Genomic DNA, 57317 nt, shown 5'->3' on the forward strand with positions numbered 1-57317 from the left:
ATAGAGGTTTTGCTTTGCGTCCAATCCCCACAATGACTTGCAGCGTCTCGGGTACATACGCCACTGTATGAAGCGTTCCAGCAGAAGTCCAGTAATCTTCTTTAAAAATACCGTATTCATCTTCATTAAATAAAGAGAAAGCTTCAAGAGGCGATAGCTTTTTTTCAATATGATCTCGAATATGATCGAGCCTTTCCTTTGACTCTACCAAATGATGACGATTTTCTTCGACTAGCTGATTAAAATGGTTCGTGCACCCCATCATCGTTCCTCTTTGTACATGAACGCCTCGTCCAGATGCTTCGACTACTGCTCCTGTCCGCTGCGGTCATAAATGGAATAATTAAACGCATGACGGTGTGGTGCCCTTTCTAAAATAGCAACAGCCTCTTCTGTCGTTTCACATGTTTCTAAAATAAACCGAGCAAGCGTACAGCAAATAAATCCGTTTGTTTGACGGCGGCGATTAACAAAATGATAGCCAATTGCTAATCCTTTTTCGTTCATTCCATCCATTCGCCCAATCATTCTCGTTCCAAACCCGACGCTTGCATATCCTTCATTTGGCTGAAAAAGCAAAAATCGACCTTCGTAGGTTTTAGGATGATAATCGTAGTTTCGCACGTACACGCCGTGCTGCATAAGAGCCGAACATCCCGTTTTTTTCCACTCTTGCTGATACCCGCTGTACTCATGTATAACGTCTTCAAGAGGCCAATCTAAACCTTCTGCTAAGCCCACTAGCTCATCCCACAGTCCAGGAGCAAATAAGTCGTAATAATGACGAGCTTCTTTTGCTATCGTTTGATAGCTTCGTAATGAACGTTTTCTTCTTTTTTGATGATTTTCAAACAGCTTTGTTCCTTTATGTAACTTCCCTTGCATTTTACCAAGCTCTCGGTAAGAGCCTCGTCCTTGAATGACTTCTACCTGTATTTCTTTCACTTCTATCACTCCAATTTTCCAGTACCTTTATTGTGCAGCAAGCGCTCTATTCTTTGCAACTTTCTCCTCTCATAGAACTCTCTTCCTTTGAATACAGTTATAAAGAAACAGGTCGAAAGATTGAAAAGCATTATTATAAGAGGTGATCATATTGCTAAAGGAAGTTCAGCTAGAGATTTAGCGAAGAATCGCCTATCTGCGCCCAACACAAAAAAATGACGGGTCATTTCGCTACTGTTTTGAAACAGGCGTTATGCCTGATGCGTTTTTAATTATGCTTCTTCGCACCTTTGATTTAGATAAAGAAGTGTTGATTAAACAATTAACCGAACGGATCGTTTCCCTTCAAAATGAAGAGGGTCTTTGGACGTTGTTTGATGATGAAGAACATAACTTATCCGCCACTATTCAAGCTTATACAGCTCTTTTATATTCAGGCTATTACCAAAAAAATGACCGGATTTTGCGAAAAGCAGAAAGATATATTATAGATTCAGGAGGCATTTCTCGCGCTCATTTTCTCACAAGATGGATGCTTTGTGTGAACGGCTTATACGAGTGGCCAAAGCTATTTTACCTCCCGCTTTCTCTTTTGCTCGTGCCTACCTATGTACCGCTTAATTTTTATGAATTAAGCACCTATGCCAGAATTCACTTCGTTCCGATGATGGTAGCGGGAAACAAAAAATTTTCACTTACTTCTAGGCATACACCTTCTCTTTCTCATTTAGATGTAAGAGAACAGAAACAGAAATCGAATGAAACTGCTCAAGAATCACGCGCTTCTATTTTTTTAGTCGACCATTTAAAACAACTGGCTTCTTTACCGTCTTACATCCACAAGCTTGGTTATCAAGCAGCCGAGCGTTACATGCTAGAAAGAATTGAAAAAGATGGAACACTCTACAGCTACGCCACCTCTACTTTTTTTATGATTTACGGTCTTTTGGCTCTTGGCTATAAAAAAGATTCCTTTGTGGTTCAGAAAGCAATTGACGGTATTTGTTCACTACTTAGTACATGCAGCGGCCACGTGCACGTGGAAAACTCCACGTCAACCGTTTGGGATACCGCCCTGCTATCTTACGCTCTACAAGAAGCCGGTGTACCGCAACAGGATCCCATGATTAAAGGCACAACCCGTTACTTAAAGAAAAGACAGCATACAAAGCTTGGAGACTGGCAGTTTCATAACCCGAATACAGCACCTGGAGGCTGGGGGTTTTCCGATATTAATACGAATAACCCTGACTTAGACGATACGTCTGCTGCTATCAGAGCTCTTTCTAGAAGAGCACAAACCGATACAGATTATTTGGAGTCTTGGCAAAGAGGCATTAACTGGCTGTTGTCCATGCAAAACAAAGACGGGGGTTTTGCTGCATTTGAAAAAAATACCGACTCTATCTTATTTACTTATCTGCCGCTTGAAAACGCAAAAGATGCAGCGACGGATCCGGCTACTGCCGATTTAACCGGTCGAGTGCTTGAGTGCCTCGGAAATTTTGCCGGTATGAATAAATCCCATCCTTCGATTAAAGCTGCAGTAAAATGGCTGTTTGATCATCAATTGGATAACGGGAGCTGGTACAGCCGGTGGGGTGTTTGCTACATTTACGGAACGTGGGCCGCTATTACAGGACTCCGTGCTGTAGGCATTTCTGCTTCTGATCCGCGTATCATCAAAGCCATCAATTGGCTCAAAAGCATTCAACAAGAAGACGGCGGCTTCGGAGAATCATGCTATAGCGCTTCTTTAAAAAAATATGTGCCACTATCGTTTAGCACTCCTTCTCAAACGGCTTGGGCTCTCGATGCTTTAATGACAATATGTCCATTAAAAGATCGAGCCGTTGAAAAAGGAATTAAATTTTTACTGAATCCAAATCTTACAGAGCAGCAAATTCATTATCCCACGGGGATTGGTCTTCCTGGACAATTTTATATTCAGTACCACAGCTACAATGATATTTTCCCTCTTCTTGCACTTGCCCACTACGCAAAAAAACATTCTTCGTAAAGAAACAGCGCCTATAGCTGTTTCTTTTTATACATAAAAGCAGGTTTTTTTAGGAGACAAGTGGAATACCTTTTTAATGTTAGGAAAGAAAGGATGCATCAAATGAATAATGTTTCACCACTTTTAAAAGGAAAAAACGTGATACTAAGAAAACCAAAAGACAGCGATGTACATGACTATTTAGCATGCAAGCAAATAAAAGAACTTATTCGCATGTACGGAGGCGATACCCGAAACTTAAAACCTCTTACATTACAAGATGCCAAGCGACACGTCGAGTACATAAAGTCTCAAAAGCTGAATTGGTGTATTGAATATCAGCAGCGTTTTGTTGGAGAAGCTCGGCTGACCGTTAACGAGTACGACCGGCGCGCACGGTACGCAATTGGCTTATTTGATTCTTCCGTTTGGAATCAAGGGCTCGGCACTGAAGTTACAAAATTGGTACTGGCCTACGCATTTGAACACCTTCACTTGCACAGAGTCGATTTACGAGTGCTCGAATACAACCATAGAGCCATTGCTTGTTATGAAAAATGCGGTTTTGTAAAAGAAGGAATAGAGCGTGAAGGTGCTTTTATTGAAGAAGCATTTCAGACAGACATTATCATGAGTATACTCGAACAGGAGTATTATCAGCTTTAAAGGAGAGAATCAGCTGTCATCATCGTACTTCTTTAAAAGTTCGTATAGCCCAAGCCTTTTGTGAATAAAGTAACATAACGATATAACCAAAGGGGCCAACGATGACAACTTATGATTCCTCTTCTTTTGTATTTGTAACCATTGATAAACATGACATTGCTGCTTTTTTACTAATTGATATTATTTGCAGCACCACTATTTATGTAGCATGTAAACATTATCTCCACAATGAGCTGGTTTCCATTGCAAGCAGCGCTCTTTTTCCCATGGTATGTAAGAAGGTTTCTCGACGCTAGCTCAGCTTTTTACCGGTTCTTTTAATGACAGCCAAGTGCGTTCCTTCTGCTGCTGAATCTCTACGGAGTGATTAAAAAATTTAGAAAGATGCGGCTCAGTGAGCTGGTCTTTCGTTTTTCCAGAAGAAAACACTTCTCCTTGCCGCATACAAAGCGTATGGGTAAAGCAAGGCAAAATTTCTTCTACATGGTGAGTAACATAAATAAGCGTAGGAGCTTTTGGCTGCTCTGCCATTTTTGCAATCAGCTGAAGAAGCTGTTCTCGAGCCATTATATCTAGACCTGTACATGGCTCATCAAGTATTAAAAGCTTTGGTGAAGCCATAAGAGCTCGGGCAATTAGTACTCGCTGGCGCTCTCCTTGAGAAAGTGTTCCGTAGGCCTGATTTTGTAAATCTTCGCAATTTAACAGCTTCATTAATTCTATGGCTTGGTTCATATCTTTTTGCTCCACTTGTTCATATAACCCAATAGATGCAAATTTTCCGCTTAAAATCATTTCTACAACCGTATCGTCATCTCGAAACCGCTGCTGAAGCGAAGAGCTTACCCATCCAATTTCTTTTCTGAGCTCAGACAGATTTGTTTCTCCAAATTTCCTTGAAAGAACTTCTACTTCCCCTTTTGTTGGCCAGATATATCCGTTGATGATATTTAAAAGCGTCGTTTTTCCGGAACCATTTAATCCAAGCAAACACCAATGTTCCCCTTTTTCCACTGACCACGACACGCTTTTTAAAATTTCTTTTTCTGCTCGTTTTACCGAAACGTTGTTAATGTTGATCACGCTAACACTCCTTTACTCTCATTTTTCATTATATATACTATAAAAGAATAATGATTTATTCCATTTGTTAACTTGCTTTTCTTTTTTCATGCCAATTCTTTCAGCTACTTTAATCGATGGGTAATTGGCTGGATCAATTAATGATATAATCTTCTGAAATTTCAGCGTATTAAGTCCGTAATGCAGGCAAGCTTTTGCTGCTTCACTCGCATAGCCTTTTCCCCAGCAGCTGCGTAAAAATAAATAGCCAAGCTCTGGATCTACCTTTCCGTCTACTTTTTGAAGAACCATGCCGCACTGCCCTAGAAACTCTCCATTCTGTTTATCCTCAGCGACCCACATGCTAATGCCATATGTTTGATAATGCTGCTTCATCCATTGAATCCAGCGATATGTGTCTTGTTCATTTTTAGTAGAAGAATAATACTTCATGGTTTCAGCATCTTCAAATATTTTCATTAAATTGCCTGCATCGCTTTCAGCCATAGCTCGCAGCGTCATTCGCTCTGTCTCAATAATCGTATGAATCCTCTCCTTTCTTCCATTCCATAGCGTAATATCTTTATTATCCGCTACTATTTTCTTTTCGTAAAGTTTTCCTTTTTTTATTTAAATGAAACAGAAAAAAGGCACCAAAAAAGGCTGCTACACACAGCCCTTTAATCTGGATCACACGTTTTCCCGTACCGTAATACGTTATATATAGCACGTCCATCACTTGCAGATGTTTCTGTATATTGAATTGGCAACAGTGAAAAAATAACATAATAGACTGAAAAATAAACAAATTGATAGCAAAATATATCTTCAGGCAGAATATTAGCCATAATTAATCCATTTATTATAAAAATAGTAAGTAAATTAAACAGTACACCTCCCGCATACACCACTGCATGGGAGAAGCGACTATCGTTCTTAAGATTTTCATATTTACAAAACGAGTCTAGAAAATAGACTGACTTAATTTTAAACTTCCCCATTTTAAGAATGGTTTTCCCCCGCCCAATAGTAAAATCGACCTTCCCTCCGAAAATAATTGCCATGACGGAATGCCCCAGCTGATGAACAAATGATACAAGTGGCAATACAAGACAGAATGACCACACAAACTTTGGAAGATCATTTAACCCAAACACGTTTATCCCTCCTTTTTGTTTCTTCTCTCTACTTTTCCTCCCCGGTTTCACTTAAAACTACATTTAAATTCTTTTTTAAAACTCATACGAAATGACTAGCATTCACCGTAGGCCTTATGCTTTAGATAAAAAACCCTTGTATGTAATTTATGAAAAATACATTTTCCGAAAAACAGTTGGGGTCACGTTTTCTTGTTCTTTAAAGCGCTTGATAAAATAGCTAGGATGTTCATACCCTACTTGTCTTGCTATATCTTGTACAGAGATTTGGCTGTTTTTAAGCAGCAGTTTCTTTGCTTTTTGAATTCGTACGCGCGTTACGTATTCAAACGGACGGATACCAAGAGATTGTTGAAAAAGCAAACACGTATACTGCTCCGTTACGTTGAGCTGCTGCGCCAGTACTTCTAGCGTTAACGGCTGATGATAATATTCCTCGATATAACGAAGGGCTGGGTTTAGCTGAGTAATTTGCTGCAGGCGACTTTTGCTTTCTATATATACGCTGTCTTGGCGAAGTTTCAAAATGGCGCTATATAGTAGTTCAGAGCACTGCATGGTGCTAGAGGTATGATTTTCTTCTAATCGATCCATTAGCTCTTGTAGCATCCTATAAAGACTTTCAGCATGTGTAAGGACGATTTTTCCCGAATTAATAAATTGAAAAGAAAGCATGATATCATCAATCACACTTCCGTTAAAAGAAACCCAGCATACTTGCCATTCGCTCGTAACGGGATAGTATTCGTGCGGAACGTGCGGCGTCAGAAACATTCCTTCATTTTCTTTTATAATATAAACCTCGTCATTTACACGAAGCTCGCCTCTTCCTTTTATACATTGAATCCATTGATAATCAGGAAACTCTCCCTGACGTTTAATATGCGTTTGATGTCGCCAGCTTCCAGCGCTTGTAACATAAAATGGCAGTTTCATATCTTCATCTGAAAGAGCCGGAAAGTACATACGGTCCACATTACTTCCTCCTTTTTATGTGAATATAGTTATATTATCATGAAAATAATTAGATTGATAAGGTTCTCAGAAAACGTTATCATTTTCATATAAACTAATAACCTAGTAATCTAGAAATGAGGGATCGACATGTTAAAAACCGGCAAGAAATTTAATTATACAGCACCTGCAAACGGATACCCTGAATGGAATAACAACCCTGAGATTTTTCAATTGAACCGTGCGAAAGCACACGCTTTACTAATGCCTTATCAAACGGTCGAAGAGGCCTTAAAAAATGATAGAAAATCTTCTGTTTACTACCAAAGCTTAAATGGCAGCTGGTACTTTCATTTTGCTGAAAATGCAGATGGCCGCGTTAAAAACTTTTTCGCTCCTGAATTTTCACATAAGAAATGGGACTCTATTTCAGTTCCTTCACACTGGCAGCTGCAAGGATATGACTATCCTCAATATACAAACGTGACATACCCTTGGGTTGAAAACGAAAACCTCGAACCTCCTTTTGCACCGACTAAATATAACCCTGTCGGTCAGTACGTCCGTACTTTTACACCTAAATCAGAATGGAAAAATCAGCCGGTGTACGTCAGCTTCCAAGGCGTCGAATCTGCTTTTTACGTATGGGTTAACGGTGAGTTTGTTGGATACAGCGAAGACAGCTTTACTCCAGCTGAATTTGATATAACTTCTTACCTTCAAGATGGTGAAAATACGATAGCAGTAGAAGTATATCGCTGGAGTGACGCAAGCTGGCTTGAAGACCAAGATTTTTGGCGAATGAGCGGCATCTTCCGAGATGTGTATCTCTATTCTACTCCACCGGTTCACATCTATGACTTTAGCGTTCGTTCGTCGCTTGATAACAACTACGAAGATGGTGAACTTAGCGTTTCAGCTGATATTTTAAATTACTTTCAGCACGATACTCAAGATCTAACATTTGAAGTCATGCTGTATGACGCGAATGGCCAAGAAGTACTACAAGCTCCGCTGCAAACAAATTTAAGTGTAAGCGATCAACGTACAGTCTCCTTGCGTACACACATTAAAAGCCCTGAAAAATGGAGCGCAGAAAGTCCTAATTTGTATACGCTTGTACTTAGCTTAAAGAATTCTGCTGGTTCTATTATCGAAACAGAAAGCTGTAAAGTCGGCTTCCGTACCTTTGAGCTAAAGAACGGCCTTATGACGATTAACGGCAAGCGCATTGTACTTCGAGGAGTGAATCGCCACGAATTTGATTCAGTAAAAGGCCGGGCAGGCATCACACGCGAAGACATGATTCACAACATTTTGCTGATGAAACAGCATAATATTAACGCGGTGCGTACATCCCATTACCCTAACGATTCAGTATGGTATGAACTGTGTGATGAATACGGACTGTACGTGATTGACGAAACCAACTTGGAAACGCACGGCACGTGGACTTATTTACAAGAAGGTGAACAAAAAGCCGTTCCAGGAAGCAAACCAGAATGGAAAGAAAACGTATTAGATCGCTGTCGTTCTATGTACGAACGTGACAAAAACCACCCTTCTATTATTATTTGGTCACTTGGCAATGAGTCATTTGGCGGAGAAAATTTTAAGCATATGTATACCTTTTTTAAAGAAAAAGATTCCACGCGACTCGTTCATTACGAAGGAATCTTCCATCACCGTGACTATGATGCTTCTGATATAGAAAGCACGATGTATATTAAGCCAGCAGATGTAGAACGCTATGCCTTAATGAATCCGAAAAAACCTTATATTCTGTGTGAATACAGTCATGCGATGGGTAATTCTTGCGGAAATCTGTACAAATACTGGGAGCTGTTTGATCAATATCCAATCTTGCAAGGCGGTTTTATATGGGACTGGAAAGATCAAGCTCTTCAAACAACAGCAGAAGACGGTACACCTTACTTAGCTTACGGCGGAGATTTTGGTGATACGCCTAACGATGGCAACTTCTGCGGAAACGGCTTAATCTTTGCTGATGGGACAGCTAGCCCAAAAATTGCAGAAGTAAAAAAATGCTATCAGCCCGTAAAGTGGACAGCAGTCGACGCTGCAAAAGGAAAGTTTGCCGTTCAAAACAAACACCTGTTTACAAACTTGAACGCCTATGATTTTGTTTGGACTGTTGAAAAAAACGGTGAACTCGTTGAAAAGCATGCGTCCCTTTTAAATGTAGATCCTGATGGTACAGAAGAACTGACGCTTTCTTATCCTCTTTACGAGCAAGAAAACGAAACTGATGAATTTGTTTTAACTCTTTCTCTCAGATTATCCAAAGATATAGCTTGGGCTTCAGCTGGATATGAAGTGGCGTACGAACAGTTTGTACTGCCTGCTAAAGCCGCTGTACCTTCAGTAAAAGCTGCTTATCCTGCTTTATCAGTTGACCAAAACGAACAAACGCTTACGGTTACAGGAACTAGCTTCACGGCTATTTTTGACAAGCAAAAAGGGCAGTTTATCTCTTACAACTATAAGCATACCGAGCTGCTTGCGTCGGGTTTTCGTCCGAACTTTTGGCGCGCAGTAACCGATAATGACCTCGGCAATAAATTGCATGAAAGATGTCAAACGTGGCGTCAAGCAAGCTTAGAGCAGCACGTGAAAAAAGTAACTGTTCAACCGCAAATTGACTTTGTTATCATTTCGGTTGAGCTAGCTTTAGACAGCTCTCTTGCTTCTTGCTATGTAACGTATACGCTATATAACGATGGTGAAATGAAGATTGAACAATCTTTAGCACCTTCTGAGGCAATGCCTGAAATTCCTGAAATCGGCATGCTGTTTACGATGGATGCGGCTTTTGATTCTTTAACATGGTACGGCAGAGGCCCTCACGAAAATTATTGGGATCGTAAAACTGGCGCTAAGCTTGGCCTTCATAAAGGCAGTGTAAAAGAACAAGTTACACCGTATTTACGCCCTCAAGAATGCGGAAACAAAACGGACGTTAGATGGGCAACTATTACAAACGATCAAGGACGCGGCTTTTTACTAAAAGGTTTGCCAATAGTCGAGCTGAATGCTTTACCTTACTCGCCTTTTGAACTGGAGGCTTACGATCATTTTTACAAACTGCCGTTAAGCGATTCCGTAACCGTACGGGTTAACTACAAGCAAATGGGCGTTGGCGGAGACGACAGCTGGGGAGCTAAAACACATCCTGATTACACACTATACGCCAACCGCTCGTATACAAATATGTTTACGCTAAAACCTCTATAATATAAAAATCAAAAGAGACTGGGACAACAGTATTTTAATTAAAATTAAACAAGAACTATTAATCAAAATTACTGATTAATAGTTCTTGTTTTTTGTTGTCATGGTGAACCTAGGCTCCATGTGTTTAGTTGCTTCTAGCTGTTGATTGGAAGGCAAGGCAAAGACTCCTGCGGGGAAAGCGGAACAGGTGAGACCCCGCAGGAGCGCAAGCGACGAGGAGGCTCAGCGGCCGCCCGCGGAAAGCGAAGTCTTGCACGGAAATCAACGGCGGTGTCACAAGCGGTTCAGCTCATGTGTACGAGTTGTTCGTCTTTCGATTGAATTCATTTCGTTATGTTCTCAACCTTTTTCTTATGATGTCACCTCTGGCTTTCGCTGAGAAAGTAAAAATACCGTAGCGATAATAAGAATTGTACCTAGCCACTCCGTCCACCCAAACGTCACATGAAGCCATAGAACAGATAGCGCGGCTGCTGATAAAGGCTCCGCTGACGCAAGAACAATGGCTTCTGAAGCGCTAATATGCTTTAAACTTTCCAAGTAGCAATAAAAGGCAATGAGCGTTCCAAAGATAATCACAAATAGCACCGCACACAGCGACAATAGCGACCACTCACCGGCTATATGCCACGGCTGGTGAATAAATGAAAAACTTACACCTCCTATTACCATTCCCCAGCCTACTACTTCAATTGAGCTCCATTTCGCCAGAAGGCGTTTAGGCTGAAGCGTATAAAAAGCAGACGTCACGGCTGCCCCAATCCCCCAAAACAACCCCCATCCTGTAATAGACAGCTCGTTAAAATTTCCGCTTGTTGCAAGAAAAAATGTCCCCGTTATGACGAGCGCAACAGAAATCATTTCTACTTTCACCGGCCACTTTCTTGCTTGCACAGCTAAATAGCCAATAATAAATATTGGCGACGTATATTGAAGCACTGTAGCTGTAGCAGCGTTTCCTGCTTCAATAGCTGCAAAGTATGTATACTGCACGCCGAGCATACCGATTACACCAAACAAAAGCAGCGAAGTCCTCTCTTCTTTTGCTTTCCAAATCGCAAAAATATTGCGCTGCTTAGAGGCTATTGCCAAAAGCAGCAATCCGGATACTAGCATACGAACGACGACCAGCCACTCTGCGTTAAAACTCTTATGCTGAAATAAATATTGAGCTACCGTGCCAGATACTCCCCACATTGTGGCACCAATGATTACAAGCAGCAGCCCCCATGCTCGTTTAGATGACGTTTGAACTCCTTCCACTTACCATTCCTTCTCTCTTTTTCATATATATTTTAACTTACCTCGCTCTTCGTTAACGGTCAATAGCAAAAAAAGTCGAAGCATATTGCTTCGACTTTTTTTAAATACTTTTATGAAGTAATTTCTTAAGTAAAGGAAATAGCACATCGGGAAGTTCTTCGATGTTTGGTACTAGAATACTATATTTCCCGTACATATTTTGAATGGTTTTCTTTTGTCCTTCATCAATTTCACCGTTCGATAAAAAGACGTTGATGACTTCGATTCCATGCTTTCGCGCCTCTAATACCGCTTCGTGCGTATCTACAATACCATTTTGTTCATATCCCATAGCGGCTGGTTCACCGTCTGAAAACACAAGTAAAAACTTCTGCTGTTCAGAACGCTGAAGCAAGCGGCGTGTCATATGACGAATAGCAAATCCATCACGGTTATCTTCTTCAGGTTCAAGCTGCATAATTTCAGGACCGCTTTTACGCTTTAATGATGCTTGAAAGTCCATAACCGTCTGCAGGTAGTTAGGCTGGCTTGTTTCAGTAGCATCATTTGTATCTTCCCAAAATCCTACAATTTGATGAGGCACCATAACGGATTTTAACGCTTCGTGAAATAGCGTAATCCCGAGCTTCGTTTCATCCATTTTGTCGTACATCGACGCAGAACAGTCAACTAAAAGAGAGAAGACAGCATCAATTTGTGCAGAATCTTCATCTTTTTTATAAAACAAACGAGGATTATCATCCGTCCATAGTTTTAGAAGTTTTTTATTTAATCGGCCAAAGTGTAGCTCGCTTCTAGGTAGCGTTTTTTTATGTTCAAGCGTTTTTTCAATCATTTGCTTTAATTTTTTTTGATACGATGCAATGATTTTTTTATTCTCATCATACTGAACAACGTGATCGTCGTTCGGAAGTTTAGAATCTACAAAAACAGCATAGGCATGCTTATTTTCTTTCCCATACTCATAATCCGCTTCCCCGTCTTTTTCCGGGTGCGTTTGCTCCATGGCTTCGATTTGAGAATAATCGTTTCGTGATGTTTTTTGAGAAGATCCTTGCACCATTCCCATTGCTTGATCTCCATCGTCGCCTTCACGAACACCATCGCCTAGCATATCTGTTTTTGAACCTTGATCCATATCAAACTGTAGAAAACTTTGCGTCGCTTCGCTTGTCTCTCGATGCCACATTTCCATTTTCTCTTCGTGAATGTCTTCATCTCCGTCTTTTTCATGCTCTAAAATATCATCGTTCACTAATGAATCTTTGCGTTTTAAATCTTCAAATGTTAACCCTTCTTCTAACTGATCATACTGAAGTTCAGCCAAGAAGAAATAAGTATTAAGCATATCTTTTTCGATAATATCATCAAAAACATCTACGAGTTCAAGGCAGATGCGCGATACATCTTTTGTTGTTTTCGCTTCATATACATTTGTTAGCTGTCTGCGAATAAAAGGCATCGCTAAGTTAATCGATTCACTCATTGAAGGAATTTCTTCAAACGGATTTTCAGCCGTTAATAGCAAGTAAATGCCGTTAAAAAGTGCATCCGTGTACACGCTTTTTGTTAAATTTGCGCTCATTTGTGTAGCAAAATATTTTCTATAGAGCTCCCTTCTGACGGCGAAGGCTTTTTTCGTTCCAGGACGTTCGCGTTTGCATACTTCTTCTAAACGAATATCTTCAAACAGCATAAACAGCTGCTTAGCTAAGCTAGGTACCGACGTTTTATTTATTTTCTTTAAATATGCATTAATTTCTTTGAAGTTTGAATGCTTATAGCTTCCAATACTTCTTAAAAACACATCACTTTTTAAGCCGTACACTTTGTCTTCTTCTGGACGGTTATCCCAAAAGTGACTGAGATAAATAATGCCGTGTACAGGATCATAATAAGATGAAACGCGATACTCTACTTCAATTTCATCATTTTTTGTTAATGTTTTCGTTAAATCTGCCAGCTCCATATAGAGAAAGGAATCTACATTTTTGTCGTTAAATTTAATAAATCGCATAGCGCCACTCCTTACTCAAATAATGTTTCAGCAATATTTTGAATGGCGGCTTTTTCCCTTTCATCTTCTAGCTTTTCAATAATACCGCGTTTAATCGCGCGAAGAGGCGGCATATAAAGAGCTAAATCACACGTATCGATAAGCGCACGAATGGACGCAGCTTCTTCTGATACATGGCCGCTTTGAACTTGAGTAATTAAATCTGCGGAGAGCGTGACAAATTTATCAATTAATTTTTCGTCTTTTAACTGAGACTGAGACATTAGAACTTGCTTTAAGCTGCTCCCTTGAATATATGGCACTTCAATAACAACAAAACGATTTTTTAACGCTTCGTTTAATGGAACAGTCCCAACATACCCTTCGTTAATAGCCGCTACTACGCCGAATGTTTGCTGACCGCGCACTACATCTCCAGTAAATGGGTTTGTAATCATTTTTCGGTAATCAAGTACTCCGTTTAAAATAGGAAGCGTTTCAGGTTTCGCCATGTTAATTTCATCAATATATAATAAATGGCCTTTTTTCATTGCCTGAATAACAGGTCCTTCTACAAACTCGATACCTGTTTTACCTTCTTGTTCAGAAATTGTTTTAAAGCCAAGCAGCGCTTCTGCATCTAAATCAACCGAGCAGTTAACGCTATGCATCGGCTGAGAAAATAAATGCGACAGCGTTTCGGCAAGCTTTGTTTTACCTGAACCTGTTGGCCCTTTTAAAAGTACGTTTTTCCCTAGTGACAAGGCAATAATGGCATCTTCTAAAATATCTGCTTCTTCTGCTGTATAGCCGCCTTTTCCAATTAATAGCTGATCAGCATGAGACAGATTTTCATATTTACGATTCGCTAAAAGCGAAAGAACCTCTTTTGGTAATGATAATTGTGATAATTGAATTGACATAACAAAAAATCCTTTCTTTCTGCATACTTTCTATAGTTTACTAAAAAACATTCTTCTTCTCAAAGAATTGCTTTACCTATGCGTTTCTCTAAGGTTTCCGGTAGAAAAATTGCCGTCTTTAGACATATATTCAGTAAAAAAAAGTAGGTTATTCACCTACTTTTTTACGATTTTATAGTTTTTATGATTAACGACTGTTTTCATAGATTCGCCCGTTTCAGCATCTTTCCCAAAATCTACGATAACCGAATTGTCTCGCACTACCATAACAATTCCTTTAAATCCTTTATAGTCGCCTTTTTTAGGCTGAATCGTATCGCCAACTTTAGCTGCTTTGACTTTAGGTGCTTGTTCTTCTGTACCTTGTGTATTTTCTACGTCCATCATGACCCCACCTTTTCCAATTTACCGTGTTTTTTATAAGTGAAAACACAATTTAATTTACTTTTTGTTGAAAATACTTAGTTTATTTTCCCACAAACATCCATGGTTAAACACCATGTGTTTGTCCTTTTTCATTTTGCAAACAAACGCTGTATTTTTTATTATGTATGTAGCTGTTTTTTGTAAGAGCACATCCTTGTTCTATCATAACATTTTCTGTTTCCTTCGAACACCAATTACCCTTTAGTTTTTTAAAAAAATGACAAATCACACGGAATTATGTCGAATTTCATATGATTTTCTTTTTAGTATGATAAGCTATATATCGTATTTTAAGCATCTTTTATCTATTACATACGATTTTTGATAAAAAAACCGAAACTTTTATCCACAAATTGCGTTGATTAAATGAAAGGGGGAGAAAATGGCACAACAGCATAACTTTGAACACATTTATAAACAGCACATGCATGATTTGCTGCGCTATCTTCTCTCTCTTACTCGCAGAAAAGAATCAGCGGAAGATTTAATGCAGGAGACCTTTTACCGGGCACTTTTACACTTAGAAACGTATAAAGGCGAGGAAGTGAAGCCTTGGCTGTTCAAAATTGCTTATCACGCCTTTATTGACTGGTATCGAAAAGAAAAAAAACGCCCTACTGTCGAAATAGAAGAATGGCACTTTACTCCTCAGCCAAGTGCTGAAGAACAAGTGATGATTCAAAGTGAAATCGACGGCTGGCTTTGCTGATGTATCTGCTTTGCCTCCGGCTAAGCAGAATATTGTACTGTTACGAGATTATCATGGCTTCACATATGAAGAGATTGCAGAAATGACTGGCTTTACTCTGTCAAAAGTGAAAATGGACTTGTATCGTGGTCGTCAACAATTGAAAAAAAGAAAGGAAGAGGACGGATGAGCTGTCAAGATATGAAGCATCAATGGGAAAAATATAAAAACGGCACTTTGACAGACAAAGAAGCAGAAACACTTGAACAACATACGGAAAATTGTGAAGCATGCTCAGCTCATTTAGAGTACTTGCTAATCGAAGATGAACCGTTATCGCCCACTCCATCAACTACTTCACTAAGTGACGATACGATGTTGGATAATAAAAAAGTTAAAAAGTCCATTTATATCGCCAAATGGAAGCAGCGCCTTTCAAATGTGACAACTGTCATTAGCTCTGTGGTTCTGCTATGGATTATCGGCAGCTTTTTATCCATTGTATATTATCATCAATCAAAAACCGAATACATAAACAGCGTCAATCAAGCGGCTATCGAATCTGCTTTTCCGAACGTTCATATACGTGAAACCACTTCTGATACACAGTCCTTTTTCCGAATGCAGTCGCAAATGGAAGCTTATAAGCAAATTGGACGTGAAGAGCAGGCCATTGGGACGTTTACATTTCATCAGCTGTTTGATAAAACGAGCGGTGTAGAAAAAGAATTTTCCGGCGGTAAATACGATCTTAACCTTTCCTTTGTCTATCCTGATCCAAAAAAACTAAAGCTACATGCAAAAGAGTATAAGGAATGGACGAATGAAACATGGAATGCATTAGAAAACCTACCTAAAGGAACGGTAAGTGAAGTGGCTATTTCTTTTGATGATACGTATTCGCTAAAAGAAGTTCAGCAAAAAATGAACGCCATCGACAGCCGTGATTTTTCTACCTCTTGGTACGCGCTTAATACAGGGAACGAACAAAAAACAAGCACAAAAGATGAGCCATTAATTGACTTAACATCAACATTTGGCTTTCCAGAGTTTTTAGACTTGCCTTACGAGCACAAAGAAAATCAAACGCACTCTACTAGCAAGTCGAACGTTTTAGGTATGATGAAACTATTAGCCGATAATGAAGAAACGGTCCAAAAAGTTCGTCAGCTAGACCATTCCGATTTGTTGCTAAAGCAGCGATATTCTTATGTAAAAAAACATGGAGTCGGTGTGTACGGCGTTGTGATTACAGGACCTACCAAAAAGCTTCTGAAATTAAAAAATGATCCGTCTATCACCTATGCGTCACTTGGAGATGTAGAGCTATGGAATTGGTTCAACCGTCCTTCATCCGGCACGTTAATGAATCAGTAACAAGCACTTGAAAGCAAGTGCTTGTTTTTATTTCTTTGTTAATTCTTCAAATCTTTCTACAGCTTCGCTTTTATCAAATGAACTAAACCATCGATAGTCTTGGTCATCTAAAATACGATAGTGCTGACTAATCATATTTTGCTGCAGACGAAAAGAACCTTCTTTTTGAATCTCTTTCCACCATACTCTTCCTCCGAGCGTTTTATCTTTTGGAGAAGATACGCCGTTATGAGCAATGATTTCTACTACTTCTAAGGGGACGTCTCCTAAAACTGATTGAAGGATTTCACTGTCACCAAACAAACCGCATACTGCAACAGTAGTCGTCCACCCTGCTTCCGTGCGCCCTTTTTCAATTTGAACCAATGTTTTTTTGGAAATACCAATGACTTCAGCCATTCTATCTTGTGAATAGTTTCTTTCTAAACGAATTAATCGTATTTTATCCGATACTGATTTAATCACTTCTTGTTTATTCATTTTTACAGCCCTTTCTTTCTATACACGCACATGTCTTTAGTGTAATATTACACCTAATTAAAGAAGAGTTTCAAGCGTTTCCCTTCATCACAAGACGGGGAAATATACTAAAATGGTTTAACAATTAAAAGGAGTTGAGAATATGTATATCATTGTATGGGCTATGCTTGTACTATACGCCTTTTTGCTAGCTCCGGGAGCAAGCGCCGCTAATGATTTGCTGTTTAAAAATCTTATCACAGGAAATTTTCAACAGGTAGATCCGCTCGTGGTTATGGTATTCTCTTTTTTAGGACTTTTCCCAATATTGTTTATGGTAATGATTTGTAAAGAAGATACGTACAAACTGCCTGGATGGCCATTTTCTCTTCTATCATTTGGGCTTGGAGCTTTTTCTCTTTTGTTCTATTATCATTGGAAAGGACAAAAAGTTCGAACACGTTCGCGTATTTCTTCACGTTTCATTGCTATCATTTCTTCTCGTCTATGGATTGGACTATGCTTAGCGCTCACGATTGCAGGTTACGTATACGGACTATCCATAGGTTCAATAAGAGCTTATGGAGATGCTTTTATGCAGTCACAGCTTGTTAGCGTGATGACCGCTGATTTTTTTGTTTTAACGTGGCTTTCTTATTCCGTTATGACAAAAGAAAGGATAGCATCCCGACCTTCCCTTCTCTTATGTTTCATTCCAGTTGCGGGCCCTTTTTTTATTTTGTTACTGCATAACCGCCAAAATATTAGAGAAGAAAAACTTTAAATAAAAGTCTTGCGTTCCATTCATTATTCCGTTATAATCATTTCTTGTACGATGAAAGTTGATTAATTAGAAAACATTTATATATCGGCATTTTATTTACATTTGTTATACATACCTGCGCTGTGCGTATACTCATGTTGTCTTAAACCTTTGAGTGTTAAAAGGGAGCTCAAAATTTAGCTGCAGATAGCACGCCCTTCTTGGGACGCTAAACCCGGCTATGAGGGCACCCACCTAGTAGATCTGGGTATTTAAGACACTTAGGGTTACGGCAGTGCGGGCTTATTTTTTAGTTAGCTGTAGCTAGCTTTTTTATTTTTTAATTTATTAGTTTACATAATTATTTTATTGTTAACTTATATTTTTTTTAGACATGTATGTTTTATTTATCTTCGATTGAGGAACATAAAAAGTAATAAAGGAGATGGATAAAATGAATGAACAAAAAATTGCTAAAAAAGTAAATGAAGTATTAGAAGGAAATCGTGTAGGAACATTAGCCACAGTTGTAAACAACAAACCCCACTCTCGCTATATGACATTTTTCAGCGATGAAGATGGTATCGCTCTTTACACACCAACAAATATCAATACACATAAGGCAGAAGAAATCGAAGCCAATCCGAACGTGCACGTACTATTGGGCTACAGTGGCGAAGGATATGGCGATCAATACTTAGAATTATCTGGGACAGCTGTTCTTCGTACCGGTGATCAACTAAAAGGACGTATATGGAACGATCACATGAAAGAATGGTTTGACGGTCCAAATGACCCTGAGTATGTTGTTCTTGAAATTACGCCAAACGAAATTCGCTTTATGAATGAAGGCGAAGAAACTCCTCAAACTGTTCAGCTATAATAAAAAAAGCGCACACTGTGCGCTTTTTTTATTTTCCTACCGCTTCTTTCAATTGAGCTGCTTTTTCTTTTGGAGACGCTGCTAAGCTAATCGCGGTAATAATAGAAACGCCATCTGCACCTGCTTCTACTACTTGTTTGGCATTTTCAGGCGTGATGCCACCGATTCCTACAATTGGAAAGTCAATATTCTGGTTTCGCACTTCTTCAATTAATTTTGTACCTTGCACTGCTTTTGCGTCTTTTTTTGTAGAAGTAGGAAAAACAGGTCCCATTCCTACATAATCCGCCCCGTCTTTTATCGCTTGCTGCAGCTCTTGTACATTATGAACAGAGACGCCCACAATTCCTTTTCCTATTTTTTCTCGAACAATATGAGCTTTTTCATCTTCTTGTCCAATATGAACGCCATCTGCTTGTAAGCGGATCGCTAAGTCAAGATCATCATTCACAACAAAAGGAACGCTGTGCTGCTGACAAATTTGCTGAAGTTCTTTCGCCAGCTGATATTTCGCTTCTCCTTTTAGGGCACCCTCGCCTTTTTCACGAAATTGAAACACGGTAACGCCGCCTTCAATTGCTTCTTTTAATACTTCTTTCGGATCTTTTTTACAGTTATTACTGCCCATTATAAAATAAACTTGCAGCAGCTTTTTGATTTCTTCGTTTGTCATTTTCCGGCTCCTTTTAACGTTGATGTACTCTTGCATATGATTCAATATCCTGCCCAGATAAAAGATGAAGCTGGTTTAAGAGCTCAATTTGAAAGCTTCCCGGCCCTTCTTCACCTTTTTTCGCTGCGGCGATTTCACCTGCCACTCCGTAAAAACTTAAAGCAGCAACGCTTGCCTCGACATATTCTTTTTCTACAGCAGCGAAAGCTCCTATAATTGATGTCAACAGACATCCAGTCCCCGTCACTTTCGTAAATAACGGGTGACCGTTGTCTACTGTATACGTTGTGTTTCCATCCGTGATTACATCTTGTTTACCCGTAATAACAATCACTGTATCTAATTTGTTCGCCGCTTTCTCAGCAAGTTCAATGACGTCTCCTTGCCCTTCTAATGAATCAACGCCTTTAATGAGCCATGACTCGCCTACTACATTCGCAACTTCAGCAGCGTTACCACGAATAACTGCAATATTTAATTCTTCTACAAGCTGACGTGCTACTTCTGTACGAAACGGTGTCGCTCCGGCTCCTACAGGATCGAAAATAACCGGCACGCCATTTTCATTTGCTGATTTTCCTGCTATTCTCATTGCTTCTACTTCTTGAGCCGTCAGTGTACCCATATTTAAGACAAGCGCTCCGGCGATTCGAGCCATATCAGCCACTTCTTCCTTCGCATAAGCCATAACAGGTGCCGCTCCTAGGGCAAGCAGTCCATTTGCTGTAAAATTGGTTACCACAACATTCGTAATATTATGAATAAGCGGACTTAAGTCTCTTACTTTTTCTAATTGAGCTGAAATTTTACTAATATCCATGTTCTCTCACTCTTTTCATTTAGTTTTAACACTGCAAAAAAAGACAAAAAAGCACCTTGCATGCGCAAAGTGCTTTGGTATGTACTCACATTCCCTGCGCTGGCATTATCCAACAGGTTCAAATGGTCAACAGGCGCCCCTGTACTCTCAGCCTGCCCCGCGCAAGCTCCCATACTATTCTTGTTACGTTTAAAGTTTACTATTAACCCTTTTTATTTGCAACCATTTCACTGTTTTGCCGATAAAATAAAGCTTCGCTATAGGCTGAGTGGTGTTGTAAATCTTACAGCTTTACTAAAAGCATCATTAAAAGACCTCCAGTAAGCTACTGGAGGTCTTCTATCCCCTAAAAATTCTATCATTTTTCCTTCTCGTTATTTCTCTTGAATCGCTTGATTTCTCACAGCTGTTTTTCGATCCTTCCCTGCTCTTAAAGATAAAAGAAAACAAAGCAGCAGTACAAGTGCAGCTGATACGTACGGATAATTAATGTTTATATCAAAGAGAAAGCCTGCGACAACGGGTCCAATAATATTCCCAAGACTTGTATAAGCAGAATTTAGTCCGGCTACATACCCTTGGTCGTCTTGTGCCATCATCGACATTTGCGTGCTGATTGCCGGACGTAAAATATCTGTTGCTAAAAAGACGATAAATGTTACAACAATAATAAGCCAGTACGTGTGCACAAATAGCGTAAGTAAAATAAAAAGTCCCGTCATCATCAAGCAAAACGAAATCACTCTTTTTTCACCGAACTTATTTAAAATCCAGCCAAAAATCGTAACCTGCACAACAGCCCCTGCAATAGAGCCAAACGTAATAACAAACGCAATATCTTTTGGCGTAAAGCTAAATTTATGATCCACAAATAGTGAAAAGATCGTTTCATAATTGGATAATCCAAACGATGTCACAAAAACGATAATTAAACTTAAAAAATAAGGTTCTTTATAGGAATTCATAAGCTGCAGTAGCAGACGCTCTTGCTTTGGATTTTCGTTGCTTACAGAATCTTGTACAGGGCGGGACTCTGGCAAAACAAACAGCGTAATCACTGCTGCTAAGCCCCCTGCTACTGCGGCCATATAAAACGGTACGCGCATGCCGTATTCAGCTAAAAAGCCCCCGATACCGGGCCCAATAATAAATCCTGTTGTAATCGCCGCCGTCACATAGCCCATTCCTTTAGCACGTTCTTTAGCAGACGTCACGTCCGCTGTATAGGCCATAACAGCAGGCATAATAAGCGCGGCCCCGACCCCGCCTAGCATTCTCGATACAAATAATAAGAGAGGTGTACTCACTGAACCAAAGAACCATTCAGACAGGGCAAAAACAATCATTCCCGCTACAATAATTTTCTTTCTCCCTAACGAATCTGATAACCGCCCCGCTAAAGGTGAAAACAGAAATTGAGTTAGCGAAAACACCGCTACTAAAAGGCCCATCACGCTGCCGTTGATATGAAGCTCCGTCATATATGTTGGCATAATTGGAATAACGAGACCGATTCCCGTAAAGATAATAAAGATATTTAGCATAAGCAGCAAAATCGCCGCTCGATTTCTCAATAATAATGACATATAAACCTCCTGATTACAAAAATACTGAACGTTCGGTCTATAAAGATACAAAATAATGAGGGATTACTCATTGCTAAAATAAGTATCCCCAATTATTTAAGAAGACCTTACTATAATTCCGTTTAAAAATACATCGATCGCTGAATGATAAAGCTGCATGGCATTTTCCGTACTCGTTTTTCGAGACATGCGGCTCATTCCAACAAATAGCCCTTCTAAAATCACTGCAAGCTGCTCTGCATTTTTATGAGAAAACTCACCTTCATCGATGCCTTTTTGCAAAAGTTCGCGGTTAAACTCCACGTGCCGTTTCACCATTTCATCAATTCGCTCTTCGATATCGCTTCCCTTTTCCTCATTGTTAAAAAACTCATCGGCGGCTTTTGTAAGAGGATGATTCAAATCATCTAAAATGATTTGCTCAGCAATTCCAAAAAGCTTATCTCTTGTTGTTTTGTAAAGAGACTCTCTTTCTTTCCAGTTTCTCTCCCACTCAAGGTCCCATTCGTCTATTAAATAAAGAAAAAGTCCTTCTTTACTTTTAAAGTGATAATAAATATTCCCTTTACTGCTTCCTGTAGCTTCTACAATATCCTCAATAGACGTAGCTTTATAGCCTTTTTGAGAAAATAATGCTTTAGCAGCATCTGCCACTTTTCTTTTGGTTTGTTCACTTTGAAGCTTTTTTTTATTCAAGCTTTTTCCACCGCCCCGCACATTTATTATTTATACTGAACATTCGTTTTGTATTATCTATCACCTATACTACATAGGAAAAACCCTTTTGTCTAGTGAGAAAACCTAGTTTATACCTTTTTATATGAATCGTGACAAAATAAAAAACAAAGAGATTGTGACTTAACGAAATGAATCCAATCTAAAGACGAACAAATGGGATACATGAAACCTACCACCATTACCATGAAAAAATCCGAACGAGTTTGATTCTCCATCAAGAATCTCAATTCCTCGTTCGGATTTTCCTTCAACGAAACTACTTTTGCCCCAGCCTTGTTTAATCATTCAATTTCTTTGTCATAAATACACTGTATGGATCTTCTTTGTAGGTGGAAAACGGTTCGCACTCGTAAAATCCAAAACTGGCGTATAGCTTTCTAGCCGGTTCAAAAGCGGGTGCGGATCCTGTTTCTAAGCTTAAGCGTCGGTACCCTCGTTTTTGTGCTTCATTTATTATGTACTGCAGCAGCTCTCTAGCAATTCCTTTCCGCAAATGAGCCGTGGCTGTTCGCATCGATTTAATTTCTCCGTGATGCTCATCTAGCTCTTTTATAGCCCCGCATCCTGCTAGCTGACTGCATTCCCACACGCTCCAAAACGTAATGTCCTGTTGTTTTAAGCTTTCAATATCTAGAGCATGAATACTTTCAGGCGGCGAATGTAAGTTCATTCCTTGAAGGTGTGAACTTACTAATTCAATAACTTCATTGTTCGTTAAGTGATCTCTTTTTATTTTAATCATCTTCTCTTCCTTCCTCTTACTAAGGGGTAGTCAACTACAAACCGACTAGTGAATAGATTCACTGTCGACCTTCAAAAATCCTTTTATATCCTCTCTTCTTTTTCTCCATTTATTAAAACCGACTTTGCCAAGCAGGTATTTCATACATTGTTAAACGGAGGTGAAATTCGTTGAAGAAAGTTTTATTTTGTCTTGTCCCTCTTTTGTTTTTATTATCGGCCTGCTTTAGTGACCCTGTTCAAGATGATTTAATCGACTATAACAATCAAGAGTTAAAAAAAGCCGCTCAGCTTGAAAAAGAAGCGATTGACGCATACGATTCTGTTACAGGCGCTAACTACACAAGTGACGCTGTTATGTATGATACGATGACGAGTGAGGTTATTCCTACCTATCGTAAATTTGTTGACGAACTAGAAAATATCGAGGTAGAAACCGACGAGCTTCGAAAGGTTCATGAAGGCTATATAAAAGCTGCCAATACCCAGTACAATGCTTTCATTAAAATTGTCAGCGCTTTAGAAAAGCAGGATCGCAACCTTATTGCTGAGGCAAACGCTATGCTTGATGAAGCACGAAAAGGCATACGCGATTATAATGCAGCTATTAAAAAGCTGGCTAAAGAACATGACGTAAAAATTGATGAACCAAAAACACAGCGAGAAAACAGCCTATAGTTTTAATGCAAAAAAAGAAGGTCTCTAAAAATAGTAAGAGACCTTCTTTCGTATGGTGTTTCACTTTTTCTACGTTCAATAAATAAAGATGAGTGTTAAGAAATATTGCTTAAAGACGCATAATAAGAGGCAATAATTTCTTCGTCTGAATGCGGAATTTCCTTTCCTTTTACAAGCTGAGCGCCGTTAATACAGCCGCTTGTAAGTAAAATAATATCATTCGGCTTTCCTAAAGAAAGCGACTTTAATACTCCTTCCGTTCGAGTAGGGGCGCGGTGAATATTGCTTGCGCTCGGATTCGAAAAACCTGTCATCACTTGATCTACGATTACATTCGGATCATGATGACCTGGATGATCAACCGTTACGATAATTTCATCAGCTTTTCCTTCAATGGTGCGCGCCATTTTAGGCATTTTGTTAAAATCTCGAATGCCGATCCCTGCAATCATGACAATCAGCTGGTTGTACTCCATTTTTTTTACTTCTTCGACCAAACGAGTAAGAGCAACAGGCGTATGGGCATAGTCTAAGATCACTTTTTGGTTATTTGGACCTTCTATCACTTGAAAGCGCCCTTCTGGACTTTCCAATTGAGGAAGCACGCTAATAATATCTTCAATGTGGTATTCAAAGTGAAGGGCTGTACCGACGGCTGCTAACACGTTGGCAATGTTGTAATCGCCATATACAGGCACTGCTACTTTGTATGACTGTCCTTTATAAAGTAAATCAAAGAAAGAGCCTCCTTCTTTGACAATAATGTTTTTTGCTTGCAGAGTTGCTTCCGCATTATTTAATAAACTATACGTGACTTTAGGTCCTTCAAATACCCTGCTTAAGTCTTTACCCATGTCCTGATCATCTATATTAATAACGGCATGTTTGGCCTGTTGAAATAATTTCATCTTGCATTTTTTATAGTGCTCAAACGTTTTATGATACTCTAAATGCTCTTCCGATAAGTTTGTGTGAATGGCTACATCAAAATAAATATTTTCTACTCGCTGCTGATCAATCGCAATTGAAGATACTTCCATCACTGCCGCTTCATCGCCTCTTGTATACAAATCATAAAAAATTTTATGCAAGTCTACCGATTCCGGCGTTGTAGGCGTACTTTTTTTATAAACTAACTTTTGCTTTGATGACCAAATGCCGGTCGTTCCAATCGACCCTGTCGGCAATTTTAAAAGAGTTAAAAGCGACCTTACGTAAGCTGCTACGGTTGTTTTACCATTTGTACCTGTAACGCCAATTGTCTCAATTTTTTCATCTGTATAATCAAAATACATTTTAGAAAAAGATGCCATTACTTTACGGACGTCGTCAACAGCTAAAAACGTACAGTGAGCATACTGAGTGCTTAAAAGACGAAGCTGCTCAACGCTTGTCCCAAATACTGCTACCGCTCCTCTAGATATAGCTTCTTTAATATATTGATGTCCATCTTCATTTTCACCTTTTATACTAAAAAATACGGATCCGTCGTGAACTTGCTTTGAATGATATGTGAGATGGGTGATTGTTTGAGATGCAGGCCCAAAAATATGTTTAATTGATAAGTCTGTTAATGTATCAAAGTGGATGTTCATAGCTATTCCTCACAGTATATAAATTTTATTTTTAATATGTTCTAAAATCCCTTAAATACTCTTTGAAGGATATTTTTTCTTTATCTCCATTTATAAAGAACTTTCTACAATTCAATCTTTTTATTTTGCTTTCATGTGTAGAACGAAAATAAAGAAAAGACGGATCACTATTTTTTAAAACTAAAAGCATGTAAAATATGGATGAAATGTGTATATCATACCAACAGCAAAAGCAAAGTATTGTAGTAAAATATTCCCCCTACACGCGCAAAACGAAACCATTCTTTAAAATAAAATGATTTCATAGAGTAAGTTGAATCATGATAAATACTTGAAAAGGGGGGAAGAAAGATTACTTGTATTAACCAGTCCCTCCCTTTGCAAAATCATAAAGAAAACATCATAATAAAAGATGCGCATAACAGCGTGAACAACTCTGCTTTGAAAGGATGGACTACAGCAAATGACGCGTTCTCTTTTAGCGATTGAACCACTTCCTCTTTCGGTTTATCAACAGCCTACGCTTGAACTAGCTCAGTCGCTGTTAGGGTGTCTTCTTATTCATGAAACGCCAGAAGGAACTGCATCTGGTTTTATTGTAGAAACCGAGGCTTATAAAGGACCTTTCGACCGAGCAGCTCATAGCTTTAACAACCGGCGCACAAAAAGAACAGAGGTAATGTTCGGTCCTCCTGGTCATGCCTATACCCATACAATGCATACACATTGTTTACTCAATGTTGTAAGCAGCGATATCGATTGTCCAGAAGGCGTCCTCATTCGAGCTATTGAGCCATTTAGCGGAAAAGATTTGATGAAAACTAGACGTCGAGGGATGGAAAATGAAATAAATTGGACAAACGGTCCTGGGAAACTAACAAAAGCACTAGGGGTTTCAATGGATTTGTACGGCCATGATTTAACCACCCCTCCTCTTTATATTGCTCGTGGCTTCACTCCTTCAGCGATTTCCGCCGGACCTCGCGTTGGCATTGATAATTCTGGTGAAGCGAAGGATTACCCTTGGCGCTTTTGGGTTACCAATCACCCGTTTGTATCGAAATTTAGGTGAACAGAAAGCAAATAATTTATCAACGAAAATAAAAGAAGCACCTCTTTTTTAGAGATGCTTCTTTTTACTTACGCCCACCACATTTGTGAGGGAGTTTCTTCAATTAATACACTTTGTAAGTTTGTAACCGCGCGTTTAAACCCTTCTTCAATCGACATGATTGGATCTTCGTGTTCAATGCTGACTACATAATCGTATCCGTATGTGCGAAGTGCACTCATCATATCAGACCACTCTTTTACATCATGTCCGCACCCTACGGATCTAAACGTCCATGCACGCGTTTGGACTTCTCCGTATGGCTGCATATCCGTCAGTCCATACATGTTAATATTATCTTGGTCCAAGTACGTATCCTTTGCATGGAAATGATGAATCGCATTTTCTTTTGCTAAAATTTTAATAGCTCCTACCGGATCAATTCCTTGCCACCATAAATGACTTGGATCAAGGTTAGCACCAATCGCTGGACTTGTTTTTTCGCGAAGCTTTAGGAGCGTATACGGAGTATGAACTAGAAATCCACCGTGAAGTTCTAAACCAATTTTTACATTATGCTCCTCTGCTAGTTCTCCAATTTCTTTCCAATAAGGAACAAGCTTATTTTCCCACTGCCAATTCAATACGTCTCCATACTCGTTAGGCCAAGGAGTAACAGGCCAGTTTGGGTACTTCGCTTCTTCGTGATCTCCTGCTGTTCCAGAAAAGCAGTTAACCACTGGAACATCAACTAATGATGCTAGTTGGATGGTCTTGCGAAGCGTTTCGTCAGATTCTTTTGCAAAACTTGCCTCAGGTGAAATAGGATTGCCGTGGCAGCTAAATGCGCTGATTGTAAGTCCGCGGTCTTTTATCTGCTTCACATATGCTTCTCTTTTTTCTTCATCTTCAAGCAGCTCATCTAGCGGACAATGGCTGTTTCCCGGATAGCCGCCCGTTCCGATTTCAACAGCATGAAGACCTGCTGCTTTTACTTTATCTAACATCTCTTCAAAAGAAAGATCCGCAAATAAGACCGTGAATACTCCAAGTTTCATTTTAATTTCCCCCTGTGCGATATATTTCATCAATAATAGCTGAGACTTGAAGCGCTTCTTGTGGCTTTACCACTAATTCAGCATTTCCTTTACACGCTTCAACGAAATTTTTAGCCTGACTCAGGCTGTAATCATCTTCTCCATCTATCCAAGGTGACGTACTATTCATGAGCATACCGTTTTTAGACGTATATAGTTCAAACGGAAACACGCTTAAACCGCCCTCTACCCCTGATATGCTTACGTGCTCTTCATCATCTTCGATATTAGCAGCCCAAGAAGTTTCTAAAAGAAGCGACGCTCCATTTTCAAATTTAATATAGGCCGTTACATGATCATCCACGCTGAATGTTTCATGATCAAATGCTCCCCATTGATTTAATTGGTTAGGCGTTTTACTCAGATCATTATATGTACTCCCCAATACTTCAGTATGCTTTGGGTTTCCCATTAGCCAAAGCGTTAAATCAAGCAAATGGCAGCCGTAATCAATTAAGCTGCCTCCCCCTTGAAGATCTTTGTTCGTAAATACCCCCCAACCGGGAACCTTTCGGCGACGCATTGCTCTGACACGTGCAACTAATGGGCGCCCTACCTCTGTCATCATTTTTTTCGCAGCCTGCGCTTCTTTCATGAATCGGTAATGATACGCAATCGCTAATTGCTTACCTGATTCTCTAGCAGCAGCAAGCATTTCTTCACCTTGCTCTTTAGACATCGCCATTGGCTTTTCACATAGGACGTGCACGCCTGCTTTTAGCGCTTCTACTGCAAACTCGGCGTGAAATTTATTCGGTGTACAAATACATACAGCATCCACTTCTTTAAACATATCTTTGTAATCAACAAATACGTGAGGGATATTATGCTCATTGGCTACCTCTGTGGCTCTTTCACTATTAATATCGCTAAGCCCCCAAATCACACATTCATCACCCAGTTGTCTGAATGCCGGGATATGCCTGCTTACAGCAATCCCTCCTGCTCCGATTATGCCAATTCTCACGTTTTTCACCTCTTACACGCGCGTAATTTGTTTCGTTTGACTTGATTTTAAAGCTGCTAAAATAACAGCAAGTGATTTTAATCCTTCTTCACCAGGAACAGGAGATTCTTTATCTTCTGCAACTGCATCTACAAATTGTTCAATGACGTGAGAATTACTTTGTCCGCCTTCATCGTTCGACTGGATCTTTCCTAATTCATAGTTCACCACTTCACCCGTTGCATATTGGGCAACTAATGAATACGTCGGATCGTCCTCTAAACGAAGAATCCCTTTCTCTCCGTAAACAATCGTGGAGTTATCTTCTTTTCCATTGTAAGCCCAGCTTGCCGCAAGCGTCCCGATAATCCCGCTTTCCGTTTTTAATACACACACAGCGTTGTCGTCTACATTTGCAAAGTCTTTTGCATTGCTTTCCACAAATGCACCGACTTCTACAATTTCTTCGCTCAATATGTAGCGAAGCATATCAGTTTTATGAACACCTAAATCTCCCATAGCACCAATAAACGCTTCGTCTTTTTTGAAGAACCAGCTTTCTTTTCCGTCCACGCTCCAGCCTTCAGGACCACCGTGGCCAAAAGCCGTACGGAAACTATAAATTTTACCGATTTCTCCTTTTTCAATAAGTTCACGAGCTTTTTGATGAGAAGCTACAAAGCGCTGATTATGTCCGATCATTAGTTTTTTACCGTTTGTTTTTGCTGCTTCAATCATTGCTTTCGCTTCTTCTTCTGATGTTGCCATCGGCTTTTCACACAGGACATGAACTCCGCTGTTTAACGCTGCAACCGAAATAGGCGCATGAAGATAGTTGGGCGTACATACGCTCACTGCTTCCACTGTACCGCTTGCTAAAAGCTCTTCATAGTTTGTGTAAGCTTTTACACCGTACTGCTGCGCTACGCTGTTTGCACGTTCTGTGTTTATATCGCAAACGGCTACTAATTCTACTTGTTCATTCATCTTATATTCTGGTAAGTGACGGTGTTGCGCAATGCTTCCGCACCCAATAACGCCAATTTTTACTTTTGCCATCTTTCCTATCCCCTTTGCTTAAGCATGATTAATTAGTTTTTAACAGCGATTGATTCAAGCGGTTGCGCATTGCCGTAAACAGGACGTTTTCTCTCTGCTGGCTTCGCCCATTTAATAGCATTCATAATGACACGCTGAATGTCTTTGTTATGGTATGTTGGATATGTTTCATGTCCAGGTCTGAAATAAAATACTTTTCCGTTTCCACGTTTGTACGTGCAGCCGCTTCTGAAAATTTCTCCGCCTTCAAACCAGCTCGTGAAAATCAGTTCATCAGGTGCTGGAATATCAAAGTGCTCTCCATACATTTCTTCGCGCTCAAGCTCGATAAATTCACCAATACCTTCGACAATCGGATGGCTCGGTTCTACTACCCACAAGCGCTCTTTTTCATCTGCTTCACGCCATTTTAAGTCGCAGCTTGTGCCCATTAACTCTTTAAAAATTTTAGAAAAGTGACCTGAGTGTAAGACAATAAGCCCCATACCGTCTAGCACCCGCTGCTTTACTTTCTCAACGATGTCGTCTTTTACTTCGTCATGTGCTAAATGACCCCACCATACTAAAACATCCGTTTGATTTAATACTTCTTCAGTCAACCCGTGTTCTACTTCGTCTAATGTGGCTGTGTGCGTACGAAACCCTCCTTCTTCTAAAAAAGAAGCGATGGCACCGTGAATGCCTTCAGCGTAAATTTCTCTTACAACCGGATTTTTCTGTTCATGACGATTTTCATTCCATACTGTAACATTAATCATTTTCATATCCCCTTTTTTTGTGAATGCTAACTTATATCCCCTTTTTTTATAAATGCTAAACTTTGGTTAACCGGTTAACTTACTGTGGTTCACCCGCGCTTAGCAGTCGAATCTCGAATAACAAGTTCAACCGATAATTTTACATGCTGCAGCGTGTTGAAACGGTGTTCAATTGCTTGAATAACAGACGTTGCGGCTACCACTCCTTTGTTAAATACATCTTGACGAATGGTTGTTAGACTTGGAGATGCATAGCTGCTAAACGTGATGTCGTCAAACCCTACAATTGAATAGTCTTGCGGAATTCTTTTCCCTTTTTCTTGTAGCGCTTTCATAATTCCAAGCGCCAGCGTATCAGAGGATGCAAAAACCGCCTGAATATCCTTATGATCTTGCAGCAGTTTGTTTCCTAAATTGTATCCGTTATCAAATGAGCTTTCGTTCACTTCAAAAACAAATGCCCTGGACGGTGTAATGCCCGCTTCTTTTAATGCTTTCTCGTAGCCTATATACCGCTTCTTATCAACTGGACTATTGACGAGATGGTGCGCGACAAAAGCAATTTTTTGGTGCCCAAAATTCACTAAATGTTTTGTAGCGAGATATCCTCCATACTCATCGTCTACCGAAATATGATGATAGTCACGTTCGTACTTTTCATATGTATCTACTAACACAATCGGATTCGATAACGCTTTCATTTTTTCATATAATCGATGCGGGAAGGCTCCTAAAAACAGAAGACCATCAATATTTCTCGTCCGAATCCATTTTAAGCAATCAGCTGGGCTACTCACTCCGGATATGACTAGATCATAACCATGCTTACGTATTACATATTCAATTCCACTAATCATTTCGCTGTAATAATGGTTATCTTTAAATATAGTAGAAAGTGAATCGTCCGTAAGTGGAAACATAACGCCAATCATATTAGACTTTTGCTTTGAAAGACTAACGGCGGTTAAATTTGGTTCGTAGTTTAATTCTTTTACCGCTGTTAAAATTCGCTCTTTTGTTTCATCGGATACTTTGTTAATTCCGTTTAAGACGTAAGATACTGAAGCTGCAGACACCCCTGCATGCTTTGCTACATCACGAATCGTTATCTTTTCTCCCATAAAATCTCTCCAGTTAAACGGTTAACTATTTACTCGTTCATTATAATTCACTCCTTTATTATCAGTCAACGTATTTTTCAAATTATCTGTTAACTATTATAATATCTTCCTAGATTGGTATGTTTTAAGCAGTGACAAGATGTATTGACACCTGTTAATCTTTGAAACGTACATATAAAGTTCGGTGCACAGCACGTACCGATCCATGATAAAAGGGGCGTTCAAAAGGATTTCAGGAGGTACTTACTTTATGTTTAAGAAACTAGCAATTATCGGAGCACTAGCAATTCCTATGTTTGGCATGAATCACGGGGCAAATGCCGCTGAAACAACTCATCGCGTAAAATCCGGAGAGACTCTTTACAAGATTGGCGCTGAATACGGGGTTACGGTTAAACAGTTAAAAGAAGCGAATCACAAATCTACCGACTCTATTAATGCAAATGAAACATTAACAATCCCTAACTCTATTAGCGAAAGTGATAAAGATCTGTTAGCTCGCCTTGTACAAGCTGAAGCAAAAGGCGAACCTTACGCTGGCAAAGTGGCTGTAGCAACAGTCGTCTTAAACCGCGTAGATAGCGATTCTTTCCCAGACTCTATTCATGATGTGATTTATCAAGGTACACAGTTTACACCTGTACAAAACGGTGAAATTAATAAAGCAGCGGATGCTGAAGCAAAAAAAGCTGTAAATGAAGCACTAGCTTTTAGAGGTCAAGGAAAAGGTTCGTTATTCTTCTTTAATCCAGATAAAACAAGCAACCAGTGGCTTCGTCAAAAACAGGTTACGATTACAATCGGAAATCACGTTTTTGCAAAATAAACAAAAAAAGCACTCAGATGAGTGCTTTTTTTAATATGCAACAAGTAAGCTTAATAGAACAGCTATAATAATAATAGGCAATACGTATTTAACTAGAAAGAACCATGCGTTGAATAATTTAGCGCCTTTTGTACTTCCTGAAATAAACTCTTCATACACGGCTTCTTTTTTCATTTTAAATGTCACAAAAATCGCAATGGCTAAACTTCCAAGAGGCAGCATTAAGTTGCTCACAAAAAAGTCAGCTACGTCAAATATACTTCTGCCAAAAAGTGAAACATGTTTTAATACACCAAACGAAAGCGCTGATGGGATACCTACTACGAACACAAGAATCCCTGATAAAGAAGCGTAGCGAGTTCGTTTTGTCTGATCGTCTTTGGTTAAAGCAGCTACGATAATTTCCAGCAGTGAAAAAGCAGACGTAAGCGTAGCGAATAGAAATAAAATTAAAAACAGTGCTAAAAAGACGGTGCCAAACGGCATTTTCTCAAATACTGTTGGCAAGACCACAAACAAAAGTCCAGGCCCTTCAGTTGGCTTTAATCCAAACGAAAAAACGGCTGGAAAAATAGCCAAGCCTGCCAGCAGCGAAACAAACAAGTTTAAAATAGCAATGGTGCCTGCTGAACGCGTCAAGCTTACTTTTTTCCCTAAATAAGAGCTATATGTCACCATGCAGGATAATCCCACGCAAAGCGAGAAAAACGACTGGCCAAGCGCATAGAGAACAGATGACCCTGTAATGGCTGAAAAATCCGGTTTTAAAAAGAACTTTACTCCGTCCATAGCTCCGTCCAATGTTAAAGAGCGCACAACAATAATGATAAAACAGATAAATAACAGCGGCATCATATATTTATTAGCACGCTCTATTCCTTTTTGTACGCCTTTTGAAATAACAAACACTGTAATTAATAAAAACAGCGCCTGTGCACCTAATACTACATAAGGTTGACTAATGACAGCATTAAATAGCGGGCCATACTCTTTTCCGCTTAGCATGCCGGTTACGCTCATAATCGTATATAAAATCACCCAGCCGCCAACGACGCTGTAAAAGGAAAGCAATACGACACAGCTGACTACTCCCAGCCTGCCAATCCATACCCAAGCGGACTTCGGGGCAATTGCCTTATAAGCACTAATTGCTTCTTTTCCCGTATGTCTTCCAATGATAAATTCTGCCAGCAGAAGCGGCAATCCAATAAAAATTGTAAATAAAATAAACAACGCAAAAAATGCTCCACCGCCACTGGTTCCCGTTACGTATGGAAATTTCCATATCGCTCCTAGACCAATTGCTGCCCCAGCAGATGCTAAAATAAAACCGAGGCGTGAAGACCACTGATTTCCTTTACTCATATAATGTTACTCTCTCCTCTTCTAAACTCAAAACTCACCTGATTAGTACTGTACCATAAATGCAGAAGAAAATCATTCCCGTTTTACTTTTTTGTATAAAATGATATTTATATAAAAAAATGAAGAAGCAGCGGCTTCTTCATTTTAGGTTCGATCTTTTTATTCAACAATTATTCTCTGTACGATGACTCATCTCCACGGTAGGCTTCCTGATTTGATATTTCTTCAATATGCATATGCCCTTCTCTTTCTAACCGAAGAACCGTACGCTCTGCATCTTCATAACTCTCGCAGGTCACTTGTTTATACTCCATAGTATCTTTATCTGTGTAAGCGACTATATATGTTTCCATTTTAACTCCTCCTATATAACCTATATGTAACGTATGTTGCCTTTTTCATTTATTTCTAAACATATAGGCTCCAAACCAAGAGCCTAGCATACTATAATAACGGGACTTCAATTTAAAAAAGTTGAATTTTTCATTACGCACCGATGCAACATGGAGGTTACACTTATGACATTTATTTTATCATTCGTACCAATTGTTGTTCCGTTTGGTATTTTAATTAGCTTAATTGCTTTTACAGCTGCTTTTTTACAATCAAAAGAGCATCATAAAAAGCTCTAGCTTATATAGGCTAGAGCTTCTTTTTACAAACGTCTATAGCGCTTAATCAATCCTACAATAATAGCAATTGCTAATAAAACAACTGAAATAATGACCGTGATTACAATGGACTGATTTCCACTTTGTTTTACCGCAATGGCAATATAAGCCCAAACAAAAACAAGCGGATAAACAGCGTCTCGGTTTTTTAATGTGAATGTAATGCCAAGCACGGCCCCTACTAGCAGCATAATAATCGTCCAGGCTAACTCGTTTAAGCCAAGCAAATGTTCTATTCCATTCGCTTGAAATACGACAAACACATTAACAATAGTCGCAACGGAAATCCAGCCAAGATAAAGGGAAATCGGCAGACGCATGAACCATGTTGTCATCCGAGAATGCTGAATGATGGAATACACAACCATTAATGTACCCAAAATAAAGAACATAACTAAAAGTGATAACTTATAGTAATCGTTTTGGAAAATAAAAATCCATGCACTGTTCAACAAACAGTTTAGGAAAAACCAAATGCCTATACGTGCGTATATCTCCTTTTGATCTTCTCTTGCAAAAAATTGACGTATAACCCAAATGGTTAATAATAAATAAATAACGCCCCAGATAGCAAAGGCATAACCGGCTGGTGTAAACAACGTAGGAACTTGTGCAGAAGCCTCTGCCGTTGTTTTTCCTCCTATTGGAATAGCATTTGCTAAATAATTCACAAGTAGTGTAATAGCCAAACCTACTACATTTAATACGGCATACAAACGAAATTTTGCCATTTTATTCTCTCCTTTCTTCTATTTATAGGGGGAAATGTTTTGGAGACCAAAACGGCTCTTCCCTTCATTAATACCTCTTCTCCCCTAAAAATATGCATTTTTACACAAAAATGATTAAAAACAGCTTAAAGAAGCTGCCTCTTTAAGGGATAAAAAACAGTTTGCTTCCAAGTTTTAATATCACTTTTCATTTTTCAGAATATATGGTAAGTTAAACATAGATTAACAGGAAGTCCACTAGGGGTGCCCATCGGCTGAGACAAGTTTTCTTGATCCCTTTGAACCTGATCTGGCTCATACCAGCGTAGGAAAGTGGCAATGTTCAGTTTCTTACTGTCCTTTGCCACTCCGCTTATAAACGGAGTGTTTTTTATTTCCTTTATGTGCTTGTTTGTGACTTCCTCATATTAAAGGAGGATTTTGATGTCATTTTCATCTCAATTAAGACAAGAAGCAAACTATATTTACGAAGCAATTTTTAACCATCCTTTTATTAAAGGAATTGCTGAAGGAAACGTGCCAAAAGAAGCGCTTATTCACTACGTTTCTCAAGACTATGAATACTTAACAGCATTTGTCCGCATTTACGGCGCTGCTTTAACAAAATGCCGCACGCGCACCGAAATGGAAGCCTTTAATGCCGGCATTTCTACGGTGTTACATAGTGAAGTCCACCCTCACAATAATTTTTGTGAAGTAGCAGGCGTACGCTATGAAGACCTTCACACTGAGACGCTTTCACCGACGGCTAGTCACTACATCAATCATATGATGAGCGTTGCGCATACAGGCAGCTTAGCGGAAATCATTGCCGTGCTCCTTCCATGCCCGTGGACGTACGTTGAAATTGGCCAGCGCATTACAGAGCAAGTAAATCCATCTCCTTCTCATCCTTTTTATGAATGGATTCAGTTTTATAATAATGAAGAAATGAATGGCACAACACAATGGTTTTGCAACAAGCTTGATGAACTTGCAGAGCAAGCGACTGAAGAAGAACGTAACCGTATGAAAGATCACTTCATCAAAAGCTGTGAACTCGAGTATTTATTTTGGGAAATGGCATATACCCAAGAAAAATGGCCGCTTTCTCAGCTTTCACTTTCAAAATAACAAAAGAGCCTCCTATCAGGAGGCTCTTTTATTTCAATAATTTTTTAATCATTTTCAAGCTTTGTTTTTCCGAAGGATAGCGGAATGACAAATCAAACTTGGTTGTTTGAGACAGCATGCTTTTAAAATGAGAAAATGTCCGGAAGCTGTCTTCTCCATGATATTGACCCGTACCGCTTTCTCCTACTCCGCCAAAGGGTAAATACGGCGTAGCGATATGCATAAGCGTATCATTTATACAGCCTCCTCCAAATGAAAGACGCTCCGTTATGACGTTTTGCACATCTTCACTTTCTGTAAATAAGTAAAGAGCTAACGGCTTAGCTTTTTCTTGGACTTTGTGAACGACTTCGTCTAGCGTTTCGTATTCAATTAAAGGAAGAATTGGTCCAAAGATTTCTTCTTGCATAACGTCCGAATTCCAGCTCACTTCACTTAACACCGTAGGCTCTATTGTTAACCTGTCCTTCTGATATCCGCCTCCAACTATAGCATTTCCGTCTTTTAAAAACTCAACTAGCCGAGTAAAATGGCGCTCACTGACAATACGGCCGTAGCGGTCGCTTTCAAGTGGATTACTACCGTAAAATTGATAAATTGCTTCGCGAAGTTTCTCTACCAGCTGCGCTTTCACTTTTTTATGCACGAGCAAATAATCAGGAGCAACACACGTTTGGCCTGCATTCATTCCTTTGCCAAACATAATTCGTTTCGCTGCAAGATCTAGGTTTGCATCTTCATGTACAATGCACGGACTTTTCCCACCTAGCTCAAGCGTGACTGGAATAAGCTGCTTCCCTGCTTCTTGCATAATAATTTTCCCTACATTTACACTTCCCGTAAAGAAAATATAATCAAGGGGCTGTTTTAAAAGCAGGCTTGTCGTGTCTACAGCGCCTTCAATCACCGTCACAAATGCTGGATCAAAAGCCTCAGCTAGTAATTCTTGTATAACGCGAGATACGCTAGGCGTTAATTCAGAAGGTTTGATAATCGCCGTGTTTCCAGCGGCAATCGCTCCTACTAAAGGAGACAGCGCTAATTGAAACGGATAGTTCCACGGGGCAATAATTAACGCGACTCCATACGGTTCAGGAACAATTTTCCCTTTAGAGCCCACATGTGTTAAAGCGGTTTTTACTTTTTTAGGCTTCATCCATTTTGCTAAATGCTTAAGCGTAAATCGAATCTCCTCTAGTAAAATTCCAATTTCCGACGTGTACGCCTCTACTTCAGATTTATTTAAGTCTTGTTTTAACGCATCCATAATTCTCTGCTCGTTTTGTTTGACTACGTCTCTGAGCTTATTCAGCGCTTGAATGCGGCTGCTGATGCTCTTTGTCTTTTGCGCATAGAAATATTGCTTTTGTGTGGAGACAATATGCTCAATGACCGTTTCATCTGTGATATAGAATTGCTCGTATTTCATCTCTTTCATCTCCCTATAAACATTCGGCTTCAACTGTAGCAAGCAAGCTTTTTAATAGCTCAACTGCCTCGTTTAAAGCTAATGAATAATATCTCTGCGTCCCTTTTTGCTCAATTTTTACAAGCTTTTGATCGCGTAAAATTTTTAAATGATGAGAAATTGCCGGTCGTGATAAAGTAGACTCGTTTGCAATCTCATTAACGGTTAAGGGCTCTTTTTCGGCGAGCAGCAAAATAATGTCTTGTCTTGCTGAATCACTTAGGGCCTGAAAGACAGGAATGCTGGCACGAAATAACTCGACTGCTTTTTCACTCATACATAATCTCCTTTATTTAATTTCTTGTGTTCTGCGCACAACGGAGGAAAGCCATTTTCTTGGCACGAAGCGCGGGATGAACGTGGCAAGGCGAAACTGTACTCCTGGTACAATAACCGTCTGCCCTTTCATAAATTTTTTATAGCCCACTTTAACAACTGTTTCTACATCCATTGCACCGCTTTGAAAAAGCTTGGAGTTGCTTAGCTGGGCTCGGTCGCTAAAACCAGTTTTAGTTGGACCTGGGCATAGAGCACTTACCGTTACATTGGTACCTTTTAATTCATTTTCAAGGGCCTCTGTGAAAGATAACACGTACGCTTTTGTTGCGTAATATACCGTCATAAGCGGACCCGGCATAAATGCAGCAACAGATGCAATGTTTAAAATTTTTCCGCGGTTTCTTTTGACCATATCGGGTAAAAATAATTTTGTTAAATGAGTTAATGCTCGAATATTTAAATCAATCATGTTTAACTCTTCATCTAAAGCTGTTTCAATAAATTTGCCGTATAGTCCAAAACCAGCATTGTTCACTAAATAATCAACGTGCATTTTTTTATTTTTAAGTTCTTCATATAATGACTGTATCTCTTCTTCTCTTGATAAATCCTTAACAACCGTTACCACTTCAATATTATAAGTAGATTTTAAATTCTCTCCAAGCGCTGTTAGTTTATCAGCGCTTCTGGCAACTAAAATTACAGGATGTCCATCCTTTGCGAATTGATAAGCTAACTCTTTACCTATTCCTCCGGACGCACCGGTGATGAGCGCATAATGCTGTGACATAATATTCACTCCTTATGTTTATATGTTCAAGAACTTAAACATTTAAACTTATCTTATAGGATTCATTTTTTCCCGTCAACTGTTTTCTATACTCTCTTGATCTTCTCTATTTTTAATTTTTTCCATTAGCGGATTTCTGTACATTTTTTTACAAAATATGCGCTTTCTTTACATAGAAGGCTAATGTCGTCTAGTTTTGACAACCTTTGTCACCTAGCAGGAAAACAAGTGAAGATATGGTGAATACAACATACAACAAATAATCCATTACATAGTTGGATGAAAATAGATAAGGGAGGAAATGAAAAATGATGGAGACATATACAATTAAAAAAGTAAGTGATCAATTAGAGGTAGAAAAGAAAACGCTAAAACAATGGGAAAAATTATTGGGCAGCTATTTAACAATTGAACGAGTAGATGGGGCCCGTGTCTATACAGAGGAACAAATTGAATTATTTAATGATATTAAACAGCTGTTTGATGAACAATGTACGTTAGATGAAGTCAAAGAATACGTTCAGCTGCTGATAAAGGAACAAGAAGAACAGGAGCATTTAGTGATGGAGTCAGAGGCAGCGGTTTCAAAAGAAGATGGACCGGCACAGCTAAAAACAGCTAAAAAAGAAAACGTCATTGATTTTCAAGAACACTCCAATAAACAAGTAAAGCAAGAAAAGAAGAAAACTGCCGACAAGCAGGAAAACATTCCAAAAAATAAGCAAGAAAAGATCCCCCCTATACCTGAAGCGCGATTAGCTACCGAAGAAGAAAAGCAGACCATTTCTGCTTCTATTGAAGAGCCAAAACCAAATGACCTTGTCGTGAATGAAAAAGAACTGCTTCAAGGGGAATTAGTAGAAGCTGTTCGCCGCTATGAAGATGTGTTTGAGGTACTTGATACATTTAAAGCTGATTTGTTAAAAGAAATGCGAGAGGGTATGCGAAATGAAGTTCGCGAAGAAATTGTCGGAGAAGTAAAAAGAGAGCTTGAAAAAAGTGCTACCCAAACTGTAGAAATGGTGGAGTCGGTCGGGGCATACATCTCTGAGTCTTCAGAACGCAGCGCAAGAGATGTAGAAAATATGTCTAAAAAAATTATCCGTTCTAACGAAAAATCGTTTGATGAAGTCACTTCTTTGATTGAAGATTATTCAACAATCGCTGAAGAGAAAACCGAGGATATGCGCCTGTTCATGAAAGATGTGATGGAGAATGCGGATGAATCCTCTAAAGAAATGCAGTATTTACTAGACCGATTCTCAAGCAACTCCACTGTTGCGATGAATCAAGTAAAATTTATGGTTGAAAAATTAAACAATTCTTCAACTAATACGACAGAAGAGCTTCGTGATTTAATTGATTCAATGAATGAGGAACGAGTCTATTATTTAAAAGAAATGGAGAAAGAACGTAAGCTTCATCGTCAAAGCGTAGCTGAACGCGAAGAGATGTTTAGTGATTTTGTCCAAACCTTTAGACAAACCGCCGCTGCTGATATGAAGCGAAAACGGAAGTGGTGGAAGCTGTTTCTCTCCTAAACACCGGCCCTATGGTAATAGGGCCGGTGTTTTTTAATAGTATGAACAATAGTAGTTTGTATGTAAGAAATGTTAAGGTAGCGTGTGGCGATGAGACGTTATACTTTGAAAAACATGATAGCCGCTTACCGATACGCCTATAGTTCCTGCTCCTGGAAACACTGTATCTCCGCATAACCACAGTCCTTGTAAGCCAGATCGATGCGAAATGCTGTTGAACAAGGCATGATCTAACGTTTGCGGAAAGCCTCCCACTCCGCCGTTTGGGCGAGAAGTGAACCTTTCCCATGCTTTAGGAGCTCCCGAAATTTGATGCTCTGCTTTTTCAATGCTAGGAATAATGGTTTTAATGCCTGCTACCATTTTTTCCTCAAGAACTTTTTTTTGAAGGTCATAGGCTTCTTTGTTACTCCACTTACTAAGATCAATGTGAGTAGACGCTGTAATTGTACGCTTGCCTTCAGGGGCTCGAAAACGATCATCAGGATGAGACACGGAGATAAATAAATGATTTCCTTCCGTCATTTCTCCTTGTTCGGACTGAAGTACTTGCTGAAACAACTCTACCTTTTGCAGCAGATCTCTTTCATCAATCGCAAAATACATCGAAAACGTTCCCCACTGCGGAAGCTCGCTTTTTTCTTTTGCCCGCTTATGAATATGTTGGTAATCTTCATCATGTAATAAAGACTTTAAGCTTTGAACCGGTGCGTTGCATACAACGTCTGATGCACGGTAACGGTTACCTCTATGATCATGCACGATCCAGCCGTCATTATCACGCTCTACCTTTACTACTTTCCTTCCTAGAGTCGTTTTTCCTCCGCTGGCTTTAATCGATTTTTGCAGCGCTTCTGCGACTTTGTATAAGCCACCTTTTACATAAAAAGCACCTTCGTGATAAATATCCAACGCTAAACATCCAATAAGCATTGAACAGTTCTCACTCGTTGTCTGCATGCTGTCTATTAATTGACCATCAACAAAATGAAGAAAGTCCGCTTCGTCTAGCAAGCTGTGTTTTTTTAGTAAATAACTAAACGATTGATGAAAATAAGGCAACAGCTTCATAGAACCAAAATTCAACGAACTTGCCAGCCTGCTCCACTCACCGACTGTCAGAGGAGGAAGAACCGGCAGAGACTGCATAAGCTTGCGAATTTCTTTTGCCATTCTAAACACATTTTCATAAAAGCTCTTAATATTCTTCGCTTTATGAGGAAATTGTTTTTGAAGATAGGAAATATGCTCATAACGGTCTTGGTAATAAATCAGTGTACGATGAGGAAGATGAACTTTCATGATTTTCTCAAGAGGAATCTTTTCAATTTCTAGACCAAGGTACGTGCCGATTCGCTCATGTATCCCTCCGCGCTCAAATCCCATTCCAAGCGTCGCCCCAACAGGAAACGTATACAAATGGCGCTGAAATTTCCCTGCACAGCCTCCCCATTCTCGAGAAGCTTCTAAAATCGTCACTTCATAGTCATGTTTAGCTAAAAGCGCTCCCGCTGTTAACCCACCTATTCCTCCGCCTATTACAACAACTTGCTTATACATGTTTTCACCTTCTTTAGCTCTTTCTTCTATTGTGCAAAAAAAAGAAGCTCACGGCAATTTAGAAGCGGCTCGTTACTGAAATAAAAAAGCCGTGATTGATCTCACAGCTTTTTCGCTTATTTTGTAATCACTCCACAAACAATCCGATCTCCTGAGTTTCCTGAAGGATCCGTTGTGTAATCGTCGACTTTATCATGTATCACTAATGCCGATCCATCCATATCCAAAAGAGAATTCGGCTTTCCTTCTTGCAGCGTGACAAGAGAAGCAAAAATTTCTGTATCTACTTTGCCATTTGGAGCAACTTCTAGATTGGGCAAATCGCCTGCATGCGGGCCTTTTGTATTTTTATAGCCGTGTTCACGTTTAAAAGGATTAAAATGGGCACCCGCTGTTTTAAAATCTGGCACCTCACATTTTCCTATTTCATGAATATGAAATCCATGTCTTCCCGGTGAAAGACCTTGAGCAGTTAATTTAATGTGCACGCCGTTCTTTGCTTCTGACAGGGTAGCCTCTCCTACTTTTTTGCCTGACGTATTTGTTAAATCCACTTTAATAGGTTCTACCAATACTTCGCTTGTTTCTTTCGCTTCCTCTGTTTTCAGGTGATTTTCATGAGCGTTATTTTGCTCTTTTACCATGCTGCATGCTGCTAGCAATAACAGAATAAAAACGACGCATCCGTTCATTATCAACTTTTGCATCCGTGATTCCTCCTTTTGCTTATTTATCACCATCCTTTCACTATTTTCCTTTTTTTAGACATAAAAAAAGAGGATGGGACAAAAGTATTTTAGTCGAAGGAAAATCTGAACAAGTTGAATTTTTCACGGTGATGATGAACGTAGGTTTCATCTAGACAGGTGCTTCTAGCTGTTGATTGGAGAGCAAGACGAAGACTCCTGGGGGAAAAGCGGCATAGATGAGACCCCGCAGGAGCATAAGCGACGAGGAGGCTCATCGGCCGCCCGCGGAAAGCGAAGTCTTGCGCGGAATTCAACAGCGGTGTCACAAGCTATTCATACTAGCTTATTGATCCTCTTTTTTCTCCTTTAGATTTGGTTGATGTAGTTATGTCTCAACCTCACCCGTTTTTCCACTTTTTTCTTCGTTTTAACGTCTTACTTTTGTTTAAAGTTGTATTCTTTTTCCGTTCCATTTGAAAAACGAACTTCTAATTCAAACGACTGAAAATCTTTTTTTAGACCAAACGCATCGATGACTTCTTTTTTTACATCTTCATCGGGGGTGCGCTGATCAAAATTTAACTTTTTAAATTTTGAAGATAATTTATTAAAAGCTTTGTCTCCGTTCAGGTGCTCATCGTTAATATTATCATCCACTTTGGCTTCTATCTCATCATTTTCGTTTTCATAGTCGGCTTCATAATCATTATTAAGTCCCTTGTAGTCCACTTCTAAATCAAATTTTGAAAAGTTAAAAGACGTGTTTTCACTTTGATTATCATAGCTCATCGGCGTTCCGCCATTCGTCACGCCTTGTTTATTTTGAGCTTCTCTCGCCGGTGCCGCATCATCATTGTGGCAAGCTGAAAGTACGCTCATACCTATAAGGGAAAAGAATATGAAAAAGGGTCTTTTCTTCACTGTATTTCCTCCTTTGACTTCACTCTTCCTTCCCTTTATGTCCACAAATTTGATTTTTATACGCCTTCACTAGAAAACCCCGCTCTCTAAAAAGAAAGCGGGGTTTTTCGTCTTGTTTATTTTACATTAGAATAAGAAATACTGTACATGCTGTTAAAATACGTATTGTAAAGAGCTTGAACAGCACGGTCTAAAGCGTCTGCTTTCACACCAAACATCATGCTTACCTCAGAAGAACCTTGGTTAATCATTTCAAGATTCACTTCAGCACGAGCAAAAGCTTCTGTAGCTTTTGCAGCAATTCCTACTGTGCTATTCATGCCTTCTCCTACTACCATAACCATAGCAAGATCACGTTCAATAAAGATTTCATCTACTTCAAGTTCCTTTTCAATTCGAGCAAATACGCGTTTTTCCACATCTGGCGTAAGCTGATGCTCGCGCATGATGACAGAGATATTATCAATTCCTGAAGGGGTATGTTCGTATGAAATACCTTCATCTTCTAAAATTTCAAGCAATCTTCTGCCAAAACCAATTTCACGGTTTAATAAGTATTTGCTCACATGAATGTTGCAAAAACCTTTGTCCCCAGCGATTCCGACCACCGGCGTATCGCCGTGAGGACGCTCAGCTACAATAAATGTACCCTTTGCTTCAGGATTATTTGTATTCTTTACACATACAGGAATGCCTAGTTTATAAACCGGCTCTAGCGCTTCATCATGGAAGACAGAAAAACCTGCATAGGATAGTTCACGCATTTCTCTGTATGTGACTTCTTTCATTTCATGAGGCTTTTCCACAAGTCTTGGATCTACGCTATAAATAGCATCTACGTCCGTAAAGTTTTCATACAAATCAGCTTTTACTCCCGCTGCTACAATTGAGCCTGTGATATCTGAACCACCGCGCGAGAACGTAACCATGTTCCCTTCTTCAGAGTAGCCAAAGAATCCTGGAATCACCAAAATGCCCGAACGCTCTCTTAGCTGCGGCAGTTTTTCATAAGACAGTGGAAGCACTCTTGCTCTTCCGGGTTCATCAGAAACAAAAATACCTGCTTCTTTTGGATTTACATAATGAGCTTCAAACCCTAAATGGTTTAAATAAGCAGCCATTACCTTTGCGTTATTATCTTCTCCGCTTGCTTTTAGACAGTCTAATAAGCGAAACGGATCGTTTTTATGTAAATCAATAAGTGATTGTAAATTCGCAATAATATCAGTAATGATCGTTTCTGGCATAGACAAGTCAACCACAATTTCACGATAGCGATCGATTACTTGCCCAAACGCATCGACGTAATCTTCTCCAAGCTGTATTTTGGCAGAAAGTGCGATTAGCAAATCTGTCATTTTTGTATCTTCTCCGTATCGCTTACCCGGAGCTGATACAACTACCAGCTTTCTCTCTTTATCAGACGTTACAATATGCGCAACCTGTTTAAATTTCTCTGCGCTTGCAACTGAACTCCCGCCAAATTTCGCAACCTTCATGTTTGAGACACTTCCTTACTTTGTTTTTAATATTCGATTATTGTACCATATTTTATCAAGCAGAAAAGCTTATCTATCTAACTTTTCTAAAAATTAAAGGAATACTACCGTAATTGTACTCTCATAAAGAACAAATGTCTACCTCAAAAATACAAAAAGACTGATTTTACATAGTGTAAAATCAGTCTTTTTTTGTTATTCTGCTTTTGGCTTTTTTAATACACCTACAAGGACCGCTGTTACAATTGCACCAATTAAAATTGCTAGTGCATATAAAAGAGGATTTCCTTGTACAATTCCGATAACGAATACGCCACCGTGTGGTGCTGGTAAACCGATGTGGAACATCATTGTTAAAGCACCTGCTACCGCAGCACCGATAACCGATGCAGGAATAACACGGCCTGGGTCAGCTGCTGCGAATGGAATCGCACCTTCTGTGATAAATGAAAGACCCATTACATAACACGTTTTACCTGTTTCACGCTCTTGGCGAGTAAATTTGTTTTTGAACAAAGTTGTCGCAATAGCCATACCTAATGGTGGAACCATACCTCCTGCCATAATCGCTGCGTGTGGTGCATAGTTTCCAGCATCAATCATTGCGATACCAAATGTAAAGGCTGCCTTATTAATAGGACCACCCATATCAATAGCCATCATACCGCCTAAGATAATACCTAATAATACTAAGTTACCTGTACCAAATCCACTTAACCAGTGCGTTAATCCTTTGTTAATTGCACTAACTGGTTCATTTACAACATAAAGCATAATCAATCCTGAGATGAAAATTCCAAATAGCGGATAAAGAAGAACTGGCTTAATTCCATCAAGCGCTTGCGGTAAACCGCTGAATAATTTCTTTAATCCCACTACTACATAACCCGCTAAGAAACCAGCGATTAAACCACCTAAGAAACCGCCTCCACCAGAAGCTGCTAAAAGACCCGCAACCATACCAGGAGCTAAACCAGGACGATCAGCAATACTCATTGCAATGAATCCTGCTAGTACTGGTACTAGTAAGAAGAATGCATTATCTCCGCCAATTGTTTTTAGCGCCGCTGCAAATGCATTGTACGTTGGATCTTTCGGTTCTGCTGAGTGAATACCAAACATAAACGAGATGGCAATTAAGATTCCGCCCCCTACAACAAACGGAAGCATTGCTGATACACCGCTCATTAGGTGCTTGTAAAACCCTGTACGCTCTGATCCTTTACTTTCTCCGCCTTCTTTGCTGCCACCGCCGCCGCTGTATACAGGAGCGTCTCCTTTTAACGCGCGGTTAATTAATTCTTCAGGCTTGCGAATTCCTTCAGCTACTGGAACTTGAATAACTTTTTTACCTGCAAAACGTTCCATTTCTACTTGCTTGTCCGCTGCAACAATAATAGCGGTAGCGTTTTCAATTTCTTCCTTCGTCAACGCGTTTTTAACACCGCTGGAACCATTTGTTTCAACTTTAAGCGTCACGTTCATATCTTTCGCTTTTGCTTTTAGGCTGTCCGCTGCCATATATGTGTGGGCAATTCCTGTTGGACAAGCCGTTACAGCAAGCACTAATTGATCTGAAGCTGTATCCACTTCTTCTTCCGGCGCTTCATTTTCAGTTTCTTTATCATCAATTGCTTTGATGACTTCATCAATTGATGATGCTGTTAGCAACGTTTTTCGGAACGATTCGTCCATTAATAACGTAGACAAACGAGATAATGTTTCTAAGTGAGCATTATTCGCGCCTTCACTCGCTGCAATCATGAAGAATAGGTGTGCAGGCTGTCCGTCTAATGATTCATAATCAATACCTTCTGTTGAGCGTCCAAATGCAATGGCCGGTGTTTTTACCGAGCTTGTTTTTGCATGTGGAATAGCAATACCTTCCCCAATTCCCGTTGTGCTTTGAGATTCACGATTTAAAATTGCTTCTTTATAGCCAGCTCGGTCGCTTAAGCGACCAGCTTCGTCTAATTTTCCAACTAATTCATCAATAACATCAGCTTTTGACGTGCTTTTTAAATCAAGAATGATTGTATCTTTTTTTAGTAGTTCTGTAATTCTCATTCTCGGTTCCCCCTACTCTACCTTTGTGATTGACACTTGTTCACGAAGCGTCTTTACATCTTCTGCTGTACATAATTCAAGTGAGAATGCTGTGGCACTTCCTGAAGCAACTCCTGTTTGGAAGGCTTCTAATAAATCCCCTTGTTTTACATAAGAAGCAATAAATCCAGCTACAAGTGAATCGCCAGCTCCAACAGAATTTTTCACTGTTCCTTTAGGGACTGTGGCACTGTAGACACCGCTTTCGTTAATAAGAAGTGCTCCATCGCCTGCCATGGATACAACGACGTTTTGCGCTCCTTGTTCCACGAGTTTTTTACCGTATACCAGCGCATCTTCTGCACTGTTTACTTCTACATCAAACAATTCTGCAAGTTCATGATGATTTGGTTTGATAAAAAACGGCTTGTGAGACACGACGTCTAGCAAGGTTTTTCCACTTGCATCTACTACTACTTTTACTCCGTTCGCTGCTGCTAGCTCAGTCAACGTTTCATAGACAGAACTTGGAAGCGTTTTCGGTATACTCCCTGCTAATACGAAGATATCGCCTTCAGTCATTTGCTTCACTTGAGTCAATAAAGACTGAAGCGCTTCGTCTGTAATAGCAGGTCCTTGACCGTTAATTTCTGTTTCTTTTTCTGTTTTCAACTTTACGTTAATGCGCGTATCTCCATCAACTCTTGTAAAAGCTGTTTCAATATTCTCTGCTTTTAAGTAGTCTTCGATATAAGTTCCTGTAAAACCGGCTACAAAACCGAGAGCTTTATTATCAACACCTAATCGCTTTAAAACGCGAGAGACGTTAATGCCTTTTCCTCCTGGAAACTTAGCTTCATTCGTTGTGCGGTTAAGCCCGCCTTCTTCGAATGCTGAAACATGTACTACGTAATCAACGGATGGGTTCAACGTACATGTATAAATCATGATTTCACAACCTTTATGTCTGTTTTGTTTGCATACTGTATAAGTACATCGCTAGGTACGTCATTTGTTATAATTTTTGCTTCGTGTAAATCGGCTATTTTCGCAAAACTTGTTTCAAAAAATTTAGTGGAATCTGATAAAATATAAGATTCTCTAGACAGCTTCATTGCCGTTTGCTTGATCAATGCTTCTTCTGGATCAGGAGTTGTATATCCGTATTGATGATGAATCCCGTTCGCTCCCATAAAACATTTATCAAAACGATACTGTTCAAGACTTAAAAGGGCTCCATTGCCAATTAAAGCGCCCGTTTTATGTTTAACCGATCCTCCAATTAAATAGAGGGTGATACCTTGTTCTAGCATCGGGTTTAAATGCATTAAACCATTTGTCACGACAACTACATCTTTTTGCTTTAAAAAAGGAATCATTTCATACGTTGTAGTTCCTGCATCTAAAAAAATACAGTCACCTTCATTTATAATGGAAGCCGCATACTCTGCAATGTTTCGTTTATCTTGAACATTTTTGGCAGATTTTTCGATAACGCTCAGTTCGATTCGTTTACTGCGAATAAGCGAAGCGCCACCGTGAACACGTTTGAGCATTTGCTCTTCTTCTAGTTGACTTAAGTCTCTTCTAATTGTGGATTCCGAAGCGCCTGTAACTTCGATAAACTCTTGCACTTTTACAAGTTCTTTCTCTTTTAAAAGTTTTAAGATTAGTTGATGTCTCTCCGGCGTTAACATGTTCTAGCTCCTTTTTCAAAAAAGCGTTTTCATTTATTTCATGTACTTACTTTATCACGGTTTACATTCAAAATCAATCATAAAAAATCAAAAACATTCATTTTTTTAATTACAAAATGAAATTTTTTGAACGAATAATTAGATTTGCATTTGTTTTAATAATAGTTCACACAAAAGGAAATAAGCTGGTAATTCAAGAATTTGTCTACTTTTCTCATTATATGTAAAGGTTTTCTTTCACTCAATTAGCCATGACTGTTTTTGACTATTTCTTGACCGATTGAATTTTTTCTGACTGAATTACGTTTAGCTTGTCCTGTTTTAATGAGAGCCTATACATCAAAAAAGTTGTCCACCTTTTTGGACAACTCCAAGTGACCCATCATTTAAATAAAAACAGAAGCATATATAATATAGAAGCAAGTGCAGAAGAAATAGCTAAACTTGAGATAAAACGAACGAGTCTTTTTTTAATGAACTGCGTTAATTCAATTTCTCTTACTTGAGTTTTTTCATTTTGCATACAATATCCCTTCTTTAATCAAAATTTCCTAGTAGCTCAAAGTTACTACTCGCAGAATATGCTTTTATGTATTGTATGCAAGCGTTAAAAAAAAGATACAAATCGAACAAAAAAGCTACTCTTAGCTAGAGTAGCTTTCATCTTTCCATACATCTGCTTCAATTACTGCATCCGCTCGAATCGAATATGTATAACAAGGCCCTGTCACCATCAGCGTATTCGACTGCAGCGAGACTTTATCGATCGTCACTCGTTCATATCTTTGAATATGTCCTGCTTCATAGACATGAAGCGTTACTGGATGATGCTCCGAGTAACTGTTCATAATGACATTTTCAATATGCTCAATCTTCTCTTTTTCCAACCCTAAAGGCTGCTTATGCGCTTTGGGACTGTACATTTTCTTCATTTTCTCTAAATGCTCGGGCATTACTAACTTCGCATACTGTTTTAATTCATCTTGATACACGTTCATTCTCCCCCTTGACTCTTGCTTCTATTTTACCGAACAAACATTCTCATTGCAAAACTTTTTAATCAAAATAAAAGCAAACAATTCATTTTTTCATACTACATAAAAACTGTCAAAAGATTTTATATTGATAGCAGAAGCTGATTTTTAAAAAAATAATAATATCCCATCTTTAATTCGGTCTCTAGAGTTGGTATAATACATTGTCATGATTGTGTTTTCGGAGTTTTTGATGATTGGAGGTAACGTTCATGATTAATAAAATAAAAGAAATTAGCCTCATTGTTCTGGGTAGCCTTATTTTTGCACTGGCCATTAATTACTTTGCTATTCCAAATGAATTAGCTGAAGGCGGTGTAACCGGTGTAACAATGATTACTTATTATGTACTAGGCTGGTCTCCGGGTATCACAAACTTTATATTAAACGGTTTGCTGGTACTGATTGGATACAAATTACTTCACAAACGTGTTATTGCTTACACAATTATATGTATTGTTTTCACGTCTCTATTCCTACATATAACTGAAGGACTGGGAAATCCTCTTGACGATACGTTACTGGGGGCTATTTTTGCTGGAATTTTAGCCGGAGTAGGACTGGGACTTGTGTTTAGAGGAGGCGGAACTTCCGGCGGCTCTGCAGTCATTGCGCGCTTAGCTAATCAATATCTAGACTGGAATATTAGCAAAACGATGCTAGCAATTGATTTATTAGTTGTAGCAAGCGCTTATTTTGTCATCGGTGGAGAAAAGACGATGTATACGGTTATTTCTCTTTACATCGGAACAAAAGTGCTTGATTATATTATTGAAGGACTCAACCCTCGCAAAGCAATCACCATTATTTCACACCGTTCAGCTGAAGTAGCCGAACAAGTCAATAAAAAGATGCAGCGCGGCGTCACTGTCTTTTCTGCTCATGGAAGCTATACAAAAGAAGCAAAAGACGTATTGTACGTGGTTGTGAACAAACAAGAACTGCTAGAGTTAAAGCGTATTATCCATAAAGTCGACGAACAAGCCTTTGTGGTTGTCCACGATGTGCGCGACGTCTTTGGAGTAGGTTTTACTATTCCAAAAGCCAGCTAAAAACCCGCTGTAAAAAAGCGGGTTTTTTCTATTATATATGTTTGCGGTGAAAATACAGTGAACCTGCTGCTACAAAAAGAAGAAAGCTGCTTATGATAACCACTAAGAAAGTCTGTGTAGTCAGCATCAAATCCCATGACTCCCTTCCCGTTACACCTAACATTCCATACATCGGCTGAGTCCATGGGTACCAGGGACCAAATCTTTCAGAATTAACAACGAATAAATTCGGTAGTGTTAAAATGACGCTAACTGTTAAAGATGCTCCAAAGCTAGAAAGTGCCATCGACACAGCTAACATAAATGCAAGAATTGGCAACACTGCAATCCAGCCGCCTAGCATATTTCCAGCTATCATTTTTAATGGAATAGTACTCGGATAGTCTTTCAACATGCTAACCCCTAATAAAACAACAAATACAAGCACTTGAAGAATTCCCATAAAAGCCGCTGCTGTGATCAATTTTGCTCCGTATACTGCTGTCCTTGTCACAGGAAGAGATAATAATTGTTTCCACCCTCCTGCTTCGTGTTCGTATCGACAAACGAATGAAGTTACTAAACCGCCAATTAACGGAAAAAGCAATAAGCCGTGAACATTGGCAATGAAAGCACTTGCCATAAGCCATTTCATTTTCCCATTTGGCAGCGCCGGGTCTCCCACAAAAAGGATAGCAGCGATAAGAATTGGACTAATAAAAAGATATATCCAGGCTTTTGTTTTCAACAATTTAAACCATTCTACCTTACATAATTGCCACAACATTTACGCCACATCCTTTCTGATAAAGTGAAAGGCGCCTGCACCATATAAGAAAATACCAATAATTGCACCTGTTATCATATACGTATTCCGGTAATCAGAAAATACTAGCATCGGCCATTGCCAAATAAACCAGCTTGGCAACTCTCCCATACCACTCATTGTCACACTCATCATAATACCTAGTGCAAGAGAACGGCTTTGATTTTTGAAAAGTATGGACAACCATATTTGAATAGCTACAAACGGGATGGCTGAAAAGAACGGATAGAAGTTATAAACAAAAAGAGTTTTCCAAGAAGGGGGAAGACCAAATCCCAACCACCACCCTAGCCCGATTATACCAATCAATAGAAAAGCAGAAGCGATGAGTAACATAGCCATAACTACTATAAATTTTGCCGTATAAACACTTAGGCGGCTTACTGGTAAGCTCAGCAGCTGCTTCCAGGAGCTTCTGTGATATTCAACATGCGCTATATTTGAAGCAAGAATTGTTCCTCCCAGTAAAAAAGCTGTAGGAAGCGTAATGTTTATTTCATGAAAAAGACCTTCCCACACATTTGGATTTTGTTGAATTAAATATTCATATCGAACGCTGTAATCTACCAGTGTTAAGCCTACTACACCTGCTGGACCTAAAAATAATAAAAACCAGAGCCATTTTCTTTTTAATTTCATACACTCAGCCTGCAGTATTTTTATGAACATGTTCATTCTCCTCGTTCGTCAGCTTTAAAAAGATATCTTCTAGTGACTTTGTTTTTTCTTCGACGCGATAGATAGAGACATTTTCTCGCACGAGTTGATAAACAAGATGTGCCACTCGCTCATGATCAATATAATCTAGAAGGAGACTGTTTTTATTGACAGTAGGTACAAATCCGTTTGTTAATAGTATTGTTTTTGCCTTTTCTATTTCCCCTATTGTAAATGCCACTTGATGTTTGGCCTTTTTGCGAAGCGATTCAATTGAGCCATTAAATAGCATCTTTCCTTTTGTAATAATGCCCACTTGAGTCGCTAAGTGGTCAATTTCATAAAGTAAATGACTTGAAATTAAAACGGTAACGCCATTTTCCCTTGGCATTTCTTTAATTAATGAGCGAATTTCTTGAATCCCTGCAGGATCTAGTCCATTAGTTGGTTCATCTAAGATTAATAAGCGAGGGTTTCCTAGAAGTGCTGAAGCAATGCCAAGACGCTGTTTCATCCCAAGAGAAAATCCTTTAACTGGACGATTTGCTTCTTTTGTTAACTTTACAATATCTAGTACTTCATCCACTCTATTTCTAGATACGCCCAGTATCTTGCGAAGTACCTCTAGATTTTCTCTTGCAGTTAAATGTGCATAATAAGAAGGGCTCTCTACAAGTGAACCTATCTTTTTTAAGGCTCGAATATGCTGCCTATGATTTATTATTCTTTCTCCAAACAGCTCAATTTCACCGCTCGTTGGCTTCATTAGACCAAGAAGCATTCGAATCGTTGTTGTCTTCCCTGCTCCGTTTGGTCCTAAAAAACCATAGATGTCTCCTTCTTTAATGGAAAGATTCACTTCGCTTACAGCTTCTACTCCTTTAAATACTTTTGTCACCTGAGTCGTTTTAACAATTTCCACTTTTATCACCTCTCTATTACTATAAACAGAGAAAGTTAAGAGGAAGGAAAAGAAAGGTTAAAATTCGTTTAAAAAAGCGAGTGAATTAATCACTCGCTTCATACACAATTTGAATATCCGTTCCATGCTTTGTTGAATGAATTGACCACGTTAACTCCATTTCTTTAATCATTACATCCACAACCGCTAAACCTACACCGTTTTGTTTGGTCTCACTATTCTTTTTAAAGCCTGACCCTTTATCAGAAATGATAAGAGAAGATGAACTATGTTCTTGAACAAGGCGAAAACCAATAAAACGACCTTCTTTAGCATGACGAATTACGTTTTGACATAAGTTATCTATTATTCTTTCTAACCACTGCACGTCTCCGTACCAGTATAGAGACTGAGGTGGAAGTTGAATATCCACTTCCATATTCTCTTCTTCAAATAGTGGATACCACTGCGCAATGCTTTTTCTAAGAAATCGAGTCATATCAATTTCCTCTTCTTGATACGGATATTTTCCATTTAACAGCAGCGTATAGGAAAATAAATTATCTATTAAATTACTAACAAATTCTACTTTAGCATCAATTACTTCAAGAGACTGTTGAACATTCAACGTTACTTCTTCATTTTTCAGCTGATAAATATGAGTCCGAACGGTCGTGAGCGGTGTTCGTAAGTCATGCGATAGACTCATAATTAAGTCTTGCCGCAGCTGTTCTTCTTGCTGCTCTCGGTTTCGACTTTCATGAAGCTGTTTAATCATTTGATTAAATGATTGTTCTAGCTGTCCAATCTCATCTGTGGAACCAGGTACAACAGGTAAAGGAATTCCTTGTTCGTCTTTGTTGTTCATAGCAGCCTGTAACGTTCGCAGCCTTTTTCGAATTCGAAGAAAAAAGAATAGAGAAAGCACAATAAAAGAAAGCACAATGATAAAAACAAACCCTAAATAAATATTATAGTAGGCTGGATCTAGTTTCTGAATAGGAGGCTCAACGGCTTTTTCTGGCACTTCAATGACCATAAAACCTTGCTTTTTATCTGTTCCAATAAAGGTAATAACCGTATACGGATCGTTTCCGTATCGTTTTTTTATAAATTCAGCCGTATAAGACGATGACCATTGCTTCGGAAGGGATTCATGATAAGGAATCGGAAGCTGTGTTTGTCCAGCAGCGTTCACCCAAAACATTGAAGCTTCCGGATATTTTCTTTTTAATAATTTTAGCTTTTGGTTGATTGTTTCCTCATTTGCTCCTTCTAGCTTTTTGGCTTCTTGATTCCACATTTGTTCGTAGTAGCTTTTTCCTTTATACTCTTCATCTAATAATCCTTGAATACGCATAAAAGGAACAGTGATCAGCCATGAGCCCGCAAAAAATGATAACGGTATAATCAATACAGCTACAATCATAAATAAGATATACTTCGTAACAAGAGACTGTGCAACGTTCATTGCTTGACCCTGTAGCCAATCCCACGTATTGTTTCAATAATTTCAGGCTTAGCCGCATTTTTCTCAAGCTTCTCTCGCAAATAGCGAATATGTACCATTAAGGTTTTATCTCCTTCGATATAACGCTCTTTCCATACTCCTTCATAAATTTGTTCTTTTGTTAAAATTTGATTTAAATGCTGAAGGAAATACGTAAAAATATGAAATTGCTTACCTGTTAAACTAATTTCTTCACTTGTCTCTCTGTTCATTACACGATAGTCTATCATCGAAATATGCAAATGTTTTAAAATAAGTTCTTCTTTCTTTCTTGAAAACCTTCTTAACAATACTTCGAGCCTTGCGAGCAGTTCTTCTGGATGAAACGGCTTTGTGACATAGTCATCGGCAAACTCTAGCCCAATAATCTTATCTTCTAGAGCTGTACGAGCTGAAAGCATTAAAACAGGGACATCAGGCGCTAACTTTTTAAGCTTTTTTCCCACTGTAAATCCATCTAAGCCGGGAAGCATTACATCTAGAATGACAATATCCGCTTGTTTAATAAACTGGCTGGCGCTATCTCCCGATTGTAACCAAGTAACTTCATAGTTTTGCTTTTTAAGCTCTTTTTGAATCATTAACCCAATTTCTTCATTGTCTTCAATGTATAAAACATGATTCATATACGCCCTCCTTTACTTCTTTTTCCATTTTATCGAACTCTTGTTAACAGTAAAAGACAAAAAAGCTAAAAGGCGATGCCTTTTAGCTTTTTTCTTTACACGTCCATTTAATTAACAAGCCGCAGTGCGTTAATCCTCCCCCAAACCCATAGAGAATAAGGAGGTCATTATCCTGTACTTTTCCTGTCATTATTCCTTCGTTTAAAGCAAGCGGAATAGAAGCTGAAGATGTATTTCCGCAGTATTGCACACTCGTTAACGTTTTATCCATTGAAACACCTGTTTTAGCACAAATAGCTTCAATCATCCGAAGGTTTGCACTGTGCGGAATAAACCAATTTACATCAGAAAGAGAAATGGAAGTACCCTTTAACAATGCTTCTACTCCTTTTGGAATCGTTCGGACAGCAAAACGATATACTTCACGCCCGTTTTGAACTAAATTTCCACTGGAGTTAATTTCTTTCCCTAAAAGAGTGTCAGATAAATTGGAACGGTATAAATTTATACCTCCGCTCCCATCCGTTCCGTAGTGACATCCTAAGAAACTTGGATTACACTCGTCGTACTCTACAAGCATCGCTCCGCTCCGTCACCAAACAGTACGCATGTTGCCCGGTCCGTATAATCTGTAATTTTTGACATGACTTCCGCACCAATAACTAAAATTTTTTTATGCAATCCGGACGTCACTAAGCCGTTCGCCATGTGAAGTCCATATGTAAAACCGGCGCATGCGGCACTTAAATCAAATGCAGCAGCTTGATTAATATGAAAGTAATCTTGAACCTGACATGCTACGCTAGGAAAAAAGTGATCCGGCGTTGTTGTCGAAACAATAATTGCATCTACATCTTCTATTTCTACAGCATATCGGTTGAGCAAATTTTCAACTGCTCGAATGGCAAGCGTAGACGTGTATTCGCCTTCACCAGCAATTCGTTGTTCTTTCATTCCCGTGCGCTGTACAATCCATTCGTCACTTGTATCAACCATTTCTTTTAAATGGTCGTTCGTTAATTTTTGCTTTGGTGTATATATCCCCATTCCTGTGATTCTAGCTTTTGATTGCATCATTTCTCCACCTCAAATCAGTTGATACTTAATTATAACACCTACTTTTAATATCTGGTACTAATTTATTAGCAGATAAAAAGCGCAAAGGCGTACCCTTCACGCTTTTTATCAAATAGAATAATCTTCTGGAATAAATACTTTTAGCTGCTTAGGCTTTACATACACCTGCTCTCCTACTTGAAGGCTAAGTGTTTTATAATGCTCTTTGCTTAATTCAGCTTCTAAAAATTCTTCTGCATCTTCTCTTTTTAATTCAATTTGCACGATAGGTCCTATCACATGAATATGGCTAACGGTTGCAGAAACAGCATCTGCGCTTGTTTTTACTTTTTCAAGGTGAATATCATGAGGTCGCACATATCCAACAGCTGCCTCTTCATTTCTTCCGCTAAATTCTGGAACATCCATTTCAAAGCTTCCTTGTTTTAGCCTGCCTTTATGAATTCGTCCCTTAAATAAATTGACGTTCCCTAAAAAATCGTACACGAATGGACTGTTAGGATGATCATATACTTCCTCAGGACTTCCAATCTGCTCAATTTTCCCGTTGTTCATCACAACAATACGATCGGCCACATCTAAAGCTTCTTCTTGATCATGCGTAACGAATATACTCGTAATATGAAAGTCATTATGCAATTTACGCAGCCATCTGCGCAAATCTTTGCGAACTTTTGCATCCAGAGCTCCAAAAGGTTCATCTAATAGCAGTACTTTTGGTTCCACTGCTAACGCTCGAGCAAGCGCCACTCGCTGCCGCTGTCCGCCGGATAATTGAGA

General features: G+C 39.2%; 58 protein-coding genes, 1 other RNA gene, 2 pseudogenes and 2 riboswitches (1 of these 63 running past the window's edge). Of the genes and pseudogenes, 17 read left to right on the forward strand and 44 right to left on the reverse strand.

All coding sequences use genetic code 11. The features are described from left to right. Both ACO1DI_RS18380 and ACO1DI_RS18385 read right to left on the reverse strand, forming a co-directional pair. Positions 1-262: carcinine hydrolase/isopenicillin-N N-acyltransferase family protein (locus tag ACO1DI_RS18380; RefSeq protein WP_423145525.1), on the reverse strand; the 262-nt coding region annotated here is incomplete at its 3' end. Positions 263-306: 44 nt separating this feature from the next. Further along, complete coding sequence (locus tag ACO1DI_RS18385; protein ID WP_423145526.1) at positions 307-945, reverse strand: C45 family autoproteolytic acyltransferase/hydolase; 639 nt, start codon at positions 943-945, stop codon at positions 307-309. Positions 946-1132: 187 nt separating this feature from the next. Between ACO1DI_RS18385 and ACO1DI_RS18390 the strand changes: the two genes are divergently transcribed. From ACO1DI_RS18390 to ACO1DI_RS18400, 3 genes are all read left to right on the forward strand, one after another. After that, entirely contained in the window at positions 1133-2965 is a 1833-nt protein-coding gene (locus ACO1DI_RS18390) for a prenyltransferase/squalene oxidase repeat-containing protein (RefSeq protein WP_423145562.1), read from the forward strand. A gap of 102 nt (positions 2966-3067) precedes the next feature. Next, positions 3068-3610 carry a GNAT family N-acetyltransferase gene (locus ACO1DI_RS18395; protein ID WP_042992524.1) on the forward strand — a complete coding sequence of 181 codons (543 nt, stop codon included), beginning with the start codon at positions 3068-3070 and terminating at the stop codon, positions 3608-3610. Positions 3611-3711: 101 nt separating this feature from the next. Further along, the gene (locus tag ACO1DI_RS18400) at positions 3712-3906 is read left to right on the forward strand and encodes a hypothetical protein (RefSeq protein ID WP_014460274.1); all 195 of its coding nucleotides are present in this window, start codon (positions 3712-3714) and stop codon (positions 3904-3906) included. 1 nt (position 3907) lies between these two features. Here ACO1DI_RS18400 and ACO1DI_RS18405 read toward each other — a convergent pair whose 3' ends face one another. From ACO1DI_RS18405 to ACO1DI_RS18420, 4 genes are all read right to left on the reverse strand, one after another. After that, positions 3908-4693, reverse strand: coding sequence for an ABC transporter ATP-binding protein (locus tag ACO1DI_RS18405; RefSeq protein WP_014460275.1), 786 nt, complete (start codon positions 4691-4693; stop codon positions 3908-3910). A gap of 18 nt (positions 4694-4711) precedes the next feature. Further along, positions 4712-5194 (reverse strand): GNAT family N-acetyltransferase, encoded by a 483-nt coding sequence (locus ACO1DI_RS18410; RefSeq protein ID WP_423145527.1) that lies wholly within the window; start codon positions 5192-5194, stop codon positions 4712-4714. Positions 5195-5352: 158 nt separating this feature from the next. Next, positions 5353-5829 (reverse strand): site-2 protease family protein, encoded by a 477-nt coding sequence (locus tag ACO1DI_RS18415; RefSeq protein WP_028413498.1) that lies wholly within the window; start codon positions 5827-5829, stop codon positions 5353-5355. Positions 5830-5976: 147 nt separating this feature from the next. After that, positions 5977-6795 carry an AraC family transcriptional regulator gene (locus ACO1DI_RS18420; RefSeq protein ID WP_423145563.1) on the reverse strand — a complete coding sequence of 273 codons (819 nt, stop codon included), beginning with the start codon at positions 6793-6795 and terminating at the stop codon, positions 5977-5979. A 138-nt stretch (positions 6796-6933) separates the two neighbouring features. Between ACO1DI_RS18420 and ACO1DI_RS18425 the strand changes: the two genes are divergently transcribed. Both ACO1DI_RS18425 and ACO1DI_RS18430 read left to right on the forward strand, forming a co-directional pair. After that, entirely contained in the window at positions 6934-10038 is a 3105-nt protein-coding gene (locus ACO1DI_RS18425) for a glycoside hydrolase family 2 TIM barrel-domain containing protein (RefSeq protein ID WP_423145528.1), read from the forward strand. A gap of 141 nt (positions 10039-10179) precedes the next feature. Then, positions 10180-10359 (forward strand): hypothetical protein, encoded by a 180-nt coding sequence (locus tag ACO1DI_RS18430; RefSeq protein WP_014460280.1) that lies wholly within the window; start codon positions 10180-10182, stop codon positions 10357-10359. Between the two features lie 30 nt (positions 10360-10389). Here the strand turns inward: ACO1DI_RS18430 and ACO1DI_RS18435 are convergent, their stop codons facing one another. The 4 genes from ACO1DI_RS18435 to ACO1DI_RS18450 form a co-directional block, all read right to left on the reverse strand. After that, positions 10390-11301, reverse strand: coding sequence for an EamA family transporter (locus ACO1DI_RS18435; RefSeq protein ID WP_014460281.1), 912 nt, complete (start codon positions 11299-11301; stop codon positions 10390-10392). 100 nt (positions 11302-11401) lie between these two features. Next, positions 11402-13318: a vWA domain-containing protein gene (locus tag ACO1DI_RS18440; protein WP_014460282.1), complete on the reverse strand. Its 1917-nt coding sequence runs from the start codon at positions 13316-13318 to the stop codon at positions 11402-11404. Positions 13319-13329: 11 nt separating this feature from the next. Beyond that, positions 13330-14220, reverse strand: coding sequence for an ATP-binding protein (locus ACO1DI_RS18445; protein WP_014460283.1), 891 nt, complete (start codon positions 14218-14220; stop codon positions 13330-13332). Positions 14221-14376: 156 nt separating this feature from the next. After that, positions 14377-14607: a YkvS family protein gene (locus ACO1DI_RS18450; RefSeq protein ID WP_013056869.1), complete on the reverse strand. Its 231-nt coding sequence runs from the start codon at positions 14605-14607 to the stop codon at positions 14377-14379. A 421-nt stretch (positions 14608-15028) separates the two neighbouring features. Here ACO1DI_RS18450 and ACO1DI_RS18455 point away from each other — a divergent pair. After that, a pseudogene (locus ACO1DI_RS18455) lies at positions 15029-15524 on the forward strand (RNA polymerase sigma factor). Then, the gene (locus ACO1DI_RS18460; RefSeq protein WP_423145530.1) at positions 15521-16711 is read left to right on the forward strand and encodes an anti-sigma factor; all 1191 of its coding nucleotides are present in this window, start codon (positions 15521-15523) and stop codon (positions 16709-16711) included. The pseudogene ACO1DI_RS18455 and the gene ACO1DI_RS18460 overlap by 4 nt, the downstream one beginning before the upstream one ends. 27 nt (positions 16712-16738) lie before the next feature. Here the strand turns inward: ACO1DI_RS18460 and ACO1DI_RS18465 are convergent, their stop codons facing one another. After that, positions 16739-17191, reverse strand: coding sequence for a helix-turn-helix transcriptional regulator (locus tag ACO1DI_RS18465; protein ID WP_014460286.1), 453 nt, complete (start codon positions 17189-17191; stop codon positions 16739-16741). Positions 17192-17333: 142 nt separating this feature from the next. Here ACO1DI_RS18465 and ACO1DI_RS18470 point away from each other — a divergent pair, with 142 nt between their 5' ends. From ACO1DI_RS18470 to ACO1DI_RS18480, 3 genes are all read left to right on the forward strand, one after another. Further along, positions 17334-17954 carry a hypothetical protein gene (locus ACO1DI_RS18470; RefSeq protein ID WP_423145531.1) on the forward strand — a complete coding sequence of 207 codons (621 nt, stop codon included), beginning with the start codon at positions 17334-17336 and terminating at the stop codon, positions 17952-17954. Between the two features lie 109 nt (positions 17955-18063). After that, positions 18064-18241, forward strand: a non-coding RNA gene (ssrS, locus tag ACO1DI_RS18475) — 6S RNA. 146 nt (positions 18242-18387) lie between these two features. Continuing rightward, the gene (locus ACO1DI_RS18480; RefSeq protein WP_013082985.1) at positions 18388-18816 is read left to right on the forward strand and encodes a pyridoxamine 5'-phosphate oxidase family protein; all 429 of its coding nucleotides are present in this window, start codon (positions 18388-18390) and stop codon (positions 18814-18816) included. A 28-nt stretch (positions 18817-18844) separates the two neighbouring features. On the opposite strand, the gene thiE is transcribed toward ACO1DI_RS18480, so the two are convergent. The 5 genes from thiE to ACO1DI_RS18505 form a co-directional block, all read right to left on the reverse strand. After that, positions 18845-19489, reverse strand: a complete 645-nt coding sequence (thiE, locus tag ACO1DI_RS18485; RefSeq protein WP_014460289.1) for a thiamine phosphate synthase — start codon at positions 19487-19489, stop codon at positions 18845-18847. A 13-nt stretch (positions 19490-19502) separates the two neighbouring features. After that, a complete protein-coding gene (gene thiM, locus ACO1DI_RS18490) occupies positions 19503-20309 on the reverse strand; it encodes a hydroxyethylthiazole kinase (protein ID WP_423145532.1) in 807 nt (268 codons plus the stop codon). 74 nt (positions 20310-20383) lie between these two features. Beyond that, positions 20384-20492, reverse strand: a riboswitch (TPP riboswitch). A gap of 191 nt (positions 20493-20683) precedes the next feature. Further along, positions 20684-21895 (reverse strand): MFS transporter, encoded by a 1212-nt coding sequence (locus ACO1DI_RS18495; RefSeq protein WP_014460291.1) that lies wholly within the window; start codon positions 21893-21895, stop codon positions 20684-20686. 96 nt (positions 21896-21991) lie between these two features. Further along, on the reverse strand, positions 21992-22591 hold the full coding sequence (locus ACO1DI_RS18500) for a TetR/AcrR family transcriptional regulator (RefSeq protein ID WP_014460292.1): 600 nt from the start codon (positions 22589-22591) through the stop codon (positions 21992-21994). Between the two features lie 319 nt (positions 22592-22910). Then, a complete protein-coding gene (locus tag ACO1DI_RS18505) occupies positions 22911-23375 on the reverse strand; it encodes a GNAT family N-acetyltransferase (protein ID WP_014460293.1) in 465 nt (154 codons plus the stop codon). Between the two features lie 170 nt (positions 23376-23545). Between ACO1DI_RS18505 and ACO1DI_RS18510 the strand changes: the two genes are divergently transcribed. Beyond that, on the forward strand, positions 23546-24052 hold the full coding sequence (locus tag ACO1DI_RS18510) for a hypothetical protein (RefSeq protein WP_014460295.1): 507 nt from the start codon (positions 23546-23548) through the stop codon (positions 24050-24052). A 95-nt stretch (positions 24053-24147) separates the two neighbouring features. Here ACO1DI_RS18510 and ACO1DI_RS18515 read toward each other — a convergent pair whose 3' ends face one another. Next, positions 24148-25647 (reverse strand): UDP-N-acetylmuramoyl-L-alanyl-D-glutamate--2,6-diaminopimelate ligase, encoded by a 1500-nt coding sequence (locus ACO1DI_RS18515; RefSeq protein WP_014460296.1) that lies wholly within the window; start codon positions 25645-25647, stop codon positions 24148-24150. A 463-nt stretch (positions 25648-26110) separates the two neighbouring features. Here ACO1DI_RS18515 and ACO1DI_RS18520 point away from each other — a divergent pair, with 463 nt between their 5' ends. Then, the gene (locus tag ACO1DI_RS18520; RefSeq protein ID WP_115653758.1) at positions 26111-26719 is read left to right on the forward strand and encodes a DNA-3-methyladenine glycosylase; all 609 of its coding nucleotides are present in this window, start codon (positions 26111-26113) and stop codon (positions 26717-26719) included. A gap of 68 nt (positions 26720-26787) precedes the next feature. On the opposite strand, the gene ACO1DI_RS18525 is transcribed toward ACO1DI_RS18520, so the two are convergent. From ACO1DI_RS18525 to ACO1DI_RS18545, 5 genes are all read right to left on the reverse strand, one after another. Further along, complete coding sequence (locus tag ACO1DI_RS18525; protein WP_209369069.1) at positions 26788-27756, reverse strand: sugar phosphate isomerase/epimerase family protein; 969 nt, start codon at positions 27754-27756, stop codon at positions 26788-26790. A gap of 1 nt (position 27757) precedes the next feature. Then, a complete protein-coding gene (locus tag ACO1DI_RS18530) occupies positions 27758-28762 on the reverse strand; it encodes a Gfo/Idh/MocA family protein (RefSeq protein WP_221779845.1) in 1005 nt (334 codons plus the stop codon). Positions 28763-28774: 12 nt separating this feature from the next. Then, on the reverse strand, positions 28775-29800 hold the full coding sequence (locus ACO1DI_RS18535) for a Gfo/Idh/MocA family protein (RefSeq protein WP_014460300.1): 1026 nt from the start codon (positions 29798-29800) through the stop codon (positions 28775-28777). Positions 29801-29832: 32 nt separating this feature from the next. After that, the gene (locus ACO1DI_RS18540; RefSeq protein WP_042992142.1) at positions 29833-30558 is read right to left on the reverse strand and encodes a ThuA domain-containing protein; all 726 of its coding nucleotides are present in this window, start codon (positions 30556-30558) and stop codon (positions 29833-29835) included. An 89-nt stretch (positions 30559-30647) separates the two neighbouring features. Next, positions 30648-31679, reverse strand: coding sequence for a LacI family DNA-binding transcriptional regulator (locus ACO1DI_RS18545; RefSeq protein WP_140450788.1), 1032 nt, complete (start codon positions 31677-31679; stop codon positions 30648-30650). 250 nt (positions 31680-31929) lie between these two features. Between ACO1DI_RS18545 and ACO1DI_RS18550 the strand changes: the two genes are divergently transcribed. Continuing rightward, positions 31930-32505 (forward strand): cell wall hydrolase, encoded by a 576-nt coding sequence (locus ACO1DI_RS18550; protein ID WP_423145533.1) that lies wholly within the window; start codon positions 31930-31932, stop codon positions 32503-32505. A 30-nt stretch (positions 32506-32535) separates the two neighbouring features. Here ACO1DI_RS18550 and ACO1DI_RS18555 read toward each other — a convergent pair whose 3' ends face one another. The 3 genes from ACO1DI_RS18555 to ACO1DI_RS18565 form a co-directional block, all read right to left on the reverse strand. Continuing rightward, positions 32536-33870 carry a sodium-dependent transporter gene (locus ACO1DI_RS18555; RefSeq protein WP_423145534.1) on the reverse strand — a complete coding sequence of 445 codons (1335 nt, stop codon included), beginning with the start codon at positions 33868-33870 and terminating at the stop codon, positions 32536-32538. A 170-nt stretch (positions 33871-34040) separates the two neighbouring features. After that, positions 34041-34223 (reverse strand): hypothetical protein, encoded by a 183-nt coding sequence (locus ACO1DI_RS18560; protein ID WP_014460305.1) that lies wholly within the window; start codon positions 34221-34223, stop codon positions 34041-34043. Positions 34224-34525: 302 nt separating this feature from the next. Further along, positions 34526-35272 carry a TspO/MBR family protein gene (locus ACO1DI_RS18565; protein WP_115653752.1) on the reverse strand — a complete coding sequence of 249 codons (747 nt, stop codon included), beginning with the start codon at positions 35270-35272 and terminating at the stop codon, positions 34526-34528. A gap of 229 nt (positions 35273-35501) precedes the next feature. After that, a riboswitch (TPP riboswitch) is annotated at positions 35502-35600 on the forward strand. A 95-nt stretch (positions 35601-35695) separates the two neighbouring features. Between ACO1DI_RS18565 and tenA the strand changes: the two genes are divergently transcribed. Further along, complete coding sequence (gene tenA, locus ACO1DI_RS18570; RefSeq protein ID WP_014460308.1) at positions 35696-36385, forward strand: thiaminase II; 690 nt, start codon at positions 35696-35698, stop codon at positions 36383-36385. 28 nt (positions 36386-36413) lie between these two features. On the opposite strand, the gene ACO1DI_RS18575 is transcribed toward tenA, so the two are convergent. From ACO1DI_RS18575 to ACO1DI_RS18585, 3 genes are read right to left on the reverse strand one after another with little or no spacing between them, the layout of a single operon-like run. Next, the gene (locus ACO1DI_RS18575; RefSeq protein WP_423145535.1) at positions 36414-37814 is read right to left on the reverse strand and encodes an aldehyde dehydrogenase; all 1401 of its coding nucleotides are present in this window, start codon (positions 37812-37814) and stop codon (positions 36414-36416) included. Positions 37815-37827: 13 nt separating this feature from the next. Continuing rightward, positions 37828-38130 (reverse strand): ArsR/SmtB family transcription factor, encoded by a 303-nt coding sequence (locus ACO1DI_RS18580; RefSeq protein WP_116738277.1) that lies wholly within the window; start codon positions 38128-38130, stop codon positions 37828-37830. 12 nt (positions 38131-38142) lie between these two features. Beyond that, positions 38143-38922, reverse strand: coding sequence for an SDR family NAD(P)-dependent oxidoreductase (locus ACO1DI_RS18585; RefSeq protein ID WP_115653750.1), 780 nt, complete (start codon positions 38920-38922; stop codon positions 38143-38145). Positions 38923-39230: 308 nt separating this feature from the next. On the opposite strand from ACO1DI_RS18585, the gene ACO1DI_RS18590 reads away from it, so the two are divergent. Further along, positions 39231-40463 (forward strand): helix-turn-helix domain-containing protein, encoded by a 1233-nt coding sequence (locus ACO1DI_RS18590; RefSeq protein ID WP_328575222.1) that lies wholly within the window; start codon positions 39231-39233, stop codon positions 40461-40463. Positions 40464-40535: 72 nt separating this feature from the next. On the opposite strand, the gene ACO1DI_RS18595 is transcribed toward ACO1DI_RS18590, so the two are convergent. Both ACO1DI_RS18595 and ACO1DI_RS18600 read right to left on the reverse strand, forming a co-directional pair. Beyond that, complete coding sequence (locus tag ACO1DI_RS18595; protein WP_423145536.1) at positions 40536-42023, reverse strand: FAD-dependent oxidoreductase; 1488 nt, start codon at positions 42021-42023, stop codon at positions 40536-40538. 116 nt (positions 42024-42139) lie between these two features. Beyond that, positions 42140-42730, reverse strand: a complete 591-nt coding sequence (locus ACO1DI_RS18600) for a superoxide dismutase family protein (RefSeq protein WP_423145537.1) — start codon at positions 42728-42730, stop codon at positions 42140-42142. Positions 42731-42902: 172 nt separating this feature from the next. Here ACO1DI_RS18600 and ACO1DI_RS18605 point away from each other — a divergent pair, with 172 nt between their 5' ends. Next, a complete protein-coding gene (locus ACO1DI_RS18605) occupies positions 42903-43082 on the forward strand; it encodes a hypothetical protein (protein WP_014460316.1) in 180 nt (59 codons plus the stop codon). Positions 43083-43147: 65 nt separating this feature from the next. On the opposite strand, the gene ACO1DI_RS18610 is transcribed toward ACO1DI_RS18605, so the two are convergent. The 7 genes from ACO1DI_RS18610 to ACO1DI_RS18640 all read right to left on the reverse strand — a co-directional run bounded on the left by ACO1DI_RS18610 (position 43148) and on the right by ACO1DI_RS18640 (position 49873). Beyond that, positions 43148-43633 (reverse strand): YusW family protein, encoded by a 486-nt coding sequence (locus ACO1DI_RS18610; RefSeq protein ID WP_014460317.1) that lies wholly within the window; start codon positions 43631-43633, stop codon positions 43148-43150. Positions 43634-43749: 116 nt separating this feature from the next. Further along, positions 43750-45132, reverse strand: a complete 1383-nt coding sequence (locus ACO1DI_RS18615) for an aspartate kinase (protein ID WP_014460318.1) — start codon at positions 45130-45132, stop codon at positions 43750-43752. A gap of 195 nt (positions 45133-45327) precedes the next feature. Continuing rightward, complete coding sequence (locus ACO1DI_RS18620) at positions 45328-47199, reverse strand: PTS fructose transporter subunit IIABC (RefSeq protein ID WP_013056836.1); 1872 nt, start codon at positions 47197-47199, stop codon at positions 45328-45330. 12 nt (positions 47200-47211) lie between these two features. Continuing rightward, on the reverse strand, positions 47212-48126 hold the full coding sequence (gene pfkB / locus ACO1DI_RS18625; RefSeq protein WP_014460320.1) for a 1-phosphofructokinase: 915 nt from the start codon (positions 48124-48126) through the stop codon (positions 47212-47214). Next, positions 48123-48875 carry a DeoR/GlpR family DNA-binding transcription regulator gene (locus tag ACO1DI_RS18630; RefSeq protein ID WP_013056834.1) on the reverse strand — a complete coding sequence of 251 codons (753 nt, stop codon included), beginning with the start codon at positions 48873-48875 and terminating at the stop codon, positions 48123-48125. Before ACO1DI_RS18630 ends, pfkB begins: the two co-directional genes overlap by 4 nt. A gap of 382 nt (positions 48876-49257) precedes the next feature. Continuing rightward, complete coding sequence (locus ACO1DI_RS18635; protein WP_013056833.1) at positions 49258-49398, reverse strand: hypothetical protein; 141 nt, start codon at positions 49396-49398, stop codon at positions 49258-49260. A 121-nt stretch (positions 49399-49519) separates the two neighbouring features. After that, entirely contained in the window at positions 49520-49873 is a 354-nt protein-coding gene (locus ACO1DI_RS18640) for a YolD-like family protein (RefSeq protein ID WP_014460321.1), read from the reverse strand. A 248-nt stretch (positions 49874-50121) separates the two neighbouring features. Between ACO1DI_RS18640 and ACO1DI_RS18645 the strand changes: the two genes are divergently transcribed. Beyond that, a complete protein-coding gene (locus ACO1DI_RS18645; RefSeq protein WP_014460322.1) occupies positions 50122-50961 on the forward strand; it encodes a YitT family protein in 840 nt (279 codons plus the stop codon). Positions 50962-50992: 31 nt separating this feature from the next. Here the strand turns inward: ACO1DI_RS18645 and ACO1DI_RS18650 are convergent, their stop codons facing one another. The 7 genes and pseudogenes from ACO1DI_RS18650 to ACO1DI_RS18680 form a co-directional block, all read right to left on the reverse strand. Next, complete coding sequence (locus ACO1DI_RS18650; RefSeq protein WP_316909969.1) at positions 50993-51727, reverse strand: ABC transporter permease; 735 nt, start codon at positions 51725-51727, stop codon at positions 50993-50995. Beyond that, on the reverse strand, positions 51728-52435 hold the full coding sequence (locus ACO1DI_RS18655; RefSeq protein ID WP_423145538.1) for an ABC transporter permease: 708 nt from the start codon (positions 52433-52435) through the stop codon (positions 51728-51730). Continuing rightward, complete coding sequence (locus tag ACO1DI_RS18660) at positions 52410-53345, reverse strand: ABC transporter ATP-binding protein (protein WP_042992143.1); 936 nt, start codon at positions 53343-53345, stop codon at positions 52410-52412. Before ACO1DI_RS18660 ends, ACO1DI_RS18655 begins: the two co-directional genes overlap by 26 nt. Positions 53346-53430: 85 nt before the next feature. Beyond that, entirely contained in the window at positions 53431-54795 is a 1365-nt protein-coding gene (locus tag ACO1DI_RS18665; RefSeq protein WP_014460326.1) for a HAMP domain-containing sensor histidine kinase, read from the reverse strand. Then, positions 54792-55460 (reverse strand): response regulator transcription factor, encoded by a 669-nt coding sequence (locus tag ACO1DI_RS18670; RefSeq protein ID WP_014460327.1) that lies wholly within the window; start codon positions 55458-55460, stop codon positions 54792-54794. Before ACO1DI_RS18670 ends, ACO1DI_RS18665 begins: the two co-directional genes overlap by 4 nt. Before the next feature lie 82 nt (positions 55461-55542). Beyond that, positions 55543-56534, reverse strand: a pseudogene (locus ACO1DI_RS18675) (ketoacyl-ACP synthase III). A gap of 111 nt (positions 56535-56645) precedes the next feature. Beyond that, positions 56646-57317, reverse strand: partial view of a sulfate/molybdate ABC transporter ATP-binding protein gene (locus ACO1DI_RS18680; RefSeq protein WP_014460329.1) — the 3' portion only. 402 nt of this gene lie beyond the right edge of the window; the window shows 672 of its 1074 coding nt (coding positions 403-1074); its start codon lies off the right edge, out of view; its stop codon occupies positions 56646-56648.

It is taken from the genome of Priestia sp. 40 (assembly GCF_049368575.1).
GTDB lineage: Bacteria > Bacillota > Bacilli > Bacillales > Bacillaceae_H > Priestia > Priestia zanthoxyli.

What these genes read in the sequence shown, in the direction of transcription:
- ACO1DI_RS18465 (WP_014460286.1), bottom strand. Translation starts at nt 17,191, where the DNA reads ATGAATAAACAAGAAGTGATTAAATCAGTATCGGATAAAATACGATTA.
- ACO1DI_RS18560 (WP_014460305.1), bottom strand. Translation starts at nt 34,223, where the DNA reads ATGGAAACATATATAGTCGCTTACACAGATAAAGATACTATGGAGTAT.
- ACO1DI_RS18620 (WP_013056836.1), bottom strand. Translation starts at nt 47,199, where the DNA reads ATGAGAATTACAGAACTACTAAAAAAAGATACAATCATTCTTGATTTA.
- ACO1DI_RS18640 (WP_014460321.1), bottom strand. Translation starts at nt 49,873, where the DNA reads ATGAACGTGTATCAAGATGAATTAAAACAGTATGCGAAGTTAGTAATG.
- ACO1DI_RS18520 (WP_115653758.1), top strand. Translation starts at nt 26,111, where the DNA reads ATGACGCGTTCTCTTTTAGCGATTGAACCACTTCCTCTTTCGGTTTAT.
- ACO1DI_RS18470 (WP_423145531.1), top strand. Translation starts at nt 17,334, where the DNA reads ATGTATATCATTGTATGGGCTATGCTTGTACTATACGCCTTTTTGCTA.
- ACO1DI_RS18450 (WP_013056869.1), bottom strand. Translation starts at nt 14,607, where the DNA reads ATGATGGACGTAGAAAATACACAAGGTACAGAAGAACAAGCACCTAAA.
- ACO1DI_RS18545 (WP_140450788.1), bottom strand. Translation starts at nt 31,679, where the DNA reads ATGGGAGAAAAGATAACGATTCGTGATGTAGCAAAGCATGCAGGGGTG.
- ACO1DI_RS18400 (WP_014460274.1), top strand. Translation starts at nt 3,712, where the DNA reads ATGACAACTTATGATTCCTCTTCTTTTGTATTTGTAACCATTGATAAA.
- ACO1DI_RS18395 (WP_042992524.1), top strand. Translation starts at nt 3,068, where the DNA reads ATGAATAATGTTTCACCACTTTTAAAAGGAAAAAACGTGATACTAAGA.
- ACO1DI_RS18480 (WP_013082985.1), top strand. Translation starts at nt 18,388, where the DNA reads ATGAATGAACAAAAAATTGCTAAAAAAGTAAATGAAGTATTAGAAGGA.
- ACO1DI_RS18655 (WP_423145538.1), bottom strand. Translation starts at nt 52,435, where the DNA reads ATGTTCATAAAAATACTGCAGGCTGAGTGTATGAAATTAAAAAGAAAA.
- ACO1DI_RS18670 (WP_014460327.1), bottom strand. Translation starts at nt 55,460, where the DNA reads ATGAATCATGTTTTATACATTGAAGACAATGAAGAAATTGGGTTAATG.
- ACO1DI_RS18505 (WP_014460293.1), bottom strand. Translation starts at nt 23,375, where the DNA reads ATGATTAAAATAAAAAGAGATCACTTAACGAACAATGAAGTTATTGAA.
- ACO1DI_RS18665 (WP_014460326.1), bottom strand. Translation starts at nt 54,795, where the DNA reads ATGAACGTTGCACAGTCTCTTGTTACGAAGTATATCTTATTTATGATT.
- ACO1DI_RS18445 (WP_014460283.1), bottom strand. Translation starts at nt 14,220, where the DNA reads ATGTCAATTCAATTATCACAATTATCATTACCAAAAGAGGTTCTTTCG.
- ACO1DI_RS18550 (WP_423145533.1), top strand. Translation starts at nt 31,930, where the DNA reads ATGTTTAAGAAACTAGCAATTATCGGAGCACTAGCAATTCCTATGTTT.
- ACO1DI_RS18580 (WP_116738277.1), bottom strand. Translation starts at nt 38,130, where the DNA reads ATGAGTGAAAAAGCAGTCGAGTTATTTCGTGCCAGCATTCCTGTCTTT.
- ACO1DI_RS18515 (WP_014460296.1), bottom strand. Translation starts at nt 25,647, where the DNA reads ATGAACATCCACTTTGATACATTAACAGACTTATCAATTAAACATATT.
- ACO1DI_RS18565 (WP_115653752.1), bottom strand. Translation starts at nt 35,272, where the DNA reads ATGGCAAAATTTCGTTTGTATGCCGTATTAAATGTAGTAGGTTTGGCT.
- ACO1DI_RS18420 (WP_423145563.1), bottom strand. Translation starts at nt 6,795, where the DNA reads ATGTACTTTCCGGCTCTTTCAGATGAAGATATGAAACTGCCATTTTAT.
- ACO1DI_RS18535 (WP_014460300.1), bottom strand. Translation starts at nt 29,800, where the DNA reads ATGGCAAAAGTAAAAATTGGCGTTATTGGGTGCGGAAGCATTGCGCAA.
- ACO1DI_RS18555 (WP_423145534.1), bottom strand. Translation starts at nt 33,870, where the DNA reads ATGAGTAAAGGAAATCAGTGGTCTTCACGCCTCGGTTTTATTTTAGCA.
- ACO1DI_RS18600 (WP_423145537.1), bottom strand. Translation starts at nt 42,730, where the DNA reads ATGCAAAAGTTGATAATGAACGGATGCGTCGTTTTTATTCTGTTATTG.
- ACO1DI_RS18590 (WP_328575222.1), top strand. Translation starts at nt 39,231, where the DNA reads ATGATGGAGACATATACAATTAAAAAAGTAAGTGATCAATTAGAGGTA.
- ACO1DI_RS18410 (WP_423145527.1), bottom strand. Translation starts at nt 5,194, where the DNA reads ATGACGCTGCGAGCTATGGCTGAAAGCGATGCAGGCAATTTAATGAAA.
- tenA (WP_014460308.1), top strand. Translation starts at nt 35,696, where the DNA reads ATGTCATTTTCATCTCAATTAAGACAAGAAGCAAACTATATTTACGAA.
- ACO1DI_RS18440 (WP_014460282.1), bottom strand. Translation starts at nt 13,318, where the DNA reads ATGCGATTTATTAAATTTAACGACAAAAATGTAGATTCCTTTCTCTAT.
- pfkB (WP_014460320.1), bottom strand. Translation starts at nt 48,126, where the DNA reads ATGATTTATACATGTACGTTGAACCCATCCGTTGATTACGTAGTACAT.
- ACO1DI_RS18650 (WP_316909969.1), bottom strand. Translation starts at nt 51,727, where the DNA reads ATGTTGTGGCAATTATGTAAGGTAGAATGGTTTAAATTGTTGAAAACA.
- ACO1DI_RS18495 (WP_014460291.1), bottom strand. Translation starts at nt 21,895, where the DNA reads ATGTCATTATTATTGAGAAATCGAGCGGCGATTTTGCTGCTTATGCTA.
- ACO1DI_RS18585 (WP_115653750.1), bottom strand. Translation starts at nt 38,922, where the DNA reads ATGTCACAGCATTATGCGCTCATCACCGGTGCGTCCGGAGGAATAGGT.
- ACO1DI_RS18595 (WP_423145536.1), bottom strand. Translation starts at nt 42,023, where the DNA reads ATGTATAAGCAAGTTGTTGTAATAGGCGGAGGAATAGGTGGGTTAACA.
- ACO1DI_RS18615 (WP_014460318.1), bottom strand. Translation starts at nt 45,132, where the DNA reads ATGAAGGTTGCGAAATTTGGCGGGAGTTCAGTTGCAAGCGCAGAGAAA.
- ACO1DI_RS18645 (WP_014460322.1), top strand. Translation starts at nt 50,122, where the DNA reads ATGATTAATAAAATAAAAGAAATTAGCCTCATTGTTCTGGGTAGCCTT.
- ACO1DI_RS18630 (WP_013056834.1), bottom strand. Translation starts at nt 48,875, where the DNA reads ATGTTAACGCCGGAGAGACATCAACTAATCTTAAAACTTTTAAAAGAG.
- ACO1DI_RS18575 (WP_423145535.1), bottom strand. Translation starts at nt 37,814, where the DNA reads ATGAAATACGAGCAATTCTATATCACAGATGAAACGGTCATTGAGCAT.
- thiE (WP_014460289.1), bottom strand. Translation starts at nt 19,489, where the DNA reads ATGACAAACGAAGAAATCAAAAAGCTGCTGCAAGTTTATTTTATAATG.
- ACO1DI_RS18635 (WP_013056833.1), bottom strand. Translation starts at nt 49,398, where the DNA reads ATGCAAAATGAAAAAACTCAAGTAAGAGAAATTGAATTAACGCAGTTC.
- thiM (WP_423145532.1), bottom strand. Translation starts at nt 20,309, where the DNA reads ATGGATATTAGTAAAATTTCAGCTCAATTAGAAAAAGTAAGAGACTTA.
- ACO1DI_RS18540 (WP_042992142.1), bottom strand. Translation starts at nt 30,558, where the DNA reads ATGATTAATGTTACAGTATGGAATGAAAATCGTCATGAACAGAAAAAT.
- ACO1DI_RS18460 (WP_423145530.1), top strand. Translation starts at nt 15,521, where the DNA reads ATGAGCTGTCAAGATATGAAGCATCAATGGGAAAAATATAAAAACGGC.
- ACO1DI_RS18425 (WP_423145528.1), top strand. Translation starts at nt 6,934, where the DNA reads ATGTTAAAAACCGGCAAGAAATTTAATTATACAGCACCTGCAAACGGA.
- ACO1DI_RS18525 (WP_209369069.1), bottom strand. Translation starts at nt 27,756, where the DNA reads ATGAAACTTGGAGTATTCACGGTCTTATTTGCGGATCTTTCTTTTGAA.